This is a genomic window from Marinobacter sp., from assembly GCF_041686475.1.
Taxonomy (GTDB): domain Bacteria; phylum Pseudomonadota; class Gammaproteobacteria; order Pseudomonadales; family Oleiphilaceae; genus Marinobacter.
Genome location: NZ_JAWLDU010000004.1, coordinates 45656 through 102484, shown reverse-complemented (window position 1 = coordinate 102484; position 56829 = coordinate 45656). Strand labels below are relative to the sequence as shown.

Genomic DNA, 56829 nt, shown 5'->3' with positions numbered 1-56829 from the left:
TACGGCCTCGGTCACTTTGCGAGGTGTACTGGGTACCCCCATTGTGTTGCTGGCGGTGGGCGCCGTCATCCTGCTGCAATTGCTGTTTACTTACCTGCCGTTCTTCCATCAGATCTTTGGCACCGCTCCACTGACTCTGGGAGCATTGGTCTTTGCCGGTGCGGCGGGAGTTGTCGTGCTCCTGGTTCTGGAGCTGGAAACCTGGCTCAGAAAACGCCTCAAGCCAGGTCTCAGTTCTGGCTCCGGGTGACAATGGCGGCATCGCCACGGCCTTCAATAGCAGCGAGCTCGGCACTGGACAGCCACTCCCCGGGCGGCCGTTCCAGTACGTCCGCGCAGGCGGCCAGGGCATGAGCCCATGAGCAGCGGTTGGCGAACAGCATGCCTGCTTCATTCAGGGTGCCGCCACGGTTGATGTAGCCCAGTACCCGGGATCTGGATGGTTCCGGGAAAAGTGGGGACAGGTGGCCGCGGAACACCTCCGGGCGCATGTGAGTCAGTGCGACCCTTCGCTTCATTCTCCGGGGGAACAGCCGTTCCTGCTCCAGGTCACGGACACACTGGGCTGCTTCCAGGGTGTCCCTGGGTTCGCGAAAACGCCCAGGTTCCTGCACATACACCAGCCTGAATGGCGTTCCGGTTTCCCGCAGCCTTTCGCTGGCATGGATCAGTTCAGAGAGTTGATAGGCACCATTGGCAATCAGCATCACGGGTTCGCCAGGGGACGTATCTTCGTCGACTACCAGGGCTCCGTTCCTGGACAGGGCCTGCGCTTCGCTCCTGTCAAACACAACAGGCCGCTCGCGTTTTGGTATCACCATGCAGGTCAGTTGTCCTCGCGCCAGGTAGACACCGGGTAATGCTTCCAGGGTACTGTTGTAGTCGGCCGGAAAGAGCACGCGGCTGACGTCGCTCATTTCGCCCAGCAGGCTCTCGCAGAAGGTAGTGTCCTGATGCGACTGCTGGTTCTTGCCATTCTCCCAGGTATGAGAAGTGGCAACCACCGGGAAACCGAGCCAGCGCGCGGGCCTGCCTGCTTCTTTCTGCTGGCGGGAGAAAGTCAGCTCCTGGCGGATAGCGCCCAGCATTTTGACGCAGAAGGCCTCATAACTGGCGACCAGATTAATGCCCGCCTTGTTGGCAAGACAGGCTGAAACCACGGCTTCTTCATTGAGGGCAGTAATAATCCGGCCATGAACGGATTCCTGTTCGCTTTCCGGGTCATTTACCCGGTGCTTTAGGGTACTCAGTACCCCGACCAGCCGATTACTGGCCAGTTCATCCGGGTTGCCGACGCGAGCCCGCAGGGCCGGATTTGCGTTAACCAGCGCCTTGAAGAAGTCGTCTACGGCCAGCATTGGCGAGCCATAATCGAGCGATGGCGGAAGTGCCGGCATAACGGGGTCTGGCGGGTTGCGCGTTGCCATGGCATGGTCCCGCTCCAGCGGGCGTGCCTGTTGCTGGTGCTGGTTGAGCTGGTCGACTGCATTGGCCAACTGCTTCGGAGGTACCCAAAGTAATCCGGCATGATGGTGGAAAAGTTCCCTGGCCCTGGTGTCGATCTTGGGGTTGCCGGGCAGTGGCAGGTTATGGGCGGGATTGCTGCCGGCGCCGTAAAAACCGTAACCCTTGGTGGTCTCGGCGATGCCGTAGGGAATCGGAACCGGGTAGGGACGTTCCCCGTTCAGCGCCTGCTGGCGATAGTCGTTCAGCGATTGCTCCATATTGAACAGTGCGCAAACGAAGGCTGCCGGATCACGGCCATCGAACCGGAGTGGCTCGAAACCCCGGTAGGCCAGGTGTTCGCTGAATCTTTCCAGGCCTTCGCGGGTTCCCAGTTCTGTGCGTTGCTCGATCCGCCGACCATTGGCGATCATGACGGGCAGCACCAGACCACAATCTTCAGCCCGCCACCAGCGTGGCACCCAGTCGCTACCGCGCTGTTCTTCCGCAGCACCATCAGAGAGGAAGGCTACCAGCGACTCGCCCGGCAGCGGCATATGGGCGTACTGAAGTTCGGCAAAACCGAGGTAACCACCTTCCATGATCCCGCCCGCAGTGTGGGGGGTAACGTGGCTGCCAAGGGGCGCTTCCATGCCCCCATCCGGCCTTTGGCGGTAACTGTAGAAATCGGAGACCAGACGGGAAAGACCGTCTTCGCCCTGATAACGGTTCTGTTGCTCCGGATGCAGGTTACCGCTGAGCACATTCAGCGCATCGATCGCAGCGACACAATGGCCCTGGCCCATGAGCCAGCTTCGAGTCTTCCCGGTAAGGTTGTTCAGAGCGGTGTAGGCGGCGTAAGCCGGCACCATGTTCAGTGCGCCGCCGGTATGGCCCTCGGGGCTGGCTTTGAAATCGCGCGGCAGCAGGGGAGCACCGCTGGGGTCAACCCGTTTGGTGTAGGTCATGTGTACGACAAGCCAGAGGCCGGCACTGGCCAGCCTGTCGAGACTTGCAAGCTTGCGATAAACGGTTGCGGTGTCAGGCTGGAACGCGGCGGATACCAGTTCGCCGGCCATATGGCGGACCTGGTCACAGGTGGATTCGGAGTGCTGGATGACGCCATAGCCCCGCCGCCAAAGCTCGTAGTCAGAGACGCGCCGCTCAGCGGATTCCGGGGATTCTGGGGATGACATGACAGGCCTCCATGGCTTCAATGTATGGAGCGATTATAGAAGCCAGGAGCTGAAAAACCGTTGATGCAGATCATTCGGACCTGCATCTTGTTTTACTGTTTGTTCACCTTGATATTGGTGGGGGTTCAGCCGGCAGCTGGCTCGAATTGCTGCTGCAGCCAGGCCCTGATGTCGTCGGATTCGTAGAGCCATTGTTCACTGCCGTTGTCATCACGGATCAGCAGGCAGGGCACCTTTACACGCCCACCGCCGGTGGCAAGTGCTTCGCGGTGCTTTTCGTTGTGCTGGGCGTCACGGGTTTCAATGTTCAATCCCAGGCGGGCCATTTCCTTGCGAACCTTGATGCAGAATGGGCAGGCGCTGAACTGATAAAGCGCCAGGTTCTCGCAGGCACGATCTACCCGGGCCTGCTCTTCCGGCGCTCGCGCGACGCTTTCAGGGGTGCTGAATTTCTCGCCGATCAACATGAACGGTGTCAGGATCAGGCGGAGAGTGCGGAAAAAATAACGAATAATGAGTCTCATGGACAGAACACGGCTCCGGTTAAAGCGGTGGGCCATCGATGGAAAGGCCTCACCAGATGCGGGAGCGCGTACAGTATCATTCGGCCGGGTTTCGGGCCAGACCTGGCAGGCAACCGTGTTGTATTGCTGTCGCCGGGAGTTTCTGCCAATCTCATGCAGATAACAGGAACAAGGCCGGATTTGCCGGTTGTTAACAGGAGAGTAACCCAATGACAGATGACAAACGGCGCCGATATTCATCCCCAGTAGTGGATGGTCTTGGCAAATCGGCAAGTCGTGCGATGTTGCGGGCTGTGGGCTTCACCGACGAAGACTTCCGCAAACCCCAGATCGGTATTGCCTCCACCTGGAGTAATCTGACCCCCTGCAACATGCACATCGACAAGCTTGCGGAAGAGTCAGCAGCAGGGGCTGATGAGGCAGGCGGTAAGAGCCTGACGTTCAACACCATAACCATATCTGATGGTATCGCCAACGGTACCGAGGGCATGAAATACTCGCTGGTATCGCGGGAGGTGATCGCCGACTCCATTGAGACGGTGGCCGGCTGCGAGGGCTTTGATGGCCTGGTGGCCATTGGCGGCTGCGACAAGAACATGCCCGGCTGCATGATGGGCCTGGCAAGGCTGAACCGGCCGTCCGTGTTTGTTTACGGTGGCACCATCATGCCAGGAAAAAATCACACCGATATTATCTCGGTGTTCGAGGCCGTGGGGGCCCACGCCCGCGGCGATCTGGACCTGATTGAAGTAAAGCAGATCGAGGAAACCGCGATTCCCGGTCCCGGCTCCTGTGGCGGCATGTATACCGCCAACACCATGGCCTCGGCCATTGAGGCCATGGGCATGAGCCTGCCTGGCAGTTCAGCCCAGAATGCAATTTCCGATATCAAGGCTGCGGACTCCCGGGCGGCTGGTGCTGCGGTGCTCAACCTGTTGGACAGGGACATCAAGCCCTCGGATATCATGACCCGGAAGGCCTTTGAAAACGCCATCACGGTGGTGATTGCCCTGGGAGGCTCCACTAATGCGGTACTGCATCTGTTGGGAATGGCAAGCACCGTTGGAGTCGAGCTGTCGCTGGATGATTTCGTGGAGATTGGCAAGCGGGTTCCCGTGCTGGCGGACCTTCGCCCCAGTGGCCATTATATGATGTCAGAGCTGGTAGCGATCGGGGGTATTCAGCCACTGATGAAGATGCTGCTGGACAAGGGCATGCTCCACGGTGACTGCATGACGGTCACCGGTCAGACCCTGGCCGAGAACCTGGAAGATGTGGCGCCCTATCCGGCAAGCCAGGACATCATTCATGCCTTTGACAATCCCATCAAGGCGGATAGCCATCTGCGTATTCTGTACGGCAACCTGGCGCCTACCGGAGCGGTGGCCAAGATCACCGGCAAAGAGGGCACCCACTTTACCGGCCGGGCCCGGGTGTTCCATTCCGAGGAAGAGGCCCAGGAGCGGATCATGGATGGCACGGTGGTAGCTGGAGACGTGCTGGTGATCCGGTATGAGGGGCCAAAGGGCGGCCCCGGTATGCGGGAGATGCTGACACCTACCTCGGCCATTATGGGCAAGGGGCTGGGTAGCGACGTAGCGCTGATTACCGATGGGCGTTTCTCTGGTGGCAGCCATGGTTTCGTGGTCGGCCATATCACGCCAGAAGCCGCAGAAGGTGGACCGCTGGCCCTGGTCGAGAATGGCGATACCATCACTGTAGATGCTGTTGCCAATCGCATTGAGCTGGATGTTTCCGCGGAAGAGATGGAGCGTCGCCGTAAAAACTGGTCCGCGCCTGCACCCCGATTTACCCGGGGGGTACTGGCCAAATATGCGCGAACCGTGAGTTCGGCGTCGGAAGGTGCGGTGACCGACAAGCCCTGACCCAGGCCCTCGACCACTACGTTCAGGTCAGGCTTTTCCCCGTGGGCCGGAGCCAGCAGGGAATTTCGCTGGTATAGTTGTAATCGAACTTACACGGTACGTGTGTGCGGACAAATACAGGAAGGGTTTAAAAAATGAGCCGATCGGCCGGTTTTCTGGTGTTGGCAATGCTGCTTGCACTGTGCCTGTCCCCTGCCAGTGCGACGGAAAGGGCAGAGTTGCAGCTGGCTTCGGTCAACGCAGCGGTCGCCTATGCGGATGCAGAAGAACTGGTGTACGGCAAGAATGCCGACCGTCCTGTGCCTATTGCTTCCGTTACCAAGCTTATGACGGCCCTGGTGGTGATGGAGTCGGGGCAGTCAATGACGGAATGGCTGGAGTTCAGGGAGCGTCATATCCCGGCCCCCGCAAACGCCTATACCCGCATTCGGAAAGGGTCGGAACTGAAACGAGGCGACATTCTGCGGATTGCGTTGATGTCATCGGAAAACTTTGCTGCCTATACCCTGGCCCGCCACCATCCGGGAGGCTATGACGGCTTTGTCGATGACATGAACGCAAAGGCCCGGGAGCTCGGCATGACGAATACCACGTTTGTGGATCCTACCGGGCTTTCGGTGAGAAACCGTTCCACGGCTGCAGACCTGGTGCGGCTGGTCAGGGCCTCCAGCAAGTACCCACAGATCCGGGAATATTCCACCACGCGTTACTTCACGGGACACTTCCGGCAGCCCCGCTATCGCCTTGCATTCGGCAATACCAATATTCTGGTGCATCGTGAGAGCTGGGGCGTTGGAATCAGCAAAACCGGCTACCTGTCCGAAGCCGGGCGCTGCCTGGTAATGCTGTCCGAAATTGATGGCCGGCCGGTGGTCACGGTACTTCTGGACTCTCTGGGCACCCGCTCACCAATGGGAGATGCCGGGCGCATCAAGCGTTGGCTGACCACCGGTGCGGGTGGCAGCGTTGCTGCTGCGGCACGTGCCTATGAGCAGAAAAAGAACGCAGCTTATGCGTCGTCAGACAGTACCTCTGTCAGTGTCAACTGACGTCGAATTTATCAGGACTGATGACCAATGATCGAAATATTCACGACAGGCGGCACCATCGACAAGGTGTACTTTGATGCCAACAGTGAGTTTGAAATCGGAGACAGTCTGGTTGAGGAACTGCTGGCGGAGTCCAATATCCGCGAGGGATTTTCGGTCACTGGCCTGATGCGAAAGGACAGTCTGGAAATGACAGATGACGACCGCGAGGCCGTCAGAGCCGCGGTCAGCCGTTGTTCCGCAGGGCGGGTGCTTGTCACCCATGGTACAGACACCATGCCAGAGACTGCCCGCGCATTGTTATCGGTGAAAGATAAAACCATCGTGCTGACAGGCGCCATGCAGCCGGCCAGGATGCGTCGCACCGATGCGGTTTTCAATATCGGTTTTGCCTGGGCGGCAGTGGGGTTGCTGCCCCACGGCGTTTACATTGCCATGAACGGAGAAGTATTTGAGGCTGGCTCCGTTCGCAAGAACCTGAAAGCCCAGCGGTTCGAACGAACCTGATCAAGCCAGGCCGGAGATTTCCTCGCAGGTTAACTCTCGATACTGTCCCGGCGCCAGGGCTGGATCCAGGACGACGCTGCCTATCCGCCAACGATGCAGGCCATTCACATGATTGCCTACCGCTGCCAACATTCGTTTGACTTGGTGGTAACGCCCCTCTGAAATGCTCAGATCAATCACACGCTCGCTCAGCTGGCACACGCTGGCGGGTCTGGTAGGCCTGGGTTCGTCATGAAGTAAAACACCCTGTTCCAGCTGCGCAATGGCATCGGCATCCATGGGTTCCATGAGAGTCACCCGATAGGTCTTCGGGCAGTTCACCCTGGGGGAGGTTATCCGGTGAGACCACTGGCCATCGGTGGTCAGCAGCAACAGCCCCGTGGTGTCCGCATCCAGACGGCCTGCGATATGGAGGCCCCGCCGAATCTCTGCTGGCAGCAGATCCATTACTGTTGGTTGCCGGCTGTCCTTTGTGGCACTGATCACACCCTCCGGCTTATGGAGCATGAGGTAGCGCTCGACCGGCAGTGACAGACTCTGGCCCTCAAGGGTTATTCCTGTTTCTGGCATCACCTGTGTGCCTGCCTTGCGACAGGTCCGCCCTTCTATCTTTACCAGGCCAGAGCTGATGGCCTTCTTCGCATCCCGACGCGACAGGGCTGTGGCATTCGCTATGAAATAATCAAGCCGCATCGTCAGGTACAGCCTTCTCCGGGCGGTGGCAATGTCAGGCTGGCAAGGCATAGAACCTCGGCAGAGCCGGTCATCCGGTTCCACAACACGCCCAGCAGTTCACCTGCGATAGCCGGGCGATCCAGGCGGGAACTGGGCTCGGGAGTCAACCCACTGCCATTGTCGCTGGCCAGAATGAAGGTAAAGGGGTGTGCCCCGGGAATGCCAAGGCGGATATCCGTTGCCGTCAGCCTGCCATTGCTTCTCTCGTACTGCAGGAAACCATCCGTAAACCATTCCAGTCGCCGACCCTCTTCAAGAGATGCGGCCACCTCCGCCAGTTCGGGATCGCGGGAAAAGCTTTCCACTGTGATCGGCCCGTCTCCGTCCAGAAAGCCGGTGACGATTTCCACCCGCCGGTCGTCACCCATAACCGTTACCCGCCACAATATGGTGTTGAAGGGCATGGGCTGTACCATTCTCGGGGCGTCCTGAAGCCCTTCCCGTGCCAGCGCGGGATCGACACGATCGGAAATGACCTGCTGGGCAGTGAGGCTCCAGCCCAGATACAACGTTGATAACGCCAGGCCCGCGGTAACAGACCTTGTGTGCGGCCCACGGAGCAGGAATACGAGCATCCCGGCCAGTAAGGGCAGGGTGTAAAGAGGGTCGATGATAAAGATGCTGGTGATGGCAACCGGCGGGCCAAAGGGCCAGAACAATTGGGTGCCGTAAGTGGTGAAGGCATCCAGCAGTGGGTGTGTGAGTAGTATCAGGGCGGTAACCGCGAGCCAGCGTTTGTAACTCAGAACCGGTCGCCAGCGATGCAGTGCCAGGGCGATAACAAACGACAGTGGAAACAGGACCAACAGGGAGTGGCTGAAACCCCGGTGCTGGGTAAAATTGGCGACCGCGGTACCATAGTCGATAACCACATCCAGGTCGGGCAGGGTGCCCAGAGCCGCACCAATCAGTAATGCGGAGCGTCCAAGGGTCTTTCCGGCAACCGCGCCTGCCAGCGAGGCGCCCAGAGCAGCCTGGGTTATCGAGTCCATCGGGAAAAATACCTTGTCAGTGGGGTCCGACAGGTATTATGCGTGGAATCGATTTTCGGATCACGATTCAGCATCGGATGATAGAGTGATATCGAGTGATTCCAGAACAGTGTCGCCAGGGTAGCCATCGGCTACCAGGCCGTTTTCAGCCTGATAGTTGCGAATGGCAGACCGGGTATTGGGTCCCATAATGCCATCCGGTTCCCCGGTGTCGAAGCCTTCATCATTCAGTGCTTCCTGAATAGCGAGAATGTCGTCCCGGGACAGGGCGGGCAGATCCTCTGGCGGCGGGTTCTGCAATTGCCCGGCGCCGGCAATGCGGTCTGCCAGGTGCCCCACGGCAATAGCGTAGAACTCGGAACGGTTCCAGCCCATGATCACGCCAAAGTTCTTGTAGGCAAGGAAGGCTGGTCCGCGATGGCCGGAAGGAACCACCAGAGAGGCCTTGATGGGCTCATTGGCCAGTGCGTTGCCGAACGCGTCAGTAACCCCAAGTTCCCGCCATTCCTCCAGAGTAAGTTTGCGGCCGTCTGCCAGTTCGTAATCGAAGTTGTCCGGCAACAGAACCTCCCGCCCCCAGCGGTAGTCGCCGTCCCAGCCCAGGTCTTCCAGGAAGTTGCCGGCTGACATCATGGCATCCGGCAGGCTGTTCCACAGGTCCCGTTTGCCGTCGCCGTCACCGTCCACGGCATGACGCAGGAATACGGTTGGCATGAATTGCACGTGCCCCATGGCACCGGCCCAGGAGCCTTCCATCTGTTCCGCCGAAATGGAGCCTTCATCGATAATCTGCAGTGCGGCAATAAGCTGTTCGGTAAAGAACGTGCTGCGGCGCTGATCACAGGCGAGTGTCGCCAGGGAACTGGGTACCGGCATCTTGCCAAAGTAAGTGCCAAAGTTGGTTTCAAGGCCCCAGAAGGCGACCAGGTAGGGTGCCGGAATGCCGGTTTCACGGGTGACGCGGTCAAGAAGATCCCGGTGTTCCTTTAACAGCTCCCGACCCTGGCTGACACGCTGATCGTTCACCCTGCGGTTGAGGTAATCGGCGAACGTGGTGGTAAATTCCGGCTGGCGCCGGTCAAGCTCAATGACCCGCTTCAGGTACTCGGCACTGGCCAGAACCTCGCTGGCAGTCTTTGTTGACACGCCGGCATCAATCGCCTGGCTTTCCAGCCTCTCAATGCATTGTGGAAACTCTTCCAGAGCGTCGCTGTAGGCCATGCCAGGTAGACTTCCCAATGCAAGGAGTCCCGCGAGTGAAAAATGGCGAATTGTCCGTCTGCCTGTAAAAATCGCGGTGAATATGGTTGGCACGCTGAACCTCGGTCTGGAGTGAATGTCTCGCGCTCATGGTAGCCTGTTTTTACCACCCTTAAATACCGTTGTTGGTTGCTTTCGGTGACAATTCTTTAACCTGCAGTTGCCTGGGTCCATTGCTGTGTCGTGTTTTTGTAGCCGGGCCGGACAACAGGCTATTCCGGGATACCGGCTTGTTCTATAGTCTGGCTGTACAAACCTCATATTTCTGAATCAAAAGGCCCGACTCATGGCAACGCTGAAGGCGCTGGTGGTGGATGATGCCAGTTTCGTTAGGGACCTGGTCAAACGGACAGTGCGCCAGCGCTTCCCGGTGATCGAAACCACAGACGCCCAGAACGGGCGCAGGGCCCAGTCGTTAATGTCGCGTACGGTGTTCGACCTGATCCTGTGTGACTGGGAAATGCCGGAAATGTCAGGCCTCGAATTGCTGCAATGGATGCGGCAGCAGCCACAGTATGAAAAAGTGCCCTTCATCATGATCACCAGCCGGGGTGACAAGGATCACGTGGTGGAGGCCGTCAGGGGCGGGGTGTCCGAATACCTTGGCAAGCCCTTCAGCCCTGAGGGATTAAGCAACAAGATCATCAAGGTGATGGGGCGGCAGCTGAAAGACGCTATGGACCGGAGCGGGAAATCCATGGGAGGCCCCGCCGATGCGTTTCGTGAGTCTGCCACACTGCTCACGCAGAAACGGGAGCCCGTGCCATCGGCGCCGGTTCGTGCGGGCAGGCCGTCCGCTCCAGCGGTTTCCTCTGGCAGGCCAACCATGAGTGTGGCTGCCGTACGTTTTGCCGACAGCACCCTCAGGTCAGTGGTGAAGGATATTACCCTTACAGAAGTGCGGGTGATTGCCAAACGGGACCAGCAGTTCCCCGGAATTCTCGACCAGGCAGTGGTGGACATTGAAATAGCAGAAGGCCGGGTGGCACGGTTGAATGGTTACGTGCATCAGTTGCAGGCGGTTGAGAAGCGGCAGGATACGGATTTTGTCAGTGTAACGATCCGCTTTGTTGATGAAGACCCGCAAAAACTGGAGGATCTCTCCCGTTTCATTGCCCGCTTCCGCAATGGGGGTTAAGCCGGAGCGCGGGCTGTCACGACATGGGTTCAGGGAGCCTTTCCACCAGTCGCTCCCGCGGGAAGTGGCAGATGAACTCGCTGCCATCGCCAATGCGGCTGCGTATTTCCAGCCGGCCGTCATGGTTCAGCAGAACATGTTTCACGATCGCCAGCCCCAGGCCGGTGCCCCCGGTTTCCTTGTGCCGGCTCGGATCGGCGCGATAGAAGCGTTCGGTAAGCCGGGGAATATGGACCGGGTCAATTCCGATTCCGGTATCCTTCACTGAAAGGTGCGCACCCTCGCGGTCAGTGTTCCAGGTAACGTTGATCTGTCCGCCCGCCGGGGTGTATTTCACGGCATTGAAAATCAGGTTGGAAAACGCGCTGCGCAGCTGGCTCTGGTCGCCACGGAGCAGGTGGCGCTCGGAAATGCTGACGTTGAACTCGTGTCCCTGGTCGCCACTGAGCGCCCTGGCGTCGTGGCAGATCTGGTTGACCATCGACCCGACGTCGGTTACCGCATCGCTGACAGTCTGTTCGCCGGTTTCGATTTTTGACAACAGTATCAAGTCGGTAATCAGTGCTTCCATGCGGGAGGATTGCTGGGCCATGGTATTGATGGCGCGCCGCCATTTGGGTGGTAAATCATCCGCGTTGTCCACCAGGGTTTCCAGATAGCCGCTGATGACTGTCAGCGGGGTCCTCATTTCATGGGATACGTTGCCGACAAAGTCACGTCGCATCTGTTCGAGCTGGAAAAGGCGGGTAACGTCTTTGGCCACAATCAGGCGGTCGTCGTCGCCGAACAGGCTGATCTGGATCTGCAGATGTATATGGGGCCGTGCCGGCGAGTTCAGGTCCAGAGGCTCGCGGTAATCCCTCGAGTCGAAATACGCCTTGAAGGCCGGGTTACGGATCAGGTTATGGATGAACTGGCCCTGGTCCGAGCTGCGGCGGAAACCGAGCAGATGTTCTGCCGAGCCATTCCACCACTCCATGGCGCCTCGCGAGTCCGTCATGATGACGCCATCACGCATGGCGTTGGTGGATTCCTGAACCCGGTTGATCTGGGCACGAAGTTTGTCCTGGGTGTGGAGATGAGTCCGGTGGAGCTTGTGGAGGCCGTCAAAGATGTCGCCCCACAGGCCTACACTCTGGGGTGCTTCGTCACGGCCACCGGGATTGCCAAGCCAGTTGTACAGGCGTTTGGCCTGGGCGAGGGTCCACCAGAGGTAGGCCAGAAGTCCCACCGTCAGCCCATAAAGCGGCTCGCCAAAGAAAAGCCCGATTGCCGTACAGGCGATCAGGAATGCGATGATCCATCGCACATACTTTGACCAGTTGTGTTGCATTACTGCTGCCCCTGAGTCAGTTCCGGGCCCTTGCGGGGTGAGGGCCCGGCTGCGGTTATGCTGCCCTGGTAGAGAACCGGTAGCCGGTGCCACGCACTGTCTGGATCAGGTGATCATATTCGTCGCCAAGGGCCTTGCGCAAACGGCGTATGTGGACGTCGACCGTGCGCTCTTCAACGTAGACGTTTCCGCCCCACACCTGGTCCAGTAGTTGGGAGCGAGTATAGACCCGTTCCTGGTGTGTCATGAAGAACTGAAGCAGCCGGTACTCCGTCGGGCCGATGTTCAGGGCGCCGGTTTCGGTGGTTACCCGGTGGCCCACAGGGTCCAGTGTCAGCCCATCCACCTCAATGGGTGTCTCCACGCCGGGAGGCGTCGCGCGCCGCAACACGGCCTTCAGCCGGGCCACCAGCTCCCTGGGGGAAAAAGGTTTGGTGATGTAGTCATCGGCACCCACTTCCAGGCCCTGGATCTTGTTGTCTTCCTCGACCTTGGCAGTGAGCATGATGATGGGAATTTCGGCCGTCGTCTCATCTTTCTTGAGCCGCCGGGCCAGCTCGACACCGCTGGTGCCGGGCAGCATCCAGTCAAGCAGGATGAGATCAGGCTGTTTATCGACAATCAAGGCATGTGCTTCGCGGGCATCCGCTGCCTCCAGATAGTCGTAGTCGGCCATTTCGAGGGCAACGGCGATCATCTCGCGGATCGGTGCCTCGTCATCGACGATCAGGACAGTTTTTCCAGTCATGAGCATTAACCTGTGTCAGACCTTGCAATGTTGCTGCCTCATTACAACCGGGTAGTGTTACAAGTATATGACAGGATCTGCCTGGAACGGGATTTGTTGGTTTAGGAGATAATCAGGTCCACCATCAGGCCCGTGAATACCGCAAAGCCTGCCCAGTTGTTGTTGAGAAATGCCTTGAAACAACCATCCCGCTCCCGGTAGCGGGCCAGGTGTTGCTGGAAGACGAACAGACAGGCCATGGCAACGAGCCCAAGGTAATAGAAAACTCCCAGTTCGGCCTGCTGGCCAACCATAATGAGAATCAGCACCACCAGGGCCTGAAGTATGGCAATAACCGCACGGTCTGCGTCACCAAACAGAATGGCTGTGGACTTGATGCCGATCTTGATATCGTCGTCGCGGTCAACCATGGCGTACAGGGTGTCGTAGGCGACGGTCCAGAGCACGTTGGCAGTGAACAGCAGCCAGGTTATGCGGGTCACTTCACCGGCTTCGGCGGCCCAGGCCATGGGGATGGCCCAGGAAAAAGCGGCGCCGAGAAAAAGTTGTGGCAAATGGGTGTACCGCTTCATGAACGGATAAATGAATGCCAGTATCACACCGCCAAATGACAGGTACAGAGTCAGCGTATTGGTGAACAGGACCACCATCAGGAAGGCCACCAGGCAAATCCCTGCGAACAGGGCAACGGCCTCCCAGGCTTCAATACGGCCCGAGGTCAGGGGACGGTCTTTCGTGCGTTTCACATGGCGGTCCACCTTGCGATCGGCAAAATCATTGATGGCGCAGCCAGCTGCCCGCATCAGGAAAACGCCAAGGGTGAAGACGATAAAGTTACCGATGCCAGGGAAGCCGTCGGCGGCTAGCCAGAGCGCCCAGTAGGTCGGCCAGAGCAGAAGAAGGCTGCCAATCGGGCGGTCGAGGCGCAAAAGGCGGGCATAATCTGCAAGGCGGGCCTGTATATGGTTGGGCACAGCATTGGACAGCATGGGCGTGATCCGTATTGGGTGAATCGGGTGAAATGGGAGTAACTGGGGATTATAGCCAGCCGTGGCGTCCGGGTTAAAGGTTCGATGGCTGGAGTGTCACCGGATCAGGTTGGGAAGGAAATATTCGCCCACCAGCAGCGAGTGATTGCCACTGAAGAACCGGGATCGACGTGCCACCAGAGGCTGAGCATTGCAGCTGCGATGACAGAGGCCGGTTTCGAACGGGCCCCGCTGCCATTCGGGGTTGCTGAACAGGTAGGCTCCCAGGGGCCTGCGGCCCAGGTTGCGCAGGCGGCGCCCCCGCCCTGCAAGAGTAGCCAGCGGGATAATGGTGCGGGCAAGCACCCAGGGTGTGTTGTCTCCGTTCAGGCAGACTTCCCGTACCCAGGCATTCTGGCGCACCGGGATGCCGAGGGTACGGGCCTCCTCCAGGGTCGGGCGTGCAAAGCCTTCCTGAAGAATGTCCACACGGAAACTCTCCTGACACTGGAGCTGCAATGCCCGGGTCAGGGAGCCTTCAAGTGTCAGCCAGCGGCCAAGCGCACCATGAACGGCCGGGTTTTTCAACCCGGCTGCTGAAAAGGAGCGGTACCACTGGGTTGGGGGGACGTGGGTGGGGTTAGAGTCCCTTGACGGCATAAATTCCCGGGGCGTTGCGCCAGTAACCTTTATAGTCCATGCCGTAACCGAACAGGAAGCGGTCCTCCACCTCAAGCCCGGTGAAGTCGGCCTTGAGGTCCGGCCTTGCCTTGCGGTCGTGCTGTTTATCCACCAGTACCGCCGTCAACACTTCCCTGGCGCCATGGGCGAGACAGTAATCCGCAATGGCACAGAGCGTCGTACCTTCGTCGAGTATATCGTCAACGATCAGCACCGTGCGGCCATTGATGTCGGCTTCCGGCCGAAGCTTCCATTCGAGTATGCCGCCGGTGGTTTCCTGACGGTACCGGGTGGCATGGAGATATTCCGCCTGTACCGGGAACTTCAGCCGGGGTAACAGCTGGCCAGTGAGAATCAGCCCACCGTTCATGACACAGAACAGCAGAGGGTTGGTGTCTTTCAGGCGCCCGGTAATCTCGTCCGCGAGGGACTGAACGGCGGCCTGGACCTGCTGTTCGCTTACCAGGCAGTCGGCTTCGGCCATTACCTGATTAAGTTCGTCAACGGTGTCGGTCATAAAGGTCGGGTCCTGTCGTAAAACGGGGCATTATACCGGAGGAGGAGCAATGAAGGGAGGGGGCCTTTCCGCCGGAGAAGGTCGGTATTTACGGCTACTGGTACAAATCCTGTCAAACGCCCGTCGGTGCCGGCATTGGTCAATGCTGTGGTGGTGGGTATGATGGTTGACCGTTTGAGCAGTGCCGCAAAGGCACAATAAAGACTTGCGTGCATGATTGTCTGACAATTATTATCGCGCCCTTATGAATCTCGGAGGAATGGCATGAAGAAGTGGCAATGCGTTGTGTGCGGATTTATTTACGATGAGGCAGAAGGCTGGCCGGATGACGGTATCGAGCCGGGCACTGCCTGGGAAGATGTACCCGAGGACTGGGAATGCCCCGACTGTGGTGTGGGCAAGGAAGATTTCGAGATGATCGAAATCGGTTAATGGTGCCATTGCGGACAACTGAGTCGGAGAGCAGGTAATGAATACAGAAGCACCCATCGTGATTGTGGGAACCGGTTTGTCAGGCTATACCCTGGCGAAAGAGGTTCGTAAGCTGGACAGTGAAACGCCGATTGTCATGGTTACGGCGGATGATGGCTTCAGTTATTCCAAGCCCATGCTCTCGACCGGTTTTACCAAGGGCAAGAAGGCCGACGAGCTGGCTCAGGCAACATCCGAGGCCATGGTCGAGCAGCTGAATCTTGAGCTACGCACCTACACCACGGTTACTGGTATTGATCCGGACGCCCATGAGCTGGTGCTGGGGGATGAGCGGCTGGGCTACAGCAAGCTGGTTCTGGCCTGGGGGGCGGATGTGATTCGTCTTTCCATCGCCGGCGATGGCCAGGAACATGTTCACTCGATCAATGACCTGATGGATTACCGCGCGTTTCGCCAGGCCCTGCAGGGCAAGCAGCGGGTGGCCATTATGGGGGCAGGCCTGATTGGTTGTGAATTTGCCAACGACCTGCGCAATGGTGACTACCACGTCGACGTGATTGCTCCCTCCGATACCCTGATGCCGGGGCTCTTGCCATCGCCTGCTGCGGAAGCGGTGCGCAGCGGCCTTGAAGACCTGGGGGTCAGATTTCATCTGGAGACGGTGGTGAAACATATTGCGGCCGAGGGCGCCGGTGTGAACCTGACGCTGGCCAACGGCGAGCATCTGCAGGCGGACCTGGTGATTTCCGCCGTAGGTCTGCGGCCACGCACAGAGCTGGCGGCGGCCGCTGGCCTTGAGACCAGTCGGGGAATTGTGGTGAACAGGGCACTGGAAACCTCCGGCCGGGATATTTATGCCCTGGGTGACTGTGCCGAAGTGGATGGCTATGTATTACTCTATGTCATGCCACTGATGATCTGTGCCCGTGCCCTGGCGAAAACCCTGGCAGGGGAGCGAACCGAGGTGAAGTACGGCACCATGCCGGTCATGGTGAAGACTCCCTGTTGCCCGACGGCTGTCTGTCCGCCACCGCCAGAGGCCCCCGGAAGCTGGGAGGTGGATGCTGACGGCCAGGATGTCCGGGCTCTGTTCAGGGGCGAATCTGGCGAAGTGCTGGGATTTGCCGTGACCGGCCGTTACGCCGTGGAGAAACAGGCTCTGTCAAAAGAAGTGCCACCAATCCATAATTGATCAGTGGCATCGGGATTGCGAAAATCGCCGGCTTACGGTAGAAAGTAATTCGTGAGCTAACGAAATTGACAGGAGCAGGCATGCTGGAAGTAACCAGAAAACTGGTGGATCTGCTGGATCTTTCCCCGATTGGTGATGACCACTTCCAGGGTGACAGCGAAGACCTTGGCTTTCCCAATGTGTTCGGGGGCCAGGTTCTGGGTCAGGCGCTGATGGCTGCCAGTCGCACGGTGGAGGGGCGTTTGCCCCATTCCCTGCATGCCTACTTCCTGCGCCCCGGTAATCACAGCATGCCTATCGACTACGAAGTCCAGCGCGTTCGGGATGGCGGCAGTTTTTCAGTGCGACGGGTGATCGCGCGCCAGGATGGCAAGGAAATCCTGACTGGTTCCATGTCGTTCCAGGTTGCGGAAGAGGGCTTCGAGCATCAGCTGGATAGGCCTGCCGCCCCGGACCCGGAGTCTCTCAAGTCCGAGCAGGAATACGGCGAGTTGCTGGCGCCCCACTTGCCGGAGCATCTGCGAGACACGCTTACCCGGGACCGCCCCATCGAAATCCGGCCTGTGGACCCGGTTAATCCACTGAAACCGGAGCCTCGTCCGCCCTACAAGCAGAGTTGGCTCCGGACCCAGGGCCGCCTCCCGGATGACCCGGTGCTGCACCGTTGCCTGCTGACCTACGCCTCGGATTTCGCGTTCCTGGGTACCTCCCTGAACCCCCATGGCGTGACCTTCATGAGCAAAAAAATGCAGGTGGCCAGCCTGGACCATTCCATCTGGTTCCACCGCGAGTTCCGCATGGATGAATGGCTGCTCTATGACAAGGACAGCCCCAGTGCCTCTGGCGGGCGTGGTTTCAATCGCGGTAACTTTTTTGACCAGAAGGGACGGCTTGTAGCTTCAACGACACAGGAAGCACTGATCCGTCACCGGGGCTAGCCGATCCTGCGGCTTTTTCCGTAGCGGTCCCGTTCTTCCAGCCATACGGTCATTTCATCGAATGGCAGGGGCGGGGTCAGGAAGTAGCCCTGAATCATGTCGCAGCCCATCCGCTCCAGCAGTTCTAAGGTTTCCTGCTTCTCGACACCTTCGGCGACAACGGTATAGCCGAGGCTGTGACACATCTCTATGGTGGTTTTCACAATGACGCGGCCCCCGGCTTCAGTGGCCAGGTCAGTCACCAGTGAGCGGTCAATCTTGATTTCACTGGCGGGCAACTGCTTGATATAGGAAAGAGACGAGTAGCCAGAGCCGAAATCGTCAATGGACAGGGGAATGCCGGTGGCGTGCAGCGATCTGAGTGCCTCCAGGGAATTGGCCGGATCCTGCATCATTGAGGTCTCGGTAACCTCCAGCGTAATGGCCCCGTGATGTGAGTGATAACTGCTCATCAGCCGTTGCACGAAAACCGGGAAGTCGCGCTCCCTGAGGTTGTTGGGGGAAATATTCACCGACAGGTTCAGCGCGTGGCCGCTTTCAAGCAGCCGGCTTCTCATCGCCAGTGCCTGTTCCAGAACCCATCGGGTCAGCGGCTTGATCAGCCCGGTCTGTTCTGCCAGGGCAATGATCTCGTCGGCAGGAACCGGATTTTTACGGTCTGGCCAGCGTATCAGGGCCTCCAGTCCCACCACTTCTCTGGTTTTCAGCGATAGTTTGGGCTGCAGGTAAAGGGCGAGCCCGTCATTTTTCAGGGCATGCTTCAGTTCGGAAACCAGCGTCAGGCGGTCAGCGCTGTAGGAATCCCGCGATGGCTGGTAATAGGCCAGTCCGCGATCCCTGGCGTCCACCGAACCCTGGGCAATATAAGCCCTGCGGATCAGCGTGTTGGCATCCGTTGCATGATCAGGGCATATAGCAACACCGGTGCGCGGATCCAGGGGCAGTTGCATGCCCAGGTAGTCCATAGGTTCTTGGAGTTCCTCCAGGGCATGGATTACGGCGCGTGGAACCGCCGTCAGTGTGTTTGTTTCTGTTACGAAGCCGAAAGTGGACGACTCCAGCGACGCGAGATAGAACGACTGTTGCTCTGTGGTTTCAACCGCGCGGATACCGGGCAGGCTCTCGGCGATGCTGTTGAAGCGTCGACCGGCAAGTTCGATCAGGCGATCGGTGTTGCGATGCCCGAGCGTTTTGGTGATTGACGACAGATTGGTGAGGTGAATCACCGATATGGAAAACCGTTTGCCAGGTTCCCGGGCAATCAGTTCATTGATCATCATTTCCAGGCAGGTGCGATTGGGCAGTCCCGTCAACGGGTGGTGCAGCGCCTGATCAATCAGTCGCAGTTCGGCCGATCGTCTCGCGGCCATGGCAGCGATTTCTGCTTCCCGTGCCCTCACTTTGTCTTCCCGCTCCTGGTAAAGCCGGGCAGCAAGGGCAATGGTTAACAGGATGGCTTCGAGGGCCGAGCCGATTTCCATGCCGTAAACCGTTACAAAGTTGGTGGGTATCAGCCCGTACTTGTTGGCTGCGGTTACGGCGCTACCGACGGTCAACAACCCCCAGGCAACGGTGTAGTAACTGGCCTGGGGGTTGCCGCGGATCCACTGCAGCGGCCCGATCACTGTCAGCAACAGGCAGCTGGGGATCGCCAGTGCAACGGTAAGACGGCTGGCAATGCTGTAGTCGGTAATAAATGTCAGCACGATAACCGCAAGGTTCACCACAACCGTATACCTGACCAGCCTGTCCATGTGCGGGCTGGTGGATCCAAGATTCAGGAAAGCGCGGGAGAACAGCAGAGTGAAGATCAGTGCAATCGGCACCGTCAACATCATTGCCTGATTGTGCAGCCAGGGCACTCCTGGCCAGAGCAGCTGGTAGGTACTGCCGTTCAGGCCGCCAATCAGCAGCAGATAGCCGAGAGTGGAAAGCACATACAGCAAATACATGCGCTCGCGCAGGGCCAGGAAAATGAACAGGTTGAAAAAAATCACCATGATCATGATGCCGTAGTAAATCGCGTGCATCTGATCTTCAATGGAGGCGGTTTCAAAAAATGCGGCGGGGTTCCACAGCCTGACAGGTATCTGCATGGCCCCCTGGCTCTGAACTCGCAGCAGTATCTGGTAGTCGCTTTCCGGATTGAGGTCAAAGTCAAACAGGAAGTTGCGGTGCTTTATCGGGCGCTGGTCAAACGGGAAATGGTCGCCCGTCACTGTGCGTTGCCGGACTTCACCGTTTTCAAGAAGATAAAAGGTAATCCGGTCAAGCTGTGGGTAGCGGACTTCCAGTAGTCGCTGGCTGCCGGGCAGTGTCGGCATGGCTGATGAAGGAATACGCAGCCACACGGTATCGCGGATGTAGCCGAAGTTCGGACTTTCGCCTTCCAGTGACTGCCAGCTGTCGGAAGCAAGCGCTTCCCTGAGATCCAACTCTTCTGAAGGAGCCACCCGGATGTAGTCCATGTCCGGCTCTGCAAACCCGGATTCCGAAGGGTTCGCCTGGATTCCGAAAGCCATTATGATCAATGCGCCCGCCAGGGCGAAAAACTGAGCAATATGGCGCACGTAGTACCAATCTTTTTGGATTTATCAGTATCAGCACCAGTATGTCTTCAACCGACCTGGTGCTCAAGGGAGATCGGTGGTTTTTGCGGTGCAGTGATAACCGTTGTTGTTACAGCTGGTCCAACCATTGGCGAACCCAGGGCTCCGCTTCGATTTCCGGGTCGGTGGTTTCCAGCGCGTCAATTCGCAGAGTATCACCGACCTTCTGTGCCGAGGTTTCGTAAAAGGCTTCTTCCATCAACTCGCCGGCACCGCAAAAAGTGTCGCCGTAGGAACTGTCACCCAATACGATCACTCCGAAAGGGCGTCCGGGTTGCTGGGGCAACTCGTCGCGGAGCCTGACATAGAATGGCAGCAGATTGGGAGGAACCTCGCCCTGCCCCGTGGTCGACGTACAGACCAGTATCGGGTCGTCATTCCCGGTTACGTCTTCGAGTTCCGGGTTCTCAAGTACGATGATCTGGTGCCCTTCCTGTCCCAGGTTTTTTTTCAGTGCGCGCGCCGTCAGCAGTGCGCCGCCATAGACACTTCCAACGAGAATCCGGATTGAAGCCATGTGTTGTCCCGTTCACTCATAAGGGCAAGGGAAATCCCGTCGCCGCATGAATTGCGGGATGATAATAACGAGTGAACGCCCGGGCCTCAAGCGCTGGCATCAGGCGCAGCCTGCTCGGCAGAGGTGGTGCGCACCCGCGGTGCAATCCGGTTGCGGCCATCTTCCTTGGCGCTGTACAGACAGATATCGGCCTGTACAGAGACTTCGGTCAAGCAATCGCGATTATGACAGTTTTGTTTCATTTTCATGGCAAAAAAATTATAGTTGCCGCCGTATGAAGGCTGAATCTCAGCTCACCGTGTTCCCTGTTGCGAGACCAGATGTGTTATGGCCGGCAAAAACGGATATCTTGATAGCCTCCTGACCAGCCCGTCCACCGAGCGCTACCGCGTCGGGATAAGCTTCCTGTTCCTGTTCTTTGTCTTCCTTGCGGTGGGTCAGATCAGTAGCGGCATGCCCAATAGCATGCTGTTGATGGCCGCTGCGGTGATTGGTGGCTACATGGCCATCAATATCGGCGCCAATGATGTCGCCAACAATGTCGGGCCTGCAGTGGGTTCCGGCGCACTGTCATTGGGTGGCGCGGTTGTTATTGCGGCCATTTTCGAGGCTGCGGGCGCCATTATCGCCGGCGGTGACGTGGTTTCCACTATCAAGGGTGGCATTATTGCCGCTGACCGCCTGGAGGATGTGAGTACCTTTGTGTGGCTGATGACCGCAGCCTTGCTGGCCGGTGCTCTCTGGCTCAACCTGGCTACCTGGATGGGCGCGCCGGTTTCCACCACCCATTCCATTGTTGGTGGTGTTCTGGGTGCCGGCATTGCTGCTGGCGGCTGGGGTATCGCTGACTGGGCCGTGATGGGCAAGATCGTCGCCAGCTGGGTGATTTCCCCGGTGATGGGCGGTGTGCTGGCGGCCCTGTTCCTGTATGCCATCAAGAAGACCGTGCTATACCGGCAGAATGTTGTTTCTGCCGCCCGGACCTTCGTGCCCTGGCTCGTGGCCATTATGGCCTGGGCGTTTGGTACCTACCTGATGGTCAAGGGCGTCAAGAAGATTGTCAGTGTCGATTTCCTCGGCGCCTCTCTGGTGGGCCTGGCGCTGGCGGTTGTCGTTTTTATCGCCATGAGAGTCCTGGTTGGGCGCCGCGCGGCTACCATGGAGAATAACGCGGAAGGAGTGAACGAGCTCTTTGTCTGGCCGATGATCTTCGCCGCTGCTCTGCTCAGTTTTGCCCATGGTGCCAACGACGTGGCCAACGCCATCGGCCCGCTGGCCGCTATTAACGATGCACTGTCCGCAGAAGCGGTGGTAACCGCTGCATCCATTCCTCTGTGGGTGATGCTGGTGGGTGCGGTTGGTCTGGCAGTGGGCCTTATGCTGTTCGGGCCGCGACTGATCAAGACGGTCGGCAGCGAAATCACCGAACTGGATAAGACCCGCGCCTTCTGTATTGCCCTGTCGGCAGCGCTTACGGTCATCATCGCGTCCCAATTGGGGCTGCCAGTGAGTTCAACCCATATCGCGGTTGGTGGTGTTTTTGGTGTCGGCTTCCTGAGGGAATACCTGAAGTCTAACTATGCGACCCAGCTCCACAGTATCATGGACAGCCACGAAGGAGAGGAGCGGGAACGTCTGCGTCCGTTCCTGGAGGATTTCCGCAATGCCTCCGTTGAGGAGATGGAAAACCTGCTCACCCAGGCCAAGCAGAAGCAACAGGTGCCCCTGTCCAAGAAGGAACGTAAGCGCCTCAAGACGATCTATCGCGAGGAGATGGTAAAGCGTTCCCACCTCACCCGGATTGTCGCCGCCTGGATCATCACAGTGCCGGTTTCGGCCTGCCTCGCCGCCGTCCTTTTCTTCACCCTGCGTGGATTCCTGATGTAAGGAATCGCCTGCGCTGGTTGTCAGCAGCCGGTTTGGCCCATACTATTCCTGATGTGGGAGGCGTTTGCTTCCCTCACTATTGCCAACCTGTCCGGGGATTGATCCATGAGTTCAGCAGAACAGAGCCGTCAGGCCAAGGTCATTGACGAGCTCAGAGTTTTTATCAAGAAGGTCCTGAGTGACCCGACCATTGCCGTGAAGTCGGTGGATATTGCGCGCAAGTACCGTAATGAGCCCAATGCCAATGAGCTTATTGCCCGGGAGATCAGCGCTAACACCACGATCCGGATTCCGGAAAACTGGAGTAGCGCCGATCACATGTTTCTCGAGATTCTGGACGAAGTCCTGGATGATGAAGAAGCGCTTTACTGAGTTTTTTCAGGCTGATGCTGTTTCAGTACAGCATCGGCCATCTGGTCCAGGATGATAATCTCGTCCTGAATACCTTCATCCGCAGACAATTCACGCTGTTCCTTCAGAATGTCTGCCAGAATTTCCCTGGTCGTTAGCGGGTTCGCCAACACCACTCTGAATACGATACAGGGGAAATTGAAGTAGCGTGCTGGCTCGAGCCGGGTCCGGGAAACGAACGCTTTGCCGCGCTCGCGCTGGGTTTTCTGCAGGAACTTGGTGATACGGTTCAGGGACGTGTTCAGCCGCTCTACCTGCAGGGAGTCGGCGACAGAGAGCGCCTGTTGTGCTTTTTCGGGACAGTAGCGGTAGGTAAGGATGTTGAGCTCGGGTTCGGTAATGAGCTCGAAATCCGCCTCTGCGTTGATCATTTCCGCGAAGGTTTTTGCCTTGTCGATGCCCTGGTCGATGAGGATTTCGTACCCCTCCCGCGCCAGTATTCTCAGCCCTGACTGGATCAGCATGGACATACCGGGCCTTGAGCCTTCCAGAGTGGTGCTGCCCAGGTCCCGCGAGCCTTTACGGATGATGTACTGGGCGTGGTGTTCAACAGCGCTGGCCAGGCCAGGGTCCCGGAACACCACCAGGCCTGCGCCCATCGGCACGTAGAGCTGCTTGTGGGCGTCGAAAGTGACCGAATCGGCTTTTTCGATGCCGCGCATCAGATGCCGGTGAGTGCGGGAGAACAGTGTGGGCCCGCCCCAGGCGGCGTCCACGTGGAAGTGGGCACCGAACTCGCGGGCAATGTCCGCCATGGCGTCCAGGGGGTCAACGTTGCCAGTTTCAGTGGTGCCGGCAATCCCGCATATGGCCATGACGCGGATTTTCTGGCGGTGCAGTTCCAGGCATTTTTCCCGCAGGGCGTCGGTGTTGATCCGATTGTCGTCATCGGTGTCCACGGGCACCAGGAAATCACGGCCCAGGCCGAGTACATCGGCGGCTTTGCGCAGGGAGTAATGGCCGCGGCGGGACACCAATATGGCGGCGCCTTCGCAGCCGTAATAGCGCAGGGCACGGAACAGGCCTTCCTGGTGGATGCCGCGGAAGCTGCCTTCGGCCGGGAAGGCGTTGTTGCGGGCCACCCAGAGTGCCGTCAGGTTGGCAACAGTGCCGCCGGAGCACATGGCGCCCAGGGCGTAGCGGGGGTCGTGCATCCATTTACGGTAGAAGGCGCCGTCCTGCTCGTAGACCAGCCGGTGAATCATGCCCAGAACCTGACGCTCCATGGGTGTAAACGCCTTGGAGGTTTCGGTTTTGACCAGGTTCTGGTTGAGGGCAATCATGATCTTGGACAGCGGCAGCATGAAGTAAGGCAGTGCCGATGTCATGTGGCCGATGAAGCTTGGCGAGGCCGTGTGTACGGAGTTGGCCACCAGCTTGTCGAGCAGAAACTGGGCCTGTTCGGAGACAAAGATGGGTTTTTCGGGAATGGTATAGTCCGAGAAGTCTTTCTCGACTTCGGAAAGATCCCGTTCGACCGCAACAATGTGTTCCTGCAGGAAACCGGCAAGGTTGCGGGATATGTTCTGGTCAATCCGACTCAGTGTGGATTCCGGTGCCTCGGGCACGGTGAATACACGGTACATGGCCTCTACCGAGGCCTGGGCGGATTTCTTCTTTCCGGTCATAGGTGCCACACATTTTCAGTGGTCATCCACAGGGCCTGTTCCGGATACCCTGTGGATATGGTCGGAAGCGCGGGGCTCCGACGTCGGTAACTTGTCACCGGGCTTAGGCCAGGCGCTCTGTTCTCCCTGAGGTGGCGTAGTATACGGTGTCATGAAACCATACGCTACAGCGGGCCCCGTGAGTGGGAGGGGGGTCAGAGTATCTCCCGGTGTACGTTGAGTATGGCAGCGTCGACACGTTCCTGTATGGCTTTTTCGACTTGGTCGAGGCGCTGGGATATCTGCTGTGATGACTCTCCCAGGGCGGCGATGGTCCAGGTGGCGCAGTCGAGGGCGTCCTGGTCGGCGGTTTCGGCGACCGCAAGGTCGGGTTCTTTGCCCCAGACGGCTTTCATGGCGGTGAAGGCTTTGCGTTTGGCTTTGAGGTCTTCGCAGGCGTAGAGCTGGAAGTGCAGCGTCAGGATGCCTACGTGAGGCGTGATGACTGGCTGCTGGGGGTTGCCTTGGTTCAGAAGTTTTCTCAGGGCTTCGGACATCTTTATGCTTCCGACTATGGTGCAGGAATCGACGGGGGATGGCTTTCCAAAACACGCTCCTTCGGCCCATCTCTGGGGTGCTTGGGCTCCGCCATCCTTGGCTCCGCACAGTTTTGGAAAGCCCTCCCCCGCCGGTTCGCGAACCTTTCAGTTAGAGTCCGCCTCCGCAGAACATTATTCAGTGTCCAGCGGCTTGATCCCTAGCCTACTACAGGCGTCGCCCGTTTGATAATGGCCGCCGGGTTGGTGCCGGAGGGTAAATTACCGTAGTTCAGGCCGCCATTGTCTTCCAGCCGTGACGCGCAGAAACCATCGGCTACCGCCGGGTCTGAGTTTCTGATCAGCAGGGAGGCCTGCATCAGCAGGGCCAGGCGGTCGACCAGGTTGCGGGCGCGGTATTCGAAGTCGCTGATGTCGGCGAAGTCGTTCTGCAGTTGTGCCAGGAAGCGGTCGAAGCGGGCGTCGCTGCCACGGGCCTCGGCGGCTTCATTGAAAAAGGCGTCGAGGGTGTCCGGTTCTTTCTGCAGGGCGCGCAGGATGTCCAGGCACTGGACGTTGCCGCTGCCTTCCCAGATGGCGTTGACCGGGGATTCGCGCAGCAGGCGGGGCATGATGCAGTCTTCCATCACGCCGCTGCCGCCGATGCATTCCATGGCTTCGTAGGCGTGGTTCGGGGTGCGTTTGCAGATCCAGTACTTGCCAACGGGGGTAGCCAGTCGGGCCAGTAGGCGTTCGTGTTCCAGGTGCTGGTTGTCCAGGGAGCGGGCGATGCGCATGGTGTAGGCCAGTGCGGCTTCGCTTTCCAGGGCCAGGTCGGCCAGTACGTTCTGCATCAGCGGCTGGTCGCTGAGGCGGTTGCCAAAGGCGCTGCGGTGGTGGCAATGGTGGCTGGCCTGGGCAAAGGCCTGGCGCAATCCGGCGGAGCTGCCGATCATGCAGTCGAAACGGGTCATGGCGACCATTTCAATAATGGTGGGTACGCCTCGGCCTTCTTCGCCAACCATCCAGGCCAGGGCACCGCGCAGTTCCGCTTCGCTGGAAGCGTTGGCGACGTTGCCCATCTTGTTTTTCAGGCGCTGGACCTGCCAGGGGTTCTTGCTGCCATCGGGGCGCCAGCGTGGCATCAGGAAGCAGGACAGCCCGCTTTTTGTCTGCGCCAGGACCAGGAAGGCGTCGCACATGGGAGCCGACACAAACCATTTGTGGCCCACCAGTTCGTAGGCCTGACCCGGGCCTTCAGCGCCGATGGCGTAGGCTCTGGTGCTGTTGGCTCTGACGTCGCTGCCGCCCTGTTTTTCGGTCATCGCCATGCCGATGGTGACGGACTGTTTCTCGCTGTCTGGCAGGTTGCGGGGGTCGTAGCTGTTGGCGAGGATCTTGTTTTCCCAGATGGCCGCCAGCTCCGGTTGTTTGCGGATCGAGGGAATGGCGGCGAATGTCATGGTAATGGGGCAGCAATGGGCTGCTTCCACCTGGGAATGCATATAGTACTTGGCGGCCCTGGCAACATGGGCGCCCGCTCCGGGGTTGGTCCATGGGCTGCTGTGGAGGCCGTTTTCCATGGCGGTCGTCATCAGCTGGTGGTAGGCGGGGTGGAAGTCAACCTGGTCAATCCGGTGACCAAAACGGTCGTGAGTGTTGAACACCGGTTTGTTTTCGTTGGCCCGGAATCCCAGCTCGATGGTTTCCGCTGCGCCGGCCAGGGCGCCGAACTGCTTCAGGTCGCTGGTGGCCGCCGCCGCTCCTTCCCGGGCCACGGCCTCCTGCAGGGCCTGGTCCTGCTCGAACAGACTGTAGTTCTCAAGCGCCGGCGGCTGGTTTAAGACCTCGTGGGTAACAGCCAGGTATCGGTCGTCACCGGAGGCCGGTGTTTTGTCCTGTGGCAGGGGCTGGCGGGCGTTCATGTTTACCTCCTGGTGCCGGTCAACCCCTGCATGCAAAAGCAGATGATAGAGTCGACCGGCGCATTATGGTCATTGTTATCTGCATGGTCTGCACTGCCTGTCTGGGCCGGTGATAATGGCCCCACCAGGCTTTCGGCAATGGCACCTACAAGACAGGTACTGCTTTGCCTGGCGTCCTGGTCCGGAAGGCTGTTCTCTTCCATGCCCTCTCTTATCGCCTGCTCGAACAGCTCCGCGTAGGCCCTGCGAAACTTGAGACGTTCTTCTTCCACTTTCGGATCCACGGGCTCGGCAATCAGTGACCAGGCCATCACTGGCCCTCTCAGGGCGCGTTCTGCAAACTGGCGAAGAGCCATTTCCAGCCTGATTACTGCGTTACCTTCCGTAGCCAGTGCCTCGGCTACCTTGTCCACTTCCCGTTGCGTGGCAATCCTGAAAATCTCTGCGAACAGGTCCTCTTTGGACTCGAAGTGCCTGTAGATGGTTCCAGTGGCGATTCCCGCGCACGCCGCAATATGGGTTATCTGTGCGTTGCGGAAACCGCCGTCTGAAACACATCCATATGTACATTCGATAATGCGCTTGCGGGCCTCGGCCTTGCGGTTGCGCATCTTTTCCGTTTCCCGATATGCCATGCGGGTCCCTTATAAGTAGTGAATCATTATTCATTCTTTGTGTCAATCAATCACTCTGCGCCGCCTTACTAATATTATCCTTTTAAAACAACGCCGTGAGTAATGTTACAAAAAATTACAAAAAAGACGTTGTGAGGAAATAGCGTTGCAACCGAAAGCGGATTATAAAGACGCCAAGGCGGTCTGAAAGATGTGCCCGCCGAGACGGAGCGACCTGCCGGAGCAGGCGTGGTGCGCTCAATTTACTGTTTTCGTTGATGGGGAATAACATGAGTGAACTCGACGAAAGCAATCTGGAGCAATCCGGTAGCTGGACATACGACAGCGACGATACACATTCCATTGCCGGGCGAGCGCGTATTCGTGCCCAGCTCCAGCAGGATATAGAATCGTTCCTGAGCCAGGGTGGTAAAATAGAGGAAGTGGACACGGCATTCCGTTCAGACCCTTCCCGCAAAGTGGATGTTGGTTTCAATAATCGCTCCCTCTGAGCCTGCCAGGCCGCACCCCCCGGGTTGCGGCCTGTTCAGCGCCGCCCTTTTGCCGTTGTTTTGATGCCAGTCTCACCGCCGCTCCTCTCGATCCTCTATGCTGCCTGCGGCAGGATAGTGCTTTCCTGACCCCGTGACCGTTATATACGCCGCATTTAACCCTGAACAGGCAAGTATAGATGAGAGGACTTCTTCGTTCTGCAACCATGGCACTCATCGCCCTGGCGGCGATATTTGCCGGCTTCTCTGGAAGGAACCAGTTTGCCCGGGGGCTGGGCTGAAACCGATAGCAATGGCTCTCTGGTTCCGACACCCGAGTTGCGACAGTTATTCGAATATTACCTCTCTGCTCTGGGAGAAGAGACACTGCCCCAGTTGGTAGCACGCATAGAACAGGCACTGGCCCGATTGCAGGAACCGGCGCGCTCGGAAGCGCTGGCGACCCTGGAGAATTACCTGGATTACAAGCTGGCGCTGGGGGAGCTGGAAGCCTCTTATGGCTACGCCGCAACCCTGGATGCGCATCAGATACAGCAAAGAATGGCGGAGATTCGGGCCTTGCGGCGTAACTGGATGGATGCGCCAACGGCGGAGGCTTTTTTTGCCAGCGACGAGGCTATAGACCAGTTTCAGGTAGAGCAGTTGCGGATACGGACCGACCAATCGCTTTCCGAAATGGAACGTGAGCAGGCACTGACCCGCGCTGAGGAAGCATTGCCACCAGCGGTGCGGGAAGCCCGCCGGGAAACCCGCAAGTTCACCGATTATCAGCAGGCCCGGACAGAATTGGCTAATGATCCGCAGGCGCTGAGCGCCTGGCGTAAGGAGCGTTTTGGTGAAGAGGCTGCCAGGCAGCTGGAAGAGGAAGAAGCCCGACAGCGGGCGTGGGAAGTTAAATGGCAGGCCTACAGCGCGGAGCTTGCAGAGCTCGAACGCCTTGGTATTGCTGGCCCGGAGCGTGAAGCGGCCATTGATGCACTCAGGGAAGACTATTTCGAGGGTGCGGAAAAGCTCCGCGCGGAAGCGCTGGATTCCCTCCGGTAATATTCTGTTCATCCGCCCATGGCAGCCTGAGTCCCGGGATAAGTTGCGGGCCCTGCCACCGCTGCCTGCGGGCGTGTATGATGGAGCAGTATCGTGCTCCATTTTCCTCAGGAGGTATTCCGTGAGCTCTTCGGTAAACCGTAATTTCCCCGCCTCGCGTTTGCGCCGAAACCGGGTTGACAGTTTTTCCCGCAGGCTGGTGCGGGAACATCAGCTCAGCGCCGATAACCTGATTTTTCCGGTGTTCGTACTGGAAGGACAGGGGCAGCGGGAAGCCGTGCCCTCCATGCCGGGCGTTGAGCGGCTGAGCATTGACCTTCTGGTAGAGCAGGCGGCGGAACTGGTTGACCTGGGAATTCCGGCAGTGGCGCTGTTTCCGGTCGTGCCGGCGGAACACAAGAACCTGTCCGGCTCCGGCGCATGGGATTCTGAGGGGCTGGCCCAGCGCGCCGTGCGAGCCCTGAAGAAAGCCCAGCCCGAACTGGGAGTGATTACCGATATTGCACTGGATCCATTTACCACCCACGGCCAGGACGGCATTATCGATAACGATGGTTATGTGCTGAACGATGTAACGGTTGAGGCACTGGTAAACCAGGCGCTCTCCCATGCGGGCGCCGGGGCCGATATCGTGGCCCCCTCGGATATGATGGATGGCCGGGTTGCCGCCATACGTGATGCCCTGGAGTCCGCCGGCTATGTGAACACACGGATTCTGGCCTATTCTGCGAAGTATGCGTCCAGCTATTATGGGCCTTTCCGGGATGCAGTGGGCTCTGCCGGCAATCTGGGCAAGGGCAACAAGTCCACTTACCAGATGGACCCGGCCAACAGCGACGAGGCCCTGCAGGAAGTGGCCATGGATATTGCCGAGGGCGCTGACATGGTGATGATCAAACCAGGCATGCCCTACCTGGATATTGTCTACCGCGTGAAGCATGAGCTGCAGGTGCCCACGTTCGTTTACCAGGTCAGTGGTGAATACGCCATGCACATGGCCGCTGCGGAAAACGGCTGGCTCGATGGCGACGCAGTGATGATGGAAAGCCTGATGGCCATGCGCCGTGCCGGTGCTGATGCCATCCTGACCTATTTTGCCGTCAGGGCTGCGCGGCTGATGAAAAGCCGCAGCACCTGACAGGCCACAGTCACATCAGGGAGCCGTACCGGCGACCTGACAATGGAAGCAGTGAGCAATGAGTACCGATTCGGCAAACAACCTGACAGCTGCTGATACCACGAATGTGCCGGCTCCGGTGGAAGTTCCGGCTCCGGGCAATGACGTTGATGTGGCAGCCCAGGAAAACTACTTCAACCGCGAGCTGAGCCAGCTGCAATTCAACTACCGCGTGCTCAAGCAGGCGCTGGATACGACTCATCCTCTGATTAACCGGCTGATGTTCTGCTGCATTTTCAGCAGCAACATGGATGAGTTTTTCGAGATCCGTGTTGCCGGTCTGCGCCAGCAGATCAAATACGGCCGGGAAACGCTGGGCTCTGATGGCATGATGCCGGAGCAGGTGCTTGGTGAAATCAGCCGGGTGGCCCACGAGTACATCCGGGAACAGTACGACATTATTAACAACGTGCTGATTCCTGAAATGGAACAGGAGAACATTCACTTCGTCCGGCGCCGTGAGTGGACAGAGGCCCAGGCGGACTGGGTGCGCCGGTATTTCGAGGAGGAAATCCTGCCGGTCGTCAGCCCGATCGGTCTTGACCCGTCGCACCCTTTCCCGCGACTGGTCAACAAAAGCCTGAACTTTATCGTCGAGCTCGATGGCAAGGATGCCTTTGGACGCGAAACCGGCATGGCCATCGTACCGGCACCGCGCTCTCTGCCCCGCCTGGTGCGCCTGCCGGACGATGTCTGTGATGGTGGCGATAACCTGGTGTTTCTGTCGTCAATGATTCACGCCCATGCCGACGAGCTGTTTCCGGGCATGGAAGTGAAGGGTTGCTACCAGTTCCGCCTGACCCGTAATGCCGACCTTGAGCTGGAAGACGACCTTGAAGACCTGGCCTCCGCCCTGCGCGGCGAGCTTTTGAGCCGACGTTTTGGTGATGGTGTGCGGCTGGAAGTGGCGGACAACTGCCCCGAGGAACTGGTGCATTTCCTGCTTCGGGAGTTTGGCCTTACTGACCGGGATCTTTACCAGGTGCACGGGCCGGTTAACCTCACCCGCCTGATGGCGGTCGGTGGACTGGTGGACCGACAGGATCTGACCTATTCGGGTTTTTCCCCGTCGATTCCGCGCCAGATCCGCACCAAGGAAACCATGTTCGACGCGATTCGCAAACGTCCGCTGTTGTTGCTGCATCCCTACGAGAACTTCAGCCCGGTAGTGGATCTGCTGCGTCAGGCCGCCAAGGATCCCCAGGTGCTGGCCATTCGCCAGACCCTGTATCGTACCGGCGCGGATTCGGAAATTGTCGAAGCGCTGATGGACGCCGCCCGTCGTGGCAAGGAAGTCACCGCCATTATCGAACTCAGGGCCCGTTTCAGCGAAGCGGAAAACCTGGAGCTGGCCAGCCGTCTTCAGGAGGCTGGCGTTATCGTGGTTTACGGGGTGGTGGGCTACAAGACCCACGCCAAGATGATCCTGATTGTGCGCAGGGAGGAAGGCAAGCTGCGCCGTTATGTTCATCTGGGCACGGGAAACTACCATGCCGGAAATGCCCGGCTGTACACTGATTACAGTTACATGACCTGTGATGAATCCATCGGCGATGACGTCAACAAGCTGTTCCAGCAGCTGACAGGCATGGGTAAGGCGCTGAAGATAAAGAAACTGTTTCACTCCCCGTTTACGTTGCACAGCCGTTTGCTCGGGCTGGTCGAGCGGGAAGCGGAACTGGGTGAAAAAGGTCGAATCATCCTGAAATTCAATGCCCTGACTGAGCGAGAGCTGATCAAGGCGCTTTACCGGGCGTCCCGGGCCGGGGTGAAAATAGACCTGATCATCCGTGGCATCTGTTGCCTGCGCCCTGAGGTGCCAGGACTCTCGGAAAATATCCGGGTACGCTCCATCATTGGACGATTCCTGGAGCATACCCGGGTTTACTATTTTGGTAACAACGGTCGGCCCGAAGTCTACGGATCCAGTGCCGACGGCATGGAACGTAACCTGCTGAGCCGCGTGGAAACAGCTTTTCCCGTCGAAGATCCGGCCCTGATTGCGCGGATGCGGGAAGACCTGGACACTTACCTGGCCGACAATTGCCAATCATGGGTGTTGCAGCCGGATGGCAGTTACATTCAGAATCAGCCGGCCGAGGGTGAAGCGCGTCTGGCATCCCAGCTGGTCCTGCTTGAACGCCTGACCGGAAAATAACACAACCCCGTGCCGTTCCATGCCGACAGGGCAGGCGGCATGGGCGCTGTATTGGAGAGCGGGTAGTTGAAAAAGCAATGGATGGTTGCCGGTGCGGCAGTGCTGGCGGTTGGCGTAGTCGCCCCCTGGGCGGTAGGTTACGTGACAGAACAGCAGTGGCAAAGCGTCACCACGGAAGTGAACCAGGCCCAGCCTCTTTTCCAGCTGGAAACGCGTGATTATAAACGGGGCTATCTGGGTGCTGATTTTACCGGCACTGTTTCGGTCCAGAACCCGGATACCGGCGAAGAGCATGAATTCGGGTATCAGGCCCGGGTGAGCCATGGCGTGACCGGCAGTCTGCTGGATTTTTCCCCGTCTGACGATTTTGGTTCGGAAATTGAAGAAATCTTTCCCGACGAATTGCCACGGCTCACCCTGGAAACACGTCTCTGGGGCACGGCGATTGTGGAACTGACTGTCCCGGCGGTCAGCGTTATCAACGACGAGACCGGCGAATCCTTTGACCTTTCTGAAAGCTATGGTCGTGCGGAAATCGGCGACACTGGCTCCAGGGCCGATTTGCTGATGTTGTGGCCAGGCGCCGTCATCCGTGGGCCTGATATTCGCATCAGCATCGAAGATTTCCGTTTTGAGCAGGCCATGGAGCATCTGACCGGGGACGTCTGGCTGGGCGATGGTGATATGTCGTTGGCCCGCCTCGAAATAGCTGCCCGCGATGAGCCCTTGTTCAGGTTTGACGATTTTGCCATCCAGAGCGAGATCTTTACTGAGAACAATGGCACAAGTATTGGCTCAGAGACTCTTGCGACTCTGGACACCATGACGGTGGACCACAACAGTTTTGGGCCGCATCGGCTGGCGTTCGTGTTCAGCGGCGTGGATGTCCAGAACTGGAACGACCTGACTTCGGCACTGACAGATATGCAGGCGGCTGCCCTTACGCCATCCGGTGGCGACTCCCGTGCTGAGATGCAGAAACAGATGGAGTCCATGAACCACATCAACCAGGCCATGCTGGGGCTTGCCGGTGAAGGTTTCTCGTTCGGTTTCCCGGAGCTTTCGTTTGCGACGCCGCAGGGCCCGGTGACTGGCGAGATCATGGTACGCCATCCATCGTTAACGGATGACGAAAAAGACCAGATGATGATGGTGATGCAGCGCCTGACAGGTAATCTCGACCTGAGCATGCCTCTGGCACTGGTGGAGCAGTATCCTGAGCTGGGGATGCAGGTAGCGCCACTGATCAAGCAGGGAATGATGGTGCAGGAGGGAGATCGTGTGCGGGTTCAGGGCACACTGGAAGACCTTGCCCTGGATATCAACGGCAATCTGATCCCTTTGCCGCCGCTGTTCTGAGTATTTCTTTTTGTTCCGGACTGCTGCCCTCCTTTGGGCAGCAGTTTCCCTGCCTCTTCAGTTCTGGCTGAACTTTTCCTTGAGCGCGGCTTCCACGGCCGGGTCGACAAATTCCGATACATCCCCGCCCAGGGAGGCGATTTCCCGGATCAGGGTTGAGGAGATGTACGACAGGTGGTTGGCAGGAGTCAGAAACACGCTTTCCACTTCCGGCGCCAACCGGCGGTTCATATCGGCCAGCTGGAACTCGTATTCGAAATCGGAGACGGCCCTGAGGCCACGGAGGATCACCGTTGCTCCCTGTTCCCTTACGAAGTCTGCCAGCAGGTTACTGAAGCCTGTGACGCTGACGTTGGGCAGATGTGAGGTGGCCCGGGCGACCAGGTCGCAGCGCTCTTCCAGGGTCAGCAGTGGAGACTTCTTGGGATTGTAGGCGATGGCAACGACCACTTCATCGAAGAGGCGGCCGGCGCGTTCGATGAGGTCGGTGTGGCCGTTGGTGATCGGGTCAAATGTGCCCGGATAGATGACTTTTGGCATTCGGAGCTCCTTTTCACCGGAAGCCGACAGGATAGCAGCCTTCCCGCCTATGATGAACTCAACCTGTTGACGGCCCTTCTTATCGGCGCCCGTTACCCAGCCCAGGTCGCAGGCACCGGACACAGAGACCCGAAATCACCGAATAAACAACTTGTATATCATCTTGTGGGCAGTCGTACCGTGAGGCGCGTACACAAACTTGCCACTGTTAAACTTCTGCTTGCTGAAAATCGCGCGATGATGGGAGAAAGTCAGGAAGCCTTCCTTACCGTGGTAATGGCCCATGCCTGAGTCACCCACACCCCCGAACGGCAGATCATCCTGGGCAACGTGCATAAGCGCATCGTTGATGCACATGCCGCCTGAATGGGTGTTGTCCACCACGTGCTCCTGCATTGATTTGTCGTAGCCGAAGAAATACAGCGCCAGGGGGCGAGGACGGTCATTGATGTAGTGAATCGCCTCGTCCAGGTTGCCGTAGCTGACCACCGGCAGAATCGGCCCGAAAATCTCATCCTGCATGATCTTCATATCCGGCGTCGTCTTCAGTGCCAGCGTAACAGGCATCTTGCGAGTGCCATCTTTCATATTCTCCTGAGCCGGATTGATCTCAACCAGCTCCGCACCCTTCTCCCGGGCGTCCTCGAGGTAACTTTGGAGGCGATCATACTGGCGCTCATTGATAATGGCCGTGTAATCGTCATTATCCCGCAGGCTTGGGTACATCTTCGCAAACTGGTTGCGGTATTCATCCACAAAAGCATGCACCCTGTCAGCCGGGCACAGAACATAGTCTGGCGCCACGCAGGTCTGGCCTGCGTTCAGGGCCTTGCCGAAGGCAATGCGCTGGGCCGCGTCTTCCATGGGAACATCCGGGGAGACAATGGCCGGCGACTTGCCACCCAGTTCCAGGGTGACCGGAGTGAGGTTCTCGGCTGCAGCACGCATCACTAGCTTGCCGACCGAGGTGGAACCGGTGAACAGCAGGTGATCAAAAGGCCGGCTGGAGAAATCCGCAGCAACATCCGCTTCACCGTTAATGACACTGACCAGGTCCTCCGGGAACGCCGATTCGATGATCTCCCGGAAAAGGGCAGAGGTATGGGGCGTGTATTCGGACATCTTGATCATGGTGCGGTTGCCGGCCGCCAGTGACGCTACCAGTGGCCCAACGGCCAGGTATAGTGGATAGTTCCAGGGCACGATGACGCCCACCACGCCCTTCGGCTGGTAGTGAACACGGTTACTGGCAGGCTGGAACAACATGGAAACATGCCGTTTGGAAGGTTTCATCCAGCCCTCAAGATTTTTCAGGGCGTAATTGATTCCCTGGATGGATGGCATGACCTCGGCAATCAGGGACTCGTCCTTCGAGCGACAACTGAAATCCCGGTCGATGGCGTCCAGCAACTTGTCCTGGTTGGCCATCAGCACACGTTTGAGCCGTTTCAGATTTTCCTGGCGTTCTGTCAGCGACGGCATAGGGTTGTTACGGAAGGCCTTTTTCTGATCATCGAACACCCTGTGAGTATGCTGGATCTGTTTTTTGCTTTCAGTCAGCTGTACAACGGTGGCAACCATAGCGTTCTCTCCTCGCGACACCGGGCTTTTGCCGGGCCGGAAATAGCATTGGTGAAAAAGTATTCAGTTTGCGCTTGCGGGTATTATTAGAGTATATACTCTAGTGAGTCAAGGCGACCGGATGGCGGATCGGGCCATCCTAAATACAACAACGCATTGCAGAGCCTATGAAAACCCGAGACAAGATCCTTCTTTCGAGCCTGGAGCTTTTTAACGAAAGGGGAGAGCGCAATATCACCACCAATCATATTGCTGCTCACCTGGCCATTTCGCCGGGCAACCTTTATTACCACTTCCGCAACAAGTCGGACATCATCTACGAGATTTTTCTCGAATATGAAAAGCTGGTGGATTTTTACCTGGATATTCCGGAAGACCGGCCCATTACCCTGGAAGACCTGACGTTCTACCTTGAGTCGGTGTTCGACGGACTCTGGAGTTACCGCTTCTTCCACCGGGACCTGGAATACCTGCTCGACAGTGACCTACGCCTGCGACAGGACTATCGCGAATTCACCAACCGCTGCCTGGCAGCGATCAGCAGGATTTTCGAGAAGCTGGCAGAAGCGGGGATTATCCAGCCCCAGCCAGACGAGCTGCGCTCTGCCATGTCGCTGAACGTGTGGCTGGTGATTACCAACTGGATGGCGTTCCTGAAAACAGCCCATGCCCTGGAAGAGTCGACCACCCTGACGCTGAACGAACTGAAACAGGGCATCTATCAGGTGCTGACGCTGGAAATCCCCTATCTGACGGCGGATTATCGCGAACAGGTGATGGCGTTGCGGGAAAAATACCGTCCCTGTCTGCCGGAGTCGGCAGAGGCTTCGAGTGAAGCAGCCGGATCAAGTTAATAATTGGGGAACTTTTAATCAATTGATGTGTCTTTAATAGTGACATCGGGAATTCGGACATTCACGGTGTCGCCTGAGAGAGTTCTCAGGTTTTAGCACGTCGCAAACCCTGACGTTTCGCCGGCCTGTTTCTGCAGGCCGGTTTTTTTTGGTCTGAACGCAGTGCCTACAGAGCTTCCGGTGCACCGTCTTCCAGCCATTGATGAAGCGCATTCCGTGATTCGTCGAGGCCCCGCTTTGAGGTTGCAGAAAACATGACCAGGTGCTGCAGGCACTCAAGCCCTTCCAGCTTTTGCGCGATGTTAAGCATCGCGGTTTTGGCCTGGCCAAACTTCAGTTTGTCGGCCTTGGTGGCCAGAATCATCAGTGGGAGCTTGTTATGTTCACACCATTCCACCATCATTTGATCAAAATCGGTTAACGGATGCCTGATGTCCATCACCAGTACCAGGCCCCGCAGGCAGCGGCGGTCGTTCAGGTAGTGGCCCAGGTGTTTCTGCCAGTCGTCTTTCATGTCCCGTGATACTTTGGCATAGCCATAGCCGGGCAGGTCCACCAGGCGGCAGTTTTCCCGGTTGAGTGAAAAGAAGTTGATCAGACGGGTACGCCCGGGGGTTTTACTGGTGCGGGCGAGCTTGCCATTGGTGGTGATGCAGTTGATGGCACTGGACTTGCCAGCGTTCGAGCGGCCGGCAAACGCCACCTCGGCACCGTGGTCGGGAGGACACTCCTCCAGCCGGGAGGCGCTTGTCAGAAACCGGGCGCTGTTGAAAGAGATGCTTTTTTGAGTCAGGTCAGATGACACGGGTGTTGATATTCCTATTGGATTTCAGTTATCAGGGATTAATGTATAATGCTACACCAATTCCGGGCAGCACGCTGAGCGTTGCTGCTTACCAGCCCCGGTTTGTGCCTTTCGGGCCCGTGCCTGCCGGCTGCATAACGAAGAATACTTTTGGATGAGAGAAGCGGAGCGAGCATGAAAAAACTGATCGCAGGAGTTGTTCTCGGTGTTGGCCTCACAGCGATGGCTCACGGGGCAGGAGATCCTGAAGCAGGCGAGGAAAACGCGGAAACATGCGCTGGTTGCCACGGTGAAGGTGGCGCAAAACCGGTGATGTCTGTTTACCCCAAGCTTTCGGGTATCGGGGAAAAGTACCTCTATCAGCAACTGGTGCTGATCAAGGACGAGGATCGCGAAATCGCAGAGATGACCGGTCTGCTGGACGACATGTCTGACCAGGATCTGCAGGACCTTGCTGCGTACTTCAACGAACAGGATATTACGGTCGCGCAGGCTGATCCTGATCTGGTGGACGAAGGCAAGGCACTCTATCGGGGTGGTAACATGGCCTCTGGCGTGCCTTCGTGTGCCGGCTGCCATAATCCCCGTGGTACGGGAAACGAGCCAGCCGGTTACCCCAGGCTTAGCGGCCAGAGTGCGGATTATGTTGAAAAGCAGCTCAAGGAATACCGCGACGGCGAGCGTGTGAGCGGCCAGAACGCGTCCATCATGATGGATGTTGCGGCCAAGCTCACGGATGCCGAGATCGAAGCCGTAGCCAGTTACGTTTCAGGGCTTAACTGACCTGTACGGACTGATCCAAAACCCCGCTCTGGCGGGGTTTTTTGTTGGTTGCCTCGCTTTAATTTCTCCCCTGTGGAACTTTGCAGCTCTGCTGGGTCATAATCCCTTTTAATTGTCCAACTTGATAACCGGAGATAATGAATGAACGGAATAATCCGGAACGCCGCACTGTCCATCCTGGCCATGTCTTTCGTGGTTCAGGCCAGCGCCGCCACCTGGGAGGAAGGCAAGCATTATCAGGAGCTGGATAGCCCGGTAAGAACTGCCAGTGATGAAGGTGTCGAAGTGGCGGAAGTGTTCTGGTATGGCTGCCCCCATTGCTATACGTTCAAGCCGCTGATCGAGAACTGGGTTGAAAACAGTCCGGAGTATGTCAACTACGTAAACATTCCGGCCGCCCTGGGCAGTTCCTGGGAGCCTCATGCCAAGGCTTTTTACGCGCTGCAGACCATGGGTGAGCTGGACAAGGTGCATGATGCTCTTTTCAAGGCTCTGGCGGATGAGCGCAAGCCCTTGAATTCAGGTGAGGCCCTGGCGGATTTTGTGGCAAATCACAATGTGGATGGCGAGGAGTTTCTCAAAAATTACAACAGCTTCGGTGTGAATGCCAAGATGCAGCAGGCCCAGTCCAAGATCCGTGGCGCGCGCGTAACCGGCACACCGACTATGATTGTTAATGGTAAGTACCGGATCACGGCATCAATGGCCGGCGGACATGAAGCGGTACTGGAAGTTGTCGATTACCTGGTCGAGCAGGAGCGTGCCGGTCAGGGCGAGTAATTGCATTGGCCCGGTCAACCGCCTGTGACCGGGCCCGACACTGAATCAGAGCTGCCAACACAATGTATAACCGTATCCGCAAGCAGCTGAATGGTATTCTGAAATCAACGGATGGCCCCCGCGGGACCTGTTCTGGTGATGATCATGTTCCGGAGTTCGAGGCCCATCGTCATATCAGGCTGCTGACGTTCAATATCCAGGTTGGTATCAATACATCCTCCTATCGTCATTACGTCACCCGCAGCTGGCAGCATTTCCTTCCCCACAGCAAGCGAATCCAGAATCTGGACCGTATTGCCACACTGCTCAGAAATTACGATGTGGTTGCTTTGCAGGAATGTGACGGTGGCAGTATGCGTAGTGGCTATATCAATCAGGTGCAGTACCTGGCCGAGGCGTCAGGCATTCCCTACTGGCATCAACAGCTCAATCGCAACCTGGGGCATCTGGCACAGCACAGCAATGGCCTGCTCAGCCGCTACCGGCCGCTGGATGTAACAGAGCACCGGTTACCCGGCCTGATTCCGGGCCGGGGCGCTATCGTTGCCCGTTACGGGGTAGGGGAAGATCCGCTGGTTCTGGTGATGATGCACCTGTCGCTGAGCAAGGCTGCGCAACATCGCCAGCTGGCTTATATCCAGGAGTTGATTGCGCAATACCAGCACGTGGTTCTGATGGGTGATCTCAACAATCACGCGGAAGAGCTGCTCAGCAATACGCCGCTTAAACATTCGAACCTTGTGCCGCTGCCTGACACCGCCCACAGCTTCCCCAGCTGGCGCCCCGAGCGGGCACTGGATCATATCCTGGTGAGCCCGAGCCTGGAAATAAGGCGTTCAGAGGTCGTGAGCTACCCGGTATCGGATCATCTGCCGATCGCAATGGACATCAAACTGCCCCAGGGCTATCTGGAAACCTTCTAGCGCCAGGTGTCCTGATCTCAGGCATAAAAAAACCCGGCCGTGGCCGGGTTTTTTGTGGTCGCCATAATCTTACTTGATCTTGGCTTCCTTGTACGCAACGTGCTTGCGGACAACCGGATCATACTTTTTGATCTCGATTTTTTCCGGGGTGTTACGCTTGTTCTTGTTGGTCGTGTAGAAGTGACCAGTGCCTGCTGATGAAACCAGCTTGATTTTCTCGCGCATGATGCGGCTCCTTAAAATTTCTCGCCGCGGGCACGAAGATCGGCCAGCACAGCGTCAATGCCTTTTTTATCGATAACACGCATACCCTTGGTGGATACGCGCAGCTTTACGAAACGTTTCTCTGATTCAACCCAGAAGCGATGATTCTGCAGGTTGGGGAGAAAACGACGACGTGAGTGGTTCATCGCGTGAGAAACGTTGTTACCGGTGACCGGTCGCTTACCGGTAACCTGACAGACTCTGGACATACTTGCCTCCGACCTGAGCTTTGGTCCTGAAAATGCGTATTTAATTCGTTTAATTGCGTCTCTGGTTGCTACCTGCGCCTCAAATTTGCACGCTGCTCGCCAGACGCCGCCAGAAAGGGACGCTTTTATACCAGAACTGCCGCCCCAACGCAAAAAATTGTTGGGAATTTGGCCAGTTTCCCGATGAAACCCGATCCGGTTTACATCAGCCCCCGTTCAGCCAGAGATATTACCTCACCATGGCCGACAACCATATGGTCAAGAACCCTGATATCCACGAGGCCCAGCGCCTCCTTCAATCGTCTGGTCAGGGAAATGTCGGCCTGGCTCGGTTCTGCCACACCGGACGGATGATTGTGAGCGAATATCACCGCCGCTGCATTGAACTCCAGGGCCTGCCTGACGACTTCCCTGGGGTAGACGGCGGCTCCGTCTATCGTGCCCCGGAACAGTTCCCGGTACTGGATGACCCGATGGCGGTTGTCCAGAAAAAGCCCGGAGAAGACTTCATGGGGGTAGGTGCCAAGCCGGCTGCAGAGGAAGCGCCGGGTATCTTCCGGGGAACGTAGCGGGTCACCCTGGCGCAGGGGCTCGTCCATTACCCTGCGGGCCATTTCCATGGCTGCCTGCACCTGGGCGTATTTTGCTGTGCCCAGGCCCTTTACTTCGCAGAATTGCCGTCTGGAGGCGGTTATCAGGCCTCGCAGGCCGCCGAAAGCTTCGGTGAGATGACGGGCCAGTGCCATCACCGGCATGCCTGCGGTGCCGGTGCGCAAAAAAATTGCCAGTAGTTCGGCATCAGAAAGACTGCCGGCACCGTGGGCGAGCAATCGTTCCCGTGGTCGTTCGTCGTTGGGCCATTTGTGATCGGGCATGAGAATCCTTTCCTTGATGGTCTGCGCTTCCTGCGCCTGTGCCGTCGTTATCGATAACAACGGTATCATAACGGCACAATTCTACCACGCCCGACAGGCTGCCGGCAGCGTTCTGGCATGCTATCTTATAAGCCTTTCATTTTGTGACGGATACGGAGCCGCTATGGCCGCTAAACGAATCCTGCTGGGGGTGACCGGTGGTATTGCCGCCTATAAGAGTGCGGAGCTGGTGCGACTGCTGAAAAAGTCCGGCCATGAGGTCCGCGTGGTGATGACCCGGGGTGCAGAGGCTTTCGTGACACCACTGACCTTCCAGGCACTGAGCGGCGAGCCGGTCAGGACGTCTCTGCTGGATCCGGAAGCAGAGTCCGGGATGGGACATATCGAGCTGGCGAAGTGGGCGGATCACATAGTGGTTGCTCCGGCCTCCGCCGATTTCATTGCCCGTCTGGCCCAGGGTATGGCAGATGATCTGCTGACTACGTTGTGTTGCGCCACAGAGGCGCCCATTGCAATAGCCCCGGCGATGAACCAGGCCATGTGGAGTAACGGCCGCACGCAGCGCAACATTGCGCTGCTGGAGTCGGACTCCCAGGTCAGCCTCTGGGGGCCTGCCCAGGGTGATCAGGCCTGTGGTGATGTCGGCCCCGGCCGAATGCTGGAGCCCGCTGCGCTGAACGATATGATCGGTGGGGCCGCCCGTGGCCCGCTCACCGGAAAGCGGGTGGTAATAACGGCCGGTCCTACCCGGGAACCCATCGATCCGGTTCGTTACATCAGCAACCACAGCTCCGGTAAAATGGGTTATGCCCTGGCTGCTGCTGCCCGGGCTGCCGGTGCCGATGTGGTTCTGGTCAGCGGCCCCGTGGCGATTGCTGCACCATCCGGTGTGGAGGTCCGCGGAGTAATGACAGCGCAGGAAATGCTGGATGCAGCCGGCAAGGCAGTTGATGAGGGCTGTGACCTGTTTGTTGCCACGGCAGCAGTGGCGGATTATCGCCCTGATACCTGTGCCGATGACAAGATCAAGAAGTCTGACGAAAGTATGAGCCTGTCGCTGGTGCGCAACCCCGACACCCTGGCTACTATAGCGGCCCGGAATGATGCCCCGTTCACCGTTGGCTTTGCCGCAGAAACCCGAGATGTTGAGCACTACGCCCTCGACAAGCTGACACGGAAAAAGCTCAATATGATTGTTGCTAACGACGTTTCAGCGCCGGGGCTCGGTTTCAACAGTGACGACAACGCCGTCACTGTGTTCTGGGCCCAGGGTCGGGAGGCTATTGGCCCTGCTCCGAAGGCGATCCTTGCGCAACGGCTGATCGCCCTGATGGCAGATGAACTTACCAAGCAGGCTGGCCCGGCCGGCACTCTCTGACAAGGAAAACCGATGACCCGAAAAACGTTTCAGGTACGCATTCTGGATGACCGGATTGGTAATTCCGTGCCGTTTCCCCAATACGCGACCGAAGGCTCCGCCGGTCTGGATCTGCGTGCCTGTCTTGATGCCCCTGTGACCCTGAAGCCGGGCCAGACCGAACTGATAAAAACCGGCCTTTCAATACACATTGCTGACCCGTCGCTGGCAGCAATGATCCTTCCCCGCAGCGGGCTCGGACACAAAAACGGCATTGTGCTGGGTAATCTGGTAGGGCTGATTGACTCCGATTACCAGGGTGAGCTTATGGTGTCCTGCTGGAACCGCGGGCAGACCGAATTTACCGTTGAGGTAGGTGAACGCATTGCCCAGCTGATTCTGGTCCCCGTGGTGCAGGCAGACTTTGAAGTAGTGTCGTCTTTTGATGCCAGCCAGCGCGGAGACGGCGGATTCGGCTCAACGGGTAGCCGCTGAGATTGCAGGCGCAGAACAGTGTTCAGGGTCTATACTCCCCTGATAAATGAAGAATCCGGGCGAAAATAACACCAGCAGGATGGACTATGAAGCTTGGCAGGAAGAAGAACTCTGAAGAGGCTGCACCTGATACAAATCAAGACAGGAAACCAGCAAAAAAACAGAGCAAGGACAAAAAAACGGCCAACGGCCCCCGCCATAAACGGTTAAGTTCTGTGTCGATCGCCCAGGCTCTGGTTGTGGTCATAGCGGGCGCCATATCAACGGCGCTGCTTTATTTCGTGCTTGCGGAGCCCTCCGAGGGCCGTCGCTTTGAAATGCAGGCCGCACTTGAAGCAGATACGGCAGCCATCAGGTTCAACCAGCAGCTGTCGTTGCTGCAGTCTGCGGTGGAAGGCATTTCCACCCAGGATCATGTTCTTGCGGCGTTGCGTGGCGAGACCTCCAGGGGCGATGTCGCGGCGGGTCTTGCTGGTACCCTGCCCGGAATAGAGGCGGTATATCTGTTCCCATACGGTGACATCCCCCGTAGCGCCAGCGAGACCACCCTGGGCTTTGCCGGTCTGGATCTGGCACGGCGTGCGGAGACCGGCCAGAGACTGTATCCGGATGCCTTCCCGCGTGACGGGCAATGGTACCTGCAGATGGCCGCCCCTGTTCGCAATCCCCAGAGCCGTGCCGTTGCTGGCAGTGTACTGGTGGTTTTCGACACCACTCAGCTGCAGCCATTGATGTCTGGCGTCAATCAGGAACTGGGTGGGCAATTCTCCCTGGTCCAGTCCGTTAACGGTTCAAACCGCACCATTGTCAGCCAGGGTAGCGGGAATGGCCCGGTCCAGGCTCGTGATCTCACCAATCCGGACTGGGAGCTTCAGTATCGGCCGGCCTCTTCCCCGGCTCCGCTGTTCAGCAGTGTGCTGGTGATTCTCCTGGCACTGGTTCCTGCGGTAATAGCGGCGATTGTTGTCTGGCTGCTTCTGGGCAATGCCCAGAGAGGCCTGCGCCAGGATGTTACCGTGCTGATCCAGTGGGCACACAAGGTATTCGGTGGGGAACGGATCAAGCCGCCCTCTCTGAAGTGGGACATGGTGGCGTCTACCGCTGAAGTGCTTCACCGGCTTTCGCAGATGGTCGAAAAGCGGGTTGCCAAGGCGGGAGAAACGGCACGCCCGAAACCGGCCAGTGCTGGCCAGGCCGCCAAACCGGCGGCCGATGAGCCCCTGTTCCAGGACAAGGACATGCTCGACATTGATATGCTGGACGGTGACGACGATGTGCTGGGCTTTGGAGGTTCCGGCGGCCCGGAAGATACGCCGGAGGTAGATGAGGTTCGTCTGCCGGAAGCCGAGGTTTCCGACACCATATTCCGGGCCTACGACATACGTGGCATTGTTGGCGAAACCCTCACGCCCGATATCGTGACAGTGATTGGTCAGGCCATTGGCAGCGAGGCCATAGCGCGCGGCGTTGACAGCCTGTGTGTTGGCTACGATGGTCGTCATTCCAGCCCTGAGCTTGCAGATGCCCTGGCCGCGGGAGTTATGGCCAGCGGCTGCAATGTGATTCATGTGGGCGCGGTACCGACCCCAGTGCTCTATTTTTCAACCCATGAGCTGGATACCGGTTCCGGGGTCATGGTGACCGGCAGCCACAATCCGGCCAAATACAACGGTCTCAAGATCATGCTCGGGGGCGAAACCCTGTCCGGTGATGCCATTCAGAAACTGTTGCAGCGAATCCGTACCGGTGATTTTGCCAGTGGGCAGGGTGCCCAGTCCTCTGAGGACGTTCGCCGCGCCTACCTGGATCGCATTGTCGGAGACATTGCGGTTGCAGCCCCTCTCAAGGTGGTACTGGATGCCGGTAACGGCATTGCCGGTGAGCTGGCTCCGTTACTGGTTGAGGAACTGGGCTGCGAGGTGATCCCGCTTTACTGCGAAGTGGATGGCAATTTCCCCAATCACCACCCGGATCCCGGAAAGCCGGAAAACCTGGCGGACCTGATCGATCGGGTGAAAACCGAGGGCGCCGATATCGGGCTGGCCTTCGACGGTGATGGCGACCGCCTGGGTGTAGTGACCAATTCCGGAAAGATCATCTGGCCGGACCGTTTGCTGATGCTCTTTGCCCGGGATGTGGTGTCACGCAATCCGGGTGCGGATGTCCTTTATGACGTGAAATGCAGTCGCCGCCTGGCAGGGGTGATATCCGAAGCCGGTGGGCGACCGATCATGTGGAAGTCCGGCCATTCCCTGATGAAGGCGAAAATGAAGGAAACCGGCGCCCTTCTGGCAGGGGAGATGAGTGGCCACATCTTCTTTGGCGAGCGCTGGATGGGATTTGATGACGGCCTTTATTCCGCGGCCCGGCTGCTGGAGATCCTGGGTATCGAGGATCGCCATTGTGATGAAGTCTTCGAGGATTTTCCTGAGGACATCAGCACGCCGGAACTGAATGTGGACGTATCGGAAGACACCAAGTTCGATCTAGTGGAACGTCTCGGCAGGCAGGGCGACTTTGGCGACGCCAACATCAGCACCATCGATGGAGTCCGCGCGGAATATACCGATGGCTGGGGATTGTGTCGTGCATCAAATACCACGCCGGTGCTGGTACTCCGTTTCGAGGCGGAAACCGAGGAAGCTCTGGAACGCATCAAGGTTGTTTTCCGGGAACAGCTGCAGAAAGTGGCACCGGATCTTGTCGCGGATTTCTGACAGCTCTGGAATAATCGTGGCACCAATGATGGGACATCTGACTAACAAGGCAATGTGAATGGCTCTGGATCGTGAAACAGCAATGCAGGTTTCGGCAGTACTGAGTAAGGGCCTGCCCTATATTCAGCGGTTTACCGGCAAAACAGTGGTGATCAAGTACGGCGGCAACGCCATGGAAAACGAGGAGCTGAAAAGCAGCTTCGCCCGGGACGTCGTACTGATGAAGCTTGTGGGCATCAATCCCATTGTTGTGCATGGTGGTGGGCCTCAGATTGGCGAACTGCTGGACCGGCTCAACATCAAATCTGACTTTGTAAACGGCATGCGGGTTACCGACAGCCAGACCATGGACGTGGTTGAAATGGTCCTGGGCGGCCAGGTAAACAAACAGATCGTCTCCCTGATCAACCGCCATGGGGGCACTGCCGTGGGCCTGACGGGAAAGGATGCAAACCTGATCCGTGCCCGTAAGCTGGAAGTCATGAATCGCTCTCCTGAACTCGAGCGCCCGGAAATTATTGATATCGGCCACGTGGGTGAAGTCGACAGTGTGAATGTCGAAGTCATCGACATGCTCACACGCAGTAATGTAATTCCCGTTATCGCACCCATTGGCGTTGGCCCGGATGGTGCGTCCTACAATATCAATGCAGACCTGGTGGCCGGCAAAGTGGCGGAAGCCATGAAGGCTGAAAAACTGATCCTGTTGACCAACGTTTCCGGCCTCAAGAGCAAGGACGGCAAGGTGCTGACCGGGCTGACCGCAAAACAGGTCAACGAGCTGATTGAGGATGGCACCATTCATGGCGGCATGCTGCCGAAGATTCGCTGCGCCCTGAACGCGGTGGAAAACGGCGTTCGTACCTCTCATATCATCGACGGCCGTGTGGCCCATGCGACGTTGCTGGAAATATTTACCGATGAGGGTGTGGGTACCTTGATCTCCCGTAACTGATGACGCCAGAGAGGAACAATTGATGAAGCGCCTGCTCACCTTTCTGGTTGTCCTGGCCCTGATTGGCTATCTGTCATTCAAGGGGGCGGTCTGGTGGCTGGCGGACCAGCGCTTGTCCGAAGCCCGCAAAGCGTTGGAAGACGTTGGCGTCATCGACCGGGGCGAGATCCGTTCAGGTATCGATGGCCAACTGGTGCTGGGGGATGGCAGTTACCAGGATTACCGTCTCACCCGGCCGGTGGAGTTTGACAGGGTGATGTTCAACGCCCATTCACCGCTGGCATTGCTGACGGCCCTGGTGAATCCGGCAGACCTTCCCGGGCAGTGGTCCCTACAGGCAGAGAACCTGCGCCTGATGCTGGACACCAATATGTTCCGCAACTGGGTGACGGCAGGCAGTGTCATGACGCCAGCTTTGTTTTCACCTGTTTGCGGCCCAGATCACCGCCAGCATCTTGGTAGCGGTGACCTGCTTCGGCTCGGTGTATCCGGTGTGTCGGGCGAGGCTCTGGTCATCCAGGGTGCTGACGGTCTTTACGGGGAACTGACCACCGTCAACGCAGGAAGTGTGGAAGTGGACTGGCCGGGTGCAAGGCTCAATCTTGTGGATCTTCCGGGCATTGCGGAATCATCTTCGTCGGCCATGATCGTAACCCTGAGGGACGGGGGCCTGATGCGTCGGGTGGCGGCCTACTGTTCCCGGGAATCTGGAGTGGAAACTGCTGAATGGGCCAGTATCGTTATGGACACTTTCAGCGACGCACTGCGGACCCGGGGTTTCAGTGCCAGCGAACAATTGCTGGCACTGTATCGGCAGTGGCTGACCGAAGGCGGCGAGCTGACCCTGGAGCTTGATCCGTCAGCCCCGGTTTGGGGCGTGCCAGTGAAGGTGGATGGTGCAGCCACCGACGACAGCCTGAGTGTCCGTTACAACCGCTCGGAAGTGCCGGATGTTTATCTGACTCGCGTCGAGCCAGAGTTCCCGGAACAGCCCGAAGCCATGCTGGAGCCGATTGTTACCGGAGGCAACGGTGATGACGGCACCAACATCGTTGCCGGCTGGAACCCTGCTGACAGGGAGGAAGCCGATTCCTGGATCGGGCGGACGGTGAGAGTCACCCTGGAGAATGGTAATGTTGTAGAGGGTCGTCTGGTGAGCGTGGACGATTCGCGGATGGAAATCGCACGGCCGGTCGAGGGCGGCGAGGTAGCCTACCCCATTGCCATTCGGCTGATTGCAACTTTTGAGGTCTGGCGTCGCGGCCAGGCCCGCTAGCCCGGAGACGGGACGGAGAATTTTCTATGTCCGGATCCACACAACACCTGCCTGGCATTCGTGAAATGCTCACGAAGCTGATCTCCCAGCCTTCGATAAGCAGTGCCTCGGCCGAATGGGATCACAGCAACGAGCCGGTTGTGCGCACACTGGCGGAATGGCTGGAGCCGATGTGCTTTAACGTCGAGTTGCTTGAAGTTCCGGGCATGCCCGGAAAATACAACATGATCGCCACCCTCGGCAGCGGTCCCGGCGGTCTGGTGCTCTCCGGCCATACGGATACGGTGCCCTTTGACGACAAACGCTGGCAGAGCGACCCGTTCACCCTGACCGAGCGGGATGACCGCTGGTACGGTCTGGGCACCTGCGACATGAAGGGTTTTTTCCCGCTGGCCATCGAAGCGGCCCGGGCCTTCATTGGTGAAGAGCTGAAGCAGCCGCTGATCATCCTGGCCACTGCTGATGAAGAAAGCTCCATGAACGGTGCCCGCGCACTCGCCGAAGCCGGCCGTCCCGGGGCCCGCTATGCAGTGATTGGCGAGCCCACCGGCCTCAGGCCCGTGCGCATGCACAAGGGCATCATGATGGAGCGGCTGGTATTCGAAGGCCAGTCCGGTCATTCTTCAGACCCGTCCCTGGGCCGCAATGCCATGGAGGGCATGCATGAAGCACTGGGCGAATTGCTGGCCCTTCGGTCCGGCTGGCAGGCGAAATACGCCAATCCCAACTTCAAGGTCCAGGTGCCCACCATGAACCTGGGCTGCATCCACGGCGGCGACAACCCCAACCGCATCTGCGCCCGCTGCGAGTTGCACTTTGATTTGCGACCCTTGCCGGGCATGGACATGAACGCACTGCGCCAGGAGATTCTCCACAAGCTGCAGCCACTGGCGAAAAGCCGCGAGCTCTCGATGGAATTTGAGCCGTTGTTCGATGGCGTTCCACCATTCGAAACGCCAGCCGATGCTCAGTTGGTGAGGGCCTGCGAAAAGCTGACGGGCCACACGGCGGAGGCAGTCGCATTTGCGACGGAAGCCCCGTGGTTACAGAAACTGGGACTGGAAACCCTGGTCATGGGCCCCGGTTATATCGACCAGGCCCACCAGCCGGATGAATTCCTGGAGCTGTCCCAACTGGATCCGGCCGTAAGGATCCTCAAGGGACTAATCAAAGAGTTCTGTCTTTAACCTCGGGGAAGACTCCAGAAGCTGAAGACTCGCAGGAGAAGAGTTTGAAATCGAACGAATGGTTGCATGGGTTCCGTCACTCATCGCCTTATATAAACGCTCACCGGGGTCGCACAGTTGTGTTGACCATTGGGGGCGATGCGATTGCCCATGGCAACCTGATCAATATTATCCATGACATCGCATTGCTCAGCAGTTTAGGTATCAAGCTGGTGGTGGCGTTTGGCGCCAGGCCACAGATTCAGTGGCGGCTGGACAATGCGAACGAAGAGTCCAGTTTCCATCGAGGATTGCGGGTAACACCAGAGCAGCAGTTGCCACTGGTGCTGGAGGCGATCGGTGGTTTGCGGGCGTTTCTGGAGAGTCGGCTCTCCATGGGTCTTGTGAATTCGCCGATGCACAACGCCCGGATCAGGGTAAGCAGTGGCAATTATGTCGCTGCACGGCCTGTAGGAGTGCTGGACGGAATCGACTTCGGCCACACCGGCCGGGTGCGCCGGGTGGATGTCGGCGGTATCGAGAAGCTGTTGGAACTGGGCCATATTGTATTGTTGCCGCCGCTGGGGTATTCGCCCACCGGTGATGCGTTCAATCTGTCCTATGAAGACGTCGGGGGCCAGGTTGCCGCTGCATTGCAGGCCGAGAAGCTGATTATGTATACCGGGAACCAGGGGCTGTTGGATGATGACAGCCAGCTCATGCGGGAACTGTCTGCCCGGCAGGCCTCTGACCGGCTGGCGGCCGGTATGGTCCACGGACACGACGGCGATCTGTTGCGGGCGGCCTGCGATGCCTGTGTGCGGGGCGTGCGTCGGGCTCATATCATCAGCTATGCCGACGATGGCGCGCTGCTTGAAGAACTCTTTACCCGGGACGGTTCCGGCACTCTGGTCAGCAGTGATAACTATGAGCAGATCCGTCAGGCCAGGGTGGAAGATATCGGTGGCATACTGGAACTGATCCAGCCACTGGAAGAGCAGGGGGTTCTGGTGCGTCGTTCCCGGGAAATGCTGGAGACGGAGATTGGCAGTTTTGTCGTGGCCGAGCGGGACGGCACAATTGTGGGGTGTGCGGCGCTATATCACTATCCGGATGAAAGTGCCGGTGAGCTGTCCTGCTTCGCAGTGGACCAGGCCTATCGCCGTGCCGGGCGCGGAGACGAGATTCTGGCCATGATCGAGAAGCTGGCGAAAGGGCAGGGCATCCAGCGGTTGTTTGCGCTCACCACGCAGACGGAACACTGGTTCCGGGAACGGGGTTTTCAGCCGTCAACCGTGCGTGAGTTGCCCGGGCTCAAGCTGGCGTCGTACAACTCCCAACGCAATTCAAAGGTCTTCGTTAAAGTTCTGGCCTAACCTGGCAAGGGTCTTTTGCCGGTTCCCGGGTGGCTGCCCGGAAAGGTTTTCGACCGCTGCATAGAAGGCTTTGAAATCGCCATCATGATCGCGGATCATTTGCCGGAAGGCCGGCACATGCTGGTTGTACTGACTGAACAGTACCAGGTTGGCGTTGTTCAGCTCCGTGGGGTTCTCTCCGAAGGGGCCGGGCTGGTTCCAGTCCGCTGACATCGCCTGATAATCATCCTGCAGTTTCCGGAATACCTCCGCTTTTTGTTGCCGGAGCTCAGCCTTGGGCCGTGTGTGCTGTTGTACGTAGAGCGCCTCCAGTTGCGCCGTTGCCGCAGTCACCAGTGCCAGGGTCTGGTTGCGTTGGCGGAGCCGCTCCAGGGCCCTCTGGAAGCCGTCCTCGTCATCCTGCTGATTCAGCCACAGCCGAAGGCCTTCCAGTTCAACAGCCGTGGCAAAACTCTCGTTGAAGGCCGTGTCGTCGTCAATATAAACCACGCGGTGGGCCAGTTCGTGGAACATGAGGGCCACCATGCGGTTGTCGGGCAGGGAGGTAAAACCGGAATGCAGCGGGTCATCAAACCAGCCCAGGGTTGAGTAGGCGGTGACACCGCCGATAAAGGTATCGTAGCCCTCGTCCTTGAAGTACTGTTCTTCCTCCTGCGCCTCCTCCAACTGGTAATAGCCACGGTAAGCCTGGCAGCCAATGACCGGATAGCACCAGCGATGAGCCTGGAGCGAAAACTCCGGAGCAGCCACCAGGTTAACCACTACCCAGGGGCGTCCCAGTTCGGCATAGGTGGAAAAGGCATCGCCGACGGGAAGGGCGAGCTGGTTTTCGGCAAATTCACGGGCTTCCTGTGCCACGCTGAGCTTCTGTCGCAGATCCGTTGGCGTTGATGGTGCATCGAGCAATCGGGGTACCGGTTGCGTCGACATCATCAGTGACAGATGACCACTGACGGCCTGGCTGTAATAGCCTAGTGTCGTACACCCGGAAAGTGTCGTTATCAGTAGCGTAACGAGATAGATCTGACTAAGCTGTGTCATGGTTCTGGCTGTTATTTTGTTGCTGGCTGACAAGTATGTCAGGGGTTATATTACAGCTATGTTCCCCCAAGTAGCAGGTAGCTGTCGCTGCCTTTCAGGGATACCGGCCGGTGACCGGGGCAGTTTGCATAACCGGGCCATCAGGCTTCGCCAGATATCAGGTAGTTCATGGATCCGAAAGAACGTCGTTCGAGCCCCCGCCAACCGATCAAGCTTGCTGCCCAACTCGATGTTGGTAATGGCGAAAATCTGCCTTGCCAGATTGCAGACTTTTGTGCCGAAGGCCTGTTTGTACGGTATTCCGGGGAAACGTCGAAAAAGCTCGATCAGGTGCTTGCGCGTAATACGCCAGAACTGGTGGTCCGCTTCCGCAGCCCTGATGGCCGTAAACGCCACGAATTGCACGTAAACGTCATGCGCCGGATAGAGGGTGCCATGGGCGTGGAGTTTAGCCGCTCCAATCCCGAGGCCGTAAACGCCATGCTGGAGCAGTGTGGCGCCAACCGTAATCAGGACCGGGCCTCGTTGCCCGCCCCCAGCGACAAGGTTCAGTTTGTTCTGCACCAGTCAGCCAAGGCGGTTATACAGTACATAGAGCCGTTAATGGATGCCTGCTTCGTTCAGATGATCAAGGGCCTGCGTGAATCGGCCCAGAGAGCCGTTAACGATCAGCAGGCGAACGAATTCATGGATGCGTCGGGACAGCTACAGGCGCGCCAGCGGATCATATGGCATCAGATGGCCAGGAGCCTCGAGTCACCTCTCAAGCCCGCACCCAAGGGTGCGCCAGGGGCGGAGCTGTCGGTGGTCGATAAGGGCGAGTTCGAAGACTGGCTGACGATACGCGTGATGGTAACCAAGGCGGACACCCAGTACCGGGGCGATCTGCTTCAGCTCAAGCTGCGTCTGGACAAACTGGGAGTGGCGAATTCCACCGGGCACCACAATCCCTTGGGGCCGTCATTGATCTGCGAATCCTTCCATTCCGGGTTGAGCCTCCTCAAGGCCGACAGGGAGGTGGAAAAGGTCTGCCTGAAAGTGTTCGAGAAGTCGGTACTGATGCACCTTGGCCCCCTGTATCGGGAGCTTAACAATATCCTGGTTCGCCATGGAATATTGCCAGACCTGGATCTGAGTAAGTATCTGAGCGAACAGGCGCCGGCGGAAAGTGGAGGTGACGCTAAAAAGCCAGAGCAGGCGCCCAGGCCGGAGGTGCCGGAGCCAGTGACTTCCGGGCCCGCCAGCGAGGCACAGAGCCCCCAGCGAAAACCGGCGAGCGCCCCGGCACGGAACTCGGCCTCAGAATTCCGCGGCTATGCAGCCGCCGCGCAGACTGCGTTCGCCACCGTGAAGAATCTGCTTGGCACCCTGAGTGCAAGCCGCCAGGCCCGTGGAGAGTTGGCTCCGATGGAGTTTTCAGCCGGTGCCAGAGAATTGTCTGCCGGTGAATTGCAGAAGCAGCTTCAGGAACTTCAGCTACAGGCTGCAACCGCCAGTCCGGAACAGCCGTCCCTTCGTGAGCGAGTTGTGGAGCGGGTTCGGGAGAGTGGCGAACACGCCCTGGCTGAACAGCAGCAAAGCACTCTGGACGTGGTGGACCGGTTCTTCAGCAGCGTGGTTGAAAGCCCGAAGCTCAGTGAGTATGCCCAATCGCGGATACGCCAGCTGGAAGTGCCTGTGCTGAAAGTGGTGATGCGGGACCCGGAGTTCTTTGACGATCAGGACAGCCCGGTGCGCGGAGTCATGAACCGGCTGGCCCAGCTGGGTGTCAAGGGCGGTCGCATCAACCCGGTGGTGCAGCGGCGGGTCGATGAACTGGTGCAGCGCATTGCCACCGATTTCGAGCAGGACACCGGGGTGTTTGAAAGTGCGATGCAGGAGCTGGATGGCCTGATAGATCGCCAGAATCTGGTATATCGTCGCAACGTGGAGCGTGTTGCTGCCGCTGCAGAAGGCGCCCAGAAGGTGTCCGAGTCCAAGAAGGCAGTTGCGGAGACGCTGGAACAGAAACTGGCGGGCCGGAAGGTGCCCAAGGCGGTGGTCAGCCTGCTGGAAGGAGGCTGGCGAGATCTGCTCTCGCTGACCTGGATTCGCCAGGGGCAGGACAGCCCGCTCTGGCAGGACTATCTGTCCGTTATCGATTCGCTGATGACCTTTGCGGATGACCCCCAGAACACCATCAATCTGCCGGAGTTATTGCGGGTTATCCAGGACGGCCTTGCCTCCATATCCAGTAACCATATGCCGTCTTCGCAGATTCGCGATGAGCTCAAGCAGTTCCTGGTGCGCAGCCCTGAAAGCGCGCCTGATATGGTGGAAATCCCGCCAGCCAAAAGCGAAGACGACAAGAAACAGGCACTGTCCGAGCGCGAACAACGCAGCCTGCAGCGCTGGATCAATCGTGTCCAGCAGCTGCGCACCGGTGACTGGCTGAGGGATCAGGAGAAACCGGACGAGCCGCAGTATATTCGCCTGGTCTGGGTGGCCCGGGGGTTCAGCCGTTTTGTGTTCGTTAACCACCAGGGCATGCGTGTTGTGGAGCTGGACCTGGAAGCACTGGCCCAGCAGATGCGCAAGGGCATTATCGTTCCGGACAGCCAGTACGAGCGGCCACTGGTGGATGAGAGCATTGACCGCATGGTGCGCAAGGTATACGACCAGCTGTCCTGGGCCTCTACCCACGATGAACTGACCGGGTTACTGGGCCGCCGTGAGTTCGAACGTATGCTGGAACAGCAGCTGGCTCGACGCGAAGATGAACGCGCACTGGTGCGGCTTGACCTGCGCCAGTTCCGGCTTCTCAATGACACTGCGGGCTACCAGGCCGGGGACGAGGCATTGCGAATGGTTGCGGACGTGCTTCGCAGCCATGTGGGGGACGGCATGCCGCTGGCGCGGCTCTCCGGTAACGAGTTTGCCCTCATGTTGCCGGCGGAAACGGCCCTGGATGCAACCCGCGGCATCGTATCGGCAATCGAGGCTATAGACTTCAGCTTTGAAAGTGGCAGTTATCACCTCTCGGCCAGTGCCGGTCTGGCAGAGGAGATGCCGGCCCTGGCCAATGCCGAACGCTGGCTGAAAGCGGCGGAGGAAGCCATGAAAGCCGCCAAGAAGCGGGGCCACGGCAAGGTCATGGAATATTCCCTGGACGCTCAGGATCACGCCCGCCAGGAGCAGATTGCGGCCAAGGTTGCCAATCTCGGGGATCTCAACGAAGAGCGCATGTTACTGCGGTGTCAGAAGATTATTCCGCTTCACCCCCATGCCACCATGGCGGCACAGTACGAGATTCTCATCAGCATGTACGATGACGCTGGTCATCTGATTACCGGCAAGGATTTCGTGCGCATGGCAGAGCGCTATGACCGCATGCAGGCAGTGGATCGTTGGGTGGTGGGGCAGATGCTGGACTGGCTGCGGGACAAGGCACCAGATCCCCATCACATGGGAGGTATCTGTATTAACCTGTCGGGGCATTCGCTGAATGATCAGCTGTTGATGGAGTTTATCTACGACAAGTTGAGCCAGAAGGATGCCCCCATTGAAAGGATCTGGTTCGAGATTACCGAGGCTTCTGCCATCAACGACCTTCAGGGTATTTCCGAGTTCATTGAGGAAATGAAGGAGTTTGGTTGCCGCTTCTGCCTGGGCGATTTTGGCAGCGGGCCCACGTCCTTCCAGTTCATGCGAAGCCTGCCGGTAGACTTTATCAAGCTGGACAGTGCGTTCACCGGCCAGCTGGATACCAGTGAAACGGATCGGGCCATGGTGAAGTCGATGGTGGACATGGCCCACTACATGAAACGGGAAGTGATTGCCTCACAGGTTGAAAACCGCGGGGTTCTGGATATGCTGACGAGTCTGGGCGTGGATTATGCTCAGGGTTTCATCATCGAAAAGCCGCGGTTGCTCAGCAGCCTGGACTGACTTTCCGGACCCCCTGTTATGTCAAAGCGTCATCCGATCATTGCGGTAACCGGTTCGTCCGGTGCTGGTACCACGACCACCGGCAGGATATTCAGCCGCCTTTTTGCCGGTGAAGGGCTTGCAGCCGCCATGGTCAGTGGTGACAGTTTCCATCGCTATAATCGTGAGCAGATGGCGCGCCTTGCCGCCAAGGGTCAGTTTGGTGAACGCAATCACTTTGCGCTGGCTGCAAACCACATCGACAAGCTGGAAGCACTGTTTTACGACTACGGCCATACTGGTAACGGGCAGTTCCGTCAGTATGTTCATGATGAAGATAGTCAGTTGGTGGAGGCCGGCCACAAACCCGGTACCTTTACCCCCTGGGGGCCGCTGGCACCGGATACTGATCTGCTTTTCTACGAAGGCCTCCATGGCGGGGTGATCAGCGAGACCTACAATATCGCCCAGTATGTGGATCTGTTGGTGGGAGTTGTCCCCATCGTCAATCTTGAGTGGATCCAGAAAATCCATCGCGACACCAACAAGCGTGGCTACTCACAGGAAGCGGTAGTGCAGACCATCGTTAATCGCATGGACGACTATGTGCACGATATTGTCCCGCAGTTCACCCATACCCATGTTAATTTCCAGCGCATCCCCCTGGTAGACACCTCCAATCCGTTTGTCGTCCGGGATGTGCCTACCGAAGATGAAAGCCTGATTGTTATTCACTTCCGTGACCCGTCAGACGTAGACTTTTCCTACCTGTTGCAGGTGATTGCAGGCAGCAGTCTATCCCGTCATGACACGCTGGTCATTCCCGGAACCAAGCTGTCACTGGCCATGGACCTGATCATGCGGCCGCTGGTGTCGGAACTGATTGCCCGCAAACCTTTCGCCTGATCAGGCCGTCAGGCGACCGTTTGGAGCCCGCGGTGAGGATGGGACGGGAAACCGGCAATATAGTCCTGGGGCTGGTCGGAGCCGAATTCGTCCAGCATCAGGAACGGGTCCAGACGGATGTTCTG

53 protein-coding genes (1 of these 53 running past the window's edge) are annotated in these 56829 nt (G+C 58.0%); 28 read left to right on the top strand and 25 right to left on the bottom strand.

All coding sequences use genetic code 11. The features are described 5' to 3' along the window. Positions 1-250 carry the final stretch of a cation-translocating P-type ATPase gene (locus ACESMB_RS02200; protein ID WP_372970818.1) on the top strand. It extends 2495 nt beyond the left edge of the window, so only the last 250 of its 2745 coding nucleotides appear in the window; the start codon falls outside the window, past its left edge; its stop codon occupies positions 248-250. Here ACESMB_RS02200 and ACESMB_RS02195 read toward each other — a convergent pair. Both ACESMB_RS02195 and ACESMB_RS02190 read right to left on the bottom strand, forming a co-directional pair. Beyond that, complete coding sequence (locus ACESMB_RS02195) at positions 231-2639, bottom strand: xylulose 5-phosphate 3-epimerase (protein WP_372970817.1); 2409 nt, start codon at positions 2637-2639, stop codon at positions 231-233. The genes ACESMB_RS02200 and ACESMB_RS02195 overlap by 20 nt on opposite strands. 125 nt (positions 2640-2764) lie before the next feature. After that, positions 2765-3163: a glutaredoxin family protein gene (locus ACESMB_RS02190; protein WP_372925023.1), complete on the bottom strand. Its 399-nt coding sequence runs from the start codon at positions 3161-3163 to the stop codon at positions 2765-2767. A 209-nt stretch (positions 3164-3372) separates the two neighbouring features. Between ACESMB_RS02190 and ilvD the strand changes: the two genes are divergently transcribed. The 3 genes from ilvD to ACESMB_RS02175 all read left to right on the top strand — a co-directional run bounded on the left by ilvD (position 3373) and on the right by ACESMB_RS02175 (position 6605). Then, on the top strand, positions 3373-5049 hold the full coding sequence (ilvD, locus tag ACESMB_RS02185) for a dihydroxy-acid dehydratase (RefSeq protein WP_372925022.1): 1677 nt from the start codon (positions 3373-3375) through the stop codon (positions 5047-5049). A gap of 134 nt (positions 5050-5183) precedes the next feature. Then, positions 5184-6098 (top strand): D-alanyl-D-alanine endopeptidase, encoded by a 915-nt coding sequence (gene pbpG / locus ACESMB_RS02180; protein ID WP_372925021.1) that lies wholly within the window; start codon positions 5184-5186, stop codon positions 6096-6098. A 27-nt stretch (positions 6099-6125) separates the two neighbouring features. Next, entirely contained in the window at positions 6126-6605 is a 480-nt protein-coding gene (locus ACESMB_RS02175; RefSeq protein ID WP_372925019.1) for an asparaginase domain-containing protein, read from the top strand. Here the strand turns inward: ACESMB_RS02175 and ACESMB_RS02170 are convergent, their stop codons facing one another. The 3 genes from ACESMB_RS02170 to ACESMB_RS02160 are packed head-to-tail and all read right to left on the bottom strand — an operon-like array spanning position 6606 to position 9553. Beyond that, complete coding sequence (locus ACESMB_RS02170; protein ID WP_372970816.1) at positions 6606-7298, bottom strand: pseudouridine synthase; 693 nt, start codon at positions 7296-7298, stop codon at positions 6606-6608. Positions 7299-7300: 2 nt separating this feature from the next. After that, positions 7301-8332: a metal-dependent hydrolase gene (locus ACESMB_RS02165; RefSeq protein ID WP_372970815.1), complete on the bottom strand. Its 1032-nt coding sequence runs from the start codon at positions 8330-8332 to the stop codon at positions 7301-7303. Between the two features lie 60 nt (positions 8333-8392). Beyond that, positions 8393-9553: a lytic murein transglycosylase gene (locus tag ACESMB_RS02160; RefSeq protein ID WP_372925016.1), complete on the bottom strand. Its 1161-nt coding sequence runs from the start codon at positions 9551-9553 to the stop codon at positions 8393-8395. A gap of 325 nt (positions 9554-9878) precedes the next feature. Here ACESMB_RS02160 and ACESMB_RS02155 point away from each other — a divergent pair, with 325 nt between their 5' ends. Next, positions 9879-10730 (top strand): response regulator, encoded by an 852-nt coding sequence (locus tag ACESMB_RS02155; RefSeq protein WP_372925015.1) that lies wholly within the window; start codon positions 9879-9881, stop codon positions 10728-10730. Between the two features lie 16 nt (positions 10731-10746). Here the strand turns inward: ACESMB_RS02155 and phoR are convergent, their stop codons facing one another. From phoR to ACESMB_RS02130, 5 genes are all read right to left on the bottom strand, one after another. Beyond that, positions 10747-12063 carry a phosphate regulon sensor histidine kinase PhoR gene (gene phoR / locus ACESMB_RS02150; protein ID WP_372925014.1) on the bottom strand — a complete coding sequence of 439 codons (1317 nt, stop codon included), beginning with the start codon at positions 12061-12063 and terminating at the stop codon, positions 10747-10749. A 55-nt stretch (positions 12064-12118) separates the two neighbouring features. Further along, positions 12119-12811, bottom strand: coding sequence for a phosphate regulon transcriptional regulator PhoB (phoB, locus tag ACESMB_RS02145; RefSeq protein WP_372925013.1), 693 nt, complete (start codon positions 12809-12811; stop codon positions 12119-12121). Between the two features lie 101 nt (positions 12812-12912). Further along, positions 12913-13800, bottom strand: a complete 888-nt coding sequence (gene ubiA, locus ACESMB_RS02140) for a 4-hydroxybenzoate octaprenyltransferase (protein WP_372970814.1) — start codon at positions 13798-13800, stop codon at positions 12913-12915. Between the two features lie 96 nt (positions 13801-13896). Then, the gene (locus tag ACESMB_RS02135; protein WP_372925011.1) at positions 13897-14439 is read right to left on the bottom strand and encodes a chorismate--pyruvate lyase family protein; all 543 of its coding nucleotides are present in this window, start codon (positions 14437-14439) and stop codon (positions 13897-13899) included. Then, on the bottom strand, positions 14420-14977 hold the full coding sequence (locus ACESMB_RS02130; RefSeq protein ID WP_372925010.1) for a hypoxanthine-guanine phosphoribosyltransferase: 558 nt from the start codon (positions 14975-14977) through the stop codon (positions 14420-14422). The genes ACESMB_RS02135 and ACESMB_RS02130 overlap by 20 nt, the downstream gene beginning before the upstream one ends. A gap of 264 nt (positions 14978-15241) precedes the next feature. On the opposite strand from ACESMB_RS02130, the gene ACESMB_RS02125 reads away from it, so the two are divergent. The 3 genes from ACESMB_RS02125 (at position 15242) to ACESMB_RS02115 (ending at position 17539) form a co-directional block, all read left to right on the top strand. Then, entirely contained in the window at positions 15242-15409 is a 168-nt protein-coding gene (locus ACESMB_RS02125) for a rubredoxin (protein ID WP_150911405.1), read from the top strand. Positions 15410-15446: 37 nt separating this feature from the next. Next, positions 15447-16601: an NAD(P)/FAD-dependent oxidoreductase gene (locus tag ACESMB_RS02120; RefSeq protein ID WP_372970813.1), complete on the top strand. Its 1155-nt coding sequence runs from the start codon at positions 15447-15449 to the stop codon at positions 16599-16601. Positions 16602-16681: 80 nt separating this feature from the next. Beyond that, a complete protein-coding gene (locus tag ACESMB_RS02115; RefSeq protein WP_372970812.1) occupies positions 16682-17539 on the top strand; it encodes an acyl-CoA thioesterase in 858 nt (285 codons plus the stop codon). Here ACESMB_RS02115 and ACESMB_RS02110 read toward each other — a convergent pair. From ACESMB_RS02110 to ACESMB_RS02100, 3 genes are all read right to left on the bottom strand, one after another. Continuing rightward, complete coding sequence (locus ACESMB_RS02110; protein ID WP_372925007.1) at positions 17536-20109, bottom strand: EAL domain-containing protein; 2574 nt, start codon at positions 20107-20109, stop codon at positions 17536-17538. The two genes, ACESMB_RS02115 and ACESMB_RS02110, sit on opposite strands and share 4 nt — an antisense overlap. A 109-nt stretch (positions 20110-20218) precedes the next feature. Beyond that, the gene (locus ACESMB_RS02105) at positions 20219-20665 is read right to left on the bottom strand and encodes a flavodoxin (protein WP_372925006.1); all 447 of its coding nucleotides are present in this window, start codon (positions 20663-20665) and stop codon (positions 20219-20221) included. 86 nt (positions 20666-20751) lie between these two features. After that, positions 20752-20877 carry a hypothetical protein gene (locus tag ACESMB_RS02100; protein ID WP_372925005.1) on the bottom strand — a complete coding sequence of 42 codons (126 nt, stop codon included), beginning with the start codon at positions 20875-20877 and terminating at the stop codon, positions 20752-20754. 115 nt (positions 20878-20992) lie between these two features. Here ACESMB_RS02100 and ACESMB_RS02095 point away from each other — a divergent pair, with 115 nt between their 5' ends. Together ACESMB_RS02095 and ACESMB_RS02090 are read left to right on the top strand one after the other, a co-directional pair. Continuing rightward, positions 20993-22552: an inorganic phosphate transporter gene (locus tag ACESMB_RS02095; protein WP_372925004.1), complete on the top strand. Its 1560-nt coding sequence runs from the start codon at positions 20993-20995 to the stop codon at positions 22550-22552. A 105-nt stretch (positions 22553-22657) separates the two neighbouring features. After that, positions 22658-22924, top strand: coding sequence for a hypothetical protein (locus tag ACESMB_RS02090; protein WP_372925003.1), 267 nt, complete (start codon positions 22658-22660; stop codon positions 22922-22924). On the opposite strand, the gene panP is transcribed toward ACESMB_RS02090, so the two are convergent. The 4 genes from panP to ACESMB_RS02070 all read right to left on the bottom strand — a co-directional run bounded on the left by panP (position 22918) and on the right by ACESMB_RS02070 (position 27666). Beyond that, positions 22918-24591: a pyridoxal-dependent aspartate 1-decarboxylase PanP gene (panP, locus tag ACESMB_RS02085; RefSeq protein WP_372925002.1), complete on the bottom strand. Its 1674-nt coding sequence runs from the start codon at positions 24589-24591 to the stop codon at positions 22918-22920. The genes ACESMB_RS02090 and panP overlap by 7 nt on opposite strands. 194 nt (positions 24592-24785) lie before the next feature. Next, on the bottom strand, positions 24786-25127 hold the full coding sequence (locus ACESMB_RS02080) for a DUF503 domain-containing protein (RefSeq protein ID WP_372925001.1): 342 nt from the start codon (positions 25125-25127) through the stop codon (positions 24786-24788). A gap of 200 nt (positions 25128-25327) precedes the next feature. Then, positions 25328-27031, bottom strand: coding sequence for an isovaleryl-CoA dehydrogenase (locus ACESMB_RS02075; RefSeq protein WP_372970811.1), 1704 nt, complete (start codon positions 27029-27031; stop codon positions 25328-25330). 2 nt (positions 27032-27033) lie between these two features. Continuing rightward, the gene (locus ACESMB_RS02070) at positions 27034-27666 is read right to left on the bottom strand and encodes a TetR/AcrR family transcriptional regulator (RefSeq protein ID WP_372924999.1); all 633 of its coding nucleotides are present in this window, start codon (positions 27664-27666) and stop codon (positions 27034-27036) included. A 269-nt stretch (positions 27667-27935) separates the two neighbouring features. On the opposite strand from ACESMB_RS02070, the gene ACESMB_RS02065 reads away from it, so the two are divergent. The 5 genes from ACESMB_RS02065 (at position 27936) to ACESMB_RS02045 (ending at position 33895) form a co-directional block, all read left to right on the top strand. After that, positions 27936-28157 carry a hypothetical protein gene (locus tag ACESMB_RS02065; protein ID WP_372924998.1) on the top strand — a complete coding sequence of 74 codons (222 nt, stop codon included), beginning with the start codon at positions 27936-27938 and terminating at the stop codon, positions 28155-28157. Positions 28158-28418: 261 nt separating this feature from the next. Beyond that, the gene (locus tag ACESMB_RS02060) at positions 28419-29201 is read left to right on the top strand and encodes a lipase secretion chaperone (protein WP_372970810.1); all 783 of its coding nucleotides are present in this window, start codon (positions 28419-28421) and stop codon (positions 29199-29201) included. 121 nt (positions 29202-29322) lie between these two features. Further along, complete coding sequence (gene hemB / locus ACESMB_RS02055; RefSeq protein ID WP_372924996.1) at positions 29323-30339, top strand: porphobilinogen synthase; 1017 nt, start codon at positions 29323-29325, stop codon at positions 30337-30339. A 58-nt stretch (positions 30340-30397) separates the two neighbouring features. Continuing rightward, positions 30398-32536, top strand: coding sequence for a polyphosphate kinase 1 (ppk1, locus tag ACESMB_RS02050; RefSeq protein WP_372924995.1), 2139 nt, complete (start codon positions 30398-30400; stop codon positions 32534-32536). A gap of 66 nt (positions 32537-32602) precedes the next feature. After that, entirely contained in the window at positions 32603-33895 is a 1293-nt protein-coding gene (locus ACESMB_RS02045; RefSeq protein WP_372970809.1) for a DUF945 family protein, read from the top strand. A 57-nt stretch (positions 33896-33952) separates the two neighbouring features. Here ACESMB_RS02045 and coaD read toward each other — a convergent pair whose 3' ends face one another. Further along, positions 33953-34435, bottom strand: a complete 483-nt coding sequence (gene coaD, locus ACESMB_RS02040; protein WP_372924993.1) for a pantetheine-phosphate adenylyltransferase — start codon at positions 34433-34435, stop codon at positions 33953-33955. A gap of 135 nt (positions 34436-34570) precedes the next feature. Beyond that, positions 34571-36016 carry a coniferyl aldehyde dehydrogenase gene (locus ACESMB_RS02035; protein ID WP_372924992.1) on the bottom strand — a complete coding sequence of 482 codons (1446 nt, stop codon included), beginning with the start codon at positions 36014-36016 and terminating at the stop codon, positions 34571-34573. A 167-nt stretch (positions 36017-36183) separates the two neighbouring features. On the opposite strand from ACESMB_RS02035, the gene ACESMB_RS02030 reads away from it, so the two are divergent. Next, the gene (locus ACESMB_RS02030) at positions 36184-36870 is read left to right on the top strand and encodes a TetR/AcrR family transcriptional regulator (RefSeq protein ID WP_372924991.1); all 687 of its coding nucleotides are present in this window, start codon (positions 36184-36186) and stop codon (positions 36868-36870) included. 166 nt (positions 36871-37036) lie between these two features. On the opposite strand, the gene yihA is transcribed toward ACESMB_RS02030, so the two are convergent. Further along, entirely contained in the window at positions 37037-37675 is a 639-nt protein-coding gene (yihA, locus tag ACESMB_RS02025) for a ribosome biogenesis GTP-binding protein YihA/YsxC (RefSeq protein WP_372924990.1), read from the bottom strand. Positions 37676-37849: 174 nt separating this feature from the next. On the opposite strand from yihA, the gene ACESMB_RS02020 reads away from it, so the two are divergent. The 3 genes from ACESMB_RS02020 to ACESMB_RS02010 all read left to right on the top strand — a co-directional run bounded on the left by ACESMB_RS02020 (position 37850) and on the right by ACESMB_RS02010 (position 40161). Continuing rightward, a complete protein-coding gene (locus tag ACESMB_RS02020) occupies positions 37850-38458 on the top strand; it encodes a c-type cytochrome (RefSeq protein WP_372970808.1) in 609 nt (202 codons plus the stop codon). A gap of 141 nt (positions 38459-38599) precedes the next feature. Continuing rightward, complete coding sequence (locus ACESMB_RS02015; protein ID WP_372924988.1) at positions 38600-39238, top strand: thiol:disulfide interchange protein DsbA/DsbL; 639 nt, start codon at positions 38600-38602, stop codon at positions 39236-39238. Positions 39239-39300: 62 nt separating this feature from the next. Continuing rightward, a complete protein-coding gene (locus ACESMB_RS02010) occupies positions 39301-40161 on the top strand; it encodes an endonuclease/exonuclease/phosphatase family protein (protein WP_372924987.1) in 861 nt (286 codons plus the stop codon). A 69-nt stretch (positions 40162-40230) separates the two neighbouring features. Here ACESMB_RS02010 and rpmG read toward each other — a convergent pair whose 3' ends face one another. The 3 genes from rpmG to radC all read right to left on the bottom strand — a co-directional run bounded on the left by rpmG (position 40231) and on the right by radC (position 41509). Then, positions 40231-40386 carry a 50S ribosomal protein L33 gene (rpmG, locus tag ACESMB_RS02005; RefSeq protein WP_007153739.1) on the bottom strand — a complete coding sequence of 52 codons (156 nt, stop codon included), beginning with the start codon at positions 40384-40386 and terminating at the stop codon, positions 40231-40233. 11 nt (positions 40387-40397) lie between these two features. After that, a complete protein-coding gene (gene rpmB, locus ACESMB_RS02000; RefSeq protein WP_027829915.1) occupies positions 40398-40634 on the bottom strand; it encodes a 50S ribosomal protein L28 in 237 nt (78 codons plus the stop codon). Between the two features lie 200 nt (positions 40635-40834). Then, positions 40835-41509, bottom strand: coding sequence for a RadC family protein (radC, locus tag ACESMB_RS01995; RefSeq protein ID WP_372924986.1), 675 nt, complete (start codon positions 41507-41509; stop codon positions 40835-40837). 163 nt (positions 41510-41672) lie between these two features. Between radC and coaBC the strand changes: the two genes are divergently transcribed. The 7 genes from coaBC (at position 41673) to argA (ending at position 50851) form a co-directional block, all read left to right on the top strand. After that, positions 41673-42887, top strand: a complete 1215-nt coding sequence (gene coaBC, locus ACESMB_RS01990; protein ID WP_372924985.1) for a bifunctional phosphopantothenoylcysteine decarboxylase/phosphopantothenate--cysteine ligase CoaBC — start codon at positions 41673-41675, stop codon at positions 42885-42887. Positions 42888-42899: 12 nt separating this feature from the next. Next, a complete protein-coding gene (gene dut / locus ACESMB_RS01985) occupies positions 42900-43361 on the top strand; it encodes a dUTP diphosphatase (RefSeq protein WP_372924984.1) in 462 nt (153 codons plus the stop codon). Between the two features lie 86 nt (positions 43362-43447). Further along, on the top strand, positions 43448-46078 hold the full coding sequence (locus ACESMB_RS01980; RefSeq protein WP_372970807.1) for a phosphomannomutase/phosphoglucomutase: 2631 nt from the start codon (positions 43448-43450) through the stop codon (positions 46076-46078). Positions 46079-46136: 58 nt separating this feature from the next. Next, positions 46137-47033 (top strand): acetylglutamate kinase, encoded by an 897-nt coding sequence (gene argB / locus ACESMB_RS01975; RefSeq protein WP_372924982.1) that lies wholly within the window; start codon positions 46137-46139, stop codon positions 47031-47033. Between the two features lie 22 nt (positions 47034-47055). Then, positions 47056-48309: an acetylornithine deacetylase gene (locus ACESMB_RS01970; protein WP_372924981.1), complete on the top strand. Its 1254-nt coding sequence runs from the start codon at positions 47056-47058 to the stop codon at positions 48307-48309. Between the two features lie 26 nt (positions 48310-48335). Then, positions 48336-49496: an acetylornithine deacetylase gene (argE, locus tag ACESMB_RS01965; protein ID WP_372970806.1), complete on the top strand. Its 1161-nt coding sequence runs from the start codon at positions 48336-48338 to the stop codon at positions 49494-49496. 44 nt (positions 49497-49540) lie between these two features. Further along, positions 49541-50851, top strand: a complete 1311-nt coding sequence (argA, locus tag ACESMB_RS01960; RefSeq protein ID WP_372924979.1) for an amino-acid N-acetyltransferase — start codon at positions 49541-49543, stop codon at positions 50849-50851. On the opposite strand, the gene ACESMB_RS01955 is transcribed toward argA, so the two are convergent. After that, positions 50822-51892: an aminopeptidase gene (locus tag ACESMB_RS01955; protein ID WP_372970805.1), complete on the bottom strand. Its 1071-nt coding sequence runs from the start codon at positions 51890-51892 to the stop codon at positions 50822-50824. The two genes, argA and ACESMB_RS01955, sit on opposite strands and share 30 nt — an antisense overlap. Positions 51893-52060: 168 nt before the next feature. On the opposite strand from ACESMB_RS01955, the gene ACESMB_RS01950 reads away from it, so the two are divergent. Both ACESMB_RS01950 and ACESMB_RS01945 read left to right on the top strand, forming a co-directional pair. Then, on the top strand, positions 52061-55819 hold the full coding sequence (locus ACESMB_RS01950; protein ID WP_372970804.1) for a DUF1631 family protein: 3759 nt from the start codon (positions 52061-52063) through the stop codon (positions 55817-55819). Positions 55820-55837: 18 nt separating this feature from the next. Further along, entirely contained in the window at positions 55838-56704 is an 867-nt protein-coding gene (locus ACESMB_RS01945) for a phosphoribulokinase (protein WP_372970803.1), read from the top strand. An 8-nt stretch (positions 56705-56712) separates the two neighbouring features. On the opposite strand, the gene ACESMB_RS01940 is transcribed toward ACESMB_RS01945, so the two are convergent. Beyond that, positions 56713-56817, bottom strand: coding sequence for a pirin family protein (locus ACESMB_RS01940; protein ID WP_411288278.1), 105 nt, complete (start codon positions 56815-56817; stop codon positions 56713-56715). Positions 56818-56829 lie beyond the last annotated feature (12 nt).

What these genes read in the sequence shown, in the direction of transcription:
- ACESMB_RS02195 (WP_372970817.1), bottom strand. Translation starts at nt 2,639, where the DNA reads ATGTCATCCCCAGAATCCCCGGAATCCGCTGAGCGGCGCGTCTCTGAC.
- ACESMB_RS02190 (WP_372925023.1), bottom strand. Translation starts at nt 3,163, where the DNA reads ATGAGACTCATTATTCGTTATTTTTTCCGCACTCTCCGCCTGATCCTG.
- ilvD (WP_372925022.1), top strand. Translation starts at nt 3,373, where the DNA reads ATGACAGATGACAAACGGCGCCGATATTCATCCCCAGTAGTGGATGGT.
- pbpG (WP_372925021.1), top strand. Translation starts at nt 5,184, where the DNA reads ATGAGCCGATCGGCCGGTTTTCTGGTGTTGGCAATGCTGCTTGCACTG.
- ACESMB_RS02175 (WP_372925019.1), top strand. Translation starts at nt 6,126, where the DNA reads ATGATCGAAATATTCACGACAGGCGGCACCATCGACAAGGTGTACTTT.
- ACESMB_RS02170 (WP_372970816.1), bottom strand. Translation starts at nt 7,298, where the DNA reads ATGCGGCTTGATTATTTCATAGCGAATGCCACAGCCCTGTCGCGTCGG.
- ACESMB_RS02165 (WP_372970815.1), bottom strand. Translation starts at nt 8,332, where the DNA reads ATGGACTCGATAACCCAGGCTGCTCTGGGCGCCTCGCTGGCAGGCGCG.
- ACESMB_RS02160 (WP_372925016.1), bottom strand. Translation starts at nt 9,553, where the DNA reads ATGGCCTACAGCGACGCTCTGGAAGAGTTTCCACAATGCATTGAGAGG.
- ACESMB_RS02155 (WP_372925015.1), top strand. Translation starts at nt 9,879, where the DNA reads ATGGCAACGCTGAAGGCGCTGGTGGTGGATGATGCCAGTTTCGTTAGG.
- phoR (WP_372925014.1), bottom strand. Translation starts at nt 12,063, where the DNA reads ATGCAACACAACTGGTCAAAGTATGTGCGATGGATCATCGCATTCCTG.
- phoB (WP_372925013.1), bottom strand. Translation starts at nt 12,811, where the DNA reads ATGACTGGAAAAACTGTCCTGATCGTCGATGACGAGGCACCGATCCGC.
- ubiA (WP_372970814.1), bottom strand. Translation starts at nt 13,800, where the DNA reads ATGCTGTCCAATGCTGTGCCCAACCATATACAGGCCCGCCTTGCAGAT.
- ACESMB_RS02135 (WP_372925011.1), bottom strand. Translation starts at nt 14,439, where the DNA reads ATGCCGTCAAGGGACTCTAACCCCACCCACGTCCCCCCAACCCAGTGG.
- ACESMB_RS02130 (WP_372925010.1), bottom strand. Translation starts at nt 14,977, where the DNA reads ATGACCGACACCGTTGACGAACTTAATCAGGTAATGGCCGAAGCCGAC.
- ACESMB_RS02125 (WP_150911405.1), top strand. Translation starts at nt 15,242, where the DNA reads ATGAAGAAGTGGCAATGCGTTGTGTGCGGATTTATTTACGATGAGGCA.
- ACESMB_RS02120 (WP_372970813.1), top strand. Translation starts at nt 15,447, where the DNA reads ATGAATACAGAAGCACCCATCGTGATTGTGGGAACCGGTTTGTCAGGC.
- ACESMB_RS02115 (WP_372970812.1), top strand. Translation starts at nt 16,682, where the DNA reads ATGCTGGAAGTAACCAGAAAACTGGTGGATCTGCTGGATCTTTCCCCG.
- ACESMB_RS02105 (WP_372925006.1), bottom strand. Translation starts at nt 20,665, where the DNA reads ATGGCTTCAATCCGGATTCTCGTTGGAAGTGTCTATGGCGGCGCACTG.
- ACESMB_RS02095 (WP_372925004.1), top strand. Translation starts at nt 20,993, where the DNA reads ATGGCCGGCAAAAACGGATATCTTGATAGCCTCCTGACCAGCCCGTCC.
- ACESMB_RS02090 (WP_372925003.1), top strand. Translation starts at nt 22,658, where the DNA reads ATGAGTTCAGCAGAACAGAGCCGTCAGGCCAAGGTCATTGACGAGCTC.
- panP (WP_372925002.1), bottom strand. Translation starts at nt 24,591, where the DNA reads ATGACCGGAAAGAAGAAATCCGCCCAGGCCTCGGTAGAGGCCATGTAC.
- ACESMB_RS02080 (WP_372925001.1), bottom strand. Translation starts at nt 25,127, where the DNA reads ATGTCCGAAGCCCTGAGAAAACTTCTGAACCAAGGCAACCCCCAGCAG.
- ACESMB_RS02075 (WP_372970811.1), bottom strand. Translation starts at nt 27,031, where the DNA reads ATGAACGCCCGCCAGCCCCTGCCACAGGACAAAACACCGGCCTCCGGT.
- ACESMB_RS02070 (WP_372924999.1), bottom strand. Translation starts at nt 27,666, where the DNA reads ATGGCATATCGGGAAACGGAAAAGATGCGCAACCGCAAGGCCGAGGCC.
- ACESMB_RS02065 (WP_372924998.1), top strand. Translation starts at nt 27,936, where the DNA reads ATGAGTGAACTCGACGAAAGCAATCTGGAGCAATCCGGTAGCTGGACA.
- ppk1 (WP_372924995.1), top strand. Translation starts at nt 30,398, where the DNA reads ATGAGTACCGATTCGGCAAACAACCTGACAGCTGCTGATACCACGAAT.
- coaD (WP_372924993.1), bottom strand. Translation starts at nt 34,435, where the DNA reads ATGCCAAAAGTCATCTATCCGGGCACATTTGACCCGATCACCAACGGC.
- ACESMB_RS02035 (WP_372924992.1), bottom strand. Translation starts at nt 36,016, where the DNA reads ATGGTTGCCACCGTTGTACAGCTGACTGAAAGCAAAAAACAGATCCAG.
- ACESMB_RS02030 (WP_372924991.1), top strand. Translation starts at nt 36,184, where the DNA reads ATGAAAACCCGAGACAAGATCCTTCTTTCGAGCCTGGAGCTTTTTAAC.
- ACESMB_RS02020 (WP_372970808.1), top strand. Translation starts at nt 37,850, where the DNA reads ATGAAAAAACTGATCGCAGGAGTTGTTCTCGGTGTTGGCCTCACAGCG.
- ACESMB_RS02015 (WP_372924988.1), top strand. Translation starts at nt 38,600, where the DNA reads ATGAACGGAATAATCCGGAACGCCGCACTGTCCATCCTGGCCATGTCT.
- ACESMB_RS02010 (WP_372924987.1), top strand. Translation starts at nt 39,301, where the DNA reads ATGTATAACCGTATCCGCAAGCAGCTGAATGGTATTCTGAAATCAACG.
- rpmG (WP_007153739.1), bottom strand. Translation starts at nt 40,386, where the DNA reads ATGCGCGAGAAAATCAAGCTGGTTTCATCAGCAGGCACTGGTCACTTC.
- rpmB (WP_027829915.1), bottom strand. Translation starts at nt 40,634, where the DNA reads ATGTCCAGAGTCTGTCAGGTTACCGGTAAGCGACCGGTCACCGGTAAC.
- radC (WP_372924986.1), bottom strand. Translation starts at nt 41,509, where the DNA reads ATGCCCGATCACAAATGGCCCAACGACGAACGACCACGGGAACGATTG.
- coaBC (WP_372924985.1), top strand. Translation starts at nt 41,673, where the DNA reads ATGGCCGCTAAACGAATCCTGCTGGGGGTGACCGGTGGTATTGCCGCC.
- dut (WP_372924984.1), top strand. Translation starts at nt 42,900, where the DNA reads ATGACCCGAAAAACGTTTCAGGTACGCATTCTGGATGACCGGATTGGT.
- ACESMB_RS01980 (WP_372970807.1), top strand. Translation starts at nt 43,448, where the DNA reads ATGAAGCTTGGCAGGAAGAAGAACTCTGAAGAGGCTGCACCTGATACA.
- argB (WP_372924982.1), top strand. Translation starts at nt 46,137, where the DNA reads ATGGCTCTGGATCGTGAAACAGCAATGCAGGTTTCGGCAGTACTGAGT.
- ACESMB_RS01970 (WP_372924981.1), top strand. Translation starts at nt 47,056, where the DNA reads ATGAAGCGCCTGCTCACCTTTCTGGTTGTCCTGGCCCTGATTGGCTAT.
- argE (WP_372970806.1), top strand. Translation starts at nt 48,336, where the DNA reads ATGTCCGGATCCACACAACACCTGCCTGGCATTCGTGAAATGCTCACG.
- ACESMB_RS01955 (WP_372970805.1), bottom strand. Translation starts at nt 51,892, where the DNA reads ATGACACAGCTTAGTCAGATCTATCTCGTTACGCTACTGATAACGACA.
- ACESMB_RS01950 (WP_372970804.1), top strand. Translation starts at nt 52,061, where the DNA reads ATGGATCCGAAAGAACGTCGTTCGAGCCCCCGCCAACCGATCAAGCTT.
- ACESMB_RS01945 (WP_372970803.1), top strand. Translation starts at nt 55,838, where the DNA reads ATGTCAAAGCGTCATCCGATCATTGCGGTAACCGGTTCGTCCGGTGCT.